We start from the raw sequence: 56525 nt of genomic DNA, 5'->3' as shown, positions 1-56525 counted from the left end.
GCGGGAAGAAGAGCCGCGATCGCCGTTGTCGTTATCGGCCTTGGCCTCAACCGTGTTCGGCAACTGGCCGAGCGTGAGGTTGACGGTCTTCTCCGTGCCCTTGTGCAGGACGTTGAGCTTCACCGCATTGCCTGGCGCCAGGCCGCCGATGGTGCGGGCGAGCTCGCGCGCATCCTTGACCGTTTCGCCGTTGACGGCGGTGATGACGTCGCCGGACTCGATGCCGGCCTTGGCCGCCGGACCGTTGGCCTGGGGCTCCGCCACCAGCGCGCCTTCGGCCTTCTTCATGCCGAGGCTGTCGGCGATGTCGGAGGTCACCGGCTGGATCTGGACGCCGATCCAGCCGCGGCTGACCGTGCCCTTGTCCTTGAGCTGGGCGACGACGCTCTTCACCGTCGCGGCCGGGATCGAGAAGGCGATGCCGACGCTGCCGCCGGAGGGCGAGTAGATCGCGGTGTTGACGCCCATCACCTCACCGGACACGTCGAACGCCGGGCCACCGGAGTTGCCCTTGTTCACGGGCGCGTCGATCTGGATGAAATCGTCATACGGGCCGTTGCCGATGTCGCGGCCGGAGGCCGAGACGATACCGGCGGTAACCGTGCCGCCGAGCCCGAAGGGGTTGCCGACCGCCAGCACCCAGTCGCCGATCCGCGGCTTGGTGTCGGACAGCTTGGCGAACGGGAAGTTGGAACCACCCTCGACCTTGACTAGCGCGAGGTCGGTACGCGGATCGGTGCCGATCACCTTGGCCGAATAGGTCTTGCCGTCATCGGTCGTGACCTCGACCTTGTCGGCGCCGTCAACGACGTGGTTGTTGGTCACCGCAAAGCCGTCAGCCGAAATGAAGAAACCCGAACCCTGGCCGGTCACGATGCCATGGCCACGCGGTCCGCCGCGCATGCCCGGGGGGAGCCCATCCTGTCCACCGAAGCGACGGAAGAAACGCTCCATCGGCGAGCCCGGCGGGAACGGCGAGTCCTCGTTGCTGTCGTCCTTGGCGAGCTTCTCGCCGATATTGACCTTGACCGAAATCACCGACGGCTTCACGCGCTCGACAATATCGGCAAAGCCGACCGGCTGCTGAACCTTGCGGACCTCGTTGTTGACCTGCGCCTGCGCCGGGCTGGCGAACAGATCGCTCGGCGTGTGCTGCGGGCTCAAACCATAGCCGGCGACGCCGAGGCCGGCGACGACCGAAGCCATCAACGCAAATCTGCGGGCCGAGAACAGCGAACGGCGTGGCGTGCCGTAAGACGGCAGAGACGAAAGATCGGTGGGTCGTTCGGTCATTCTAAAAATCTCCAAGAGCCAGAACTCGAAAGGTGCGGGGGCAAGCACCGGACGTGTCTAAACATGGGGGCGTCAGCCTTACGGCGCGCTGGCTGCGGAATTAAACTTTTGTAATAGAGACGAGACCTGGTGCGGCAGAATATCGCAGCTCCCCCAATGGGTTAGTCGCGAGCTGCAGGAGCTCGCGGCAAGTCCCGCCCGCAGGTTCCAGGTCGCAAAATCGCGAGCCGTCAGACTGCCCTGACGCTGGCAATGAAACCGTCGACCTCGCGCTTGAGGATGTCGGCCTGCTGCGACAGGTCGACCGCGGAATCCTTGGCCTCGCCGGCCATGCGGCCGGTGTCGGACGACGTCGTGGTGATCTGCACGATGTGGTTGGTGACGTCCATGGTTCCCCTCGCCGCGTCCTGGACGCTCCTGGAGATGTCCTGGGTGGCGTTGCGCTGGCGTGCGGTGTCGACGTCGATGCCCGACATGATCGAGCTGATTTCGGCGATCGTGTTCGATATCCCATCGATGGCGCCGCGCGTTTCCGCCGTGATCGCCTGGATGCTCGTGACCTGCTGCGAGATCTCCTCGGTCGCCTTGCTGGTCTGGCTGGCCAGGTTCTTCACCTCGGAGGCGACCACCGCAAATCCCTTGCCGGCCTCGCCGGCCCGCGCGGCTTCGATGGTGGCGTTGAGCGCCAACAGGTTGGTCTGCGAGGCAACCGTCTGGATCAATTGCACGACGGCCCCGATCTTCTCGGCCGCGTCCGAGAGCGCGTGGATGGTGTCGGCGCTCTGGCGTGCCTGCGCCACCGCCCCTTCGGCACGCTGGGTGGCGTCGGTGACGCGCTGGCTGATCGCCGCGATCGAGGTCGTCATCTGCTCCGCTGATGTCGCCACCGTCTGGACGCTGGTGCTGGCCTGGCCGGCTGCGCTGGCAACCGCGCTCGCCTTCTGGCTGGTCTCGTTGGCGGCGCGCGACAGCGTTTCGGCGTTGCTCCTGAGGCGGACGGCCGATGCGGCAACGCTGCCGACGACATTGGCGACGAGGCCGTTGAAGTCGCGGATCTTCTCGTCGAGATAGCGAGTCCGCTCGCGCTGGTTGTGGGCGTCGCGCAGTTCCTGGTCGGTCAGCCGCTGGCGTTCGATCCCGTTGGTCTTGAACACTTCGAGCGCGCCGGCGAGCAGCCCGATTTCATTGCTCCTGCCGAGACCCGGAATCGGCGTCTCGTACTTCTGCTCGGCCACCTCGCGCATCGCATGCACCATGCCAGCCAGCGGCCGCATGACGCCGTCCCGAACCGCGAAGTAGGTGGTCAGGCAAACCGTAAGCGCGATCACGGCGATCGCACCGCAGGCAATAAGGAAGTAGGAGAACGCGGTCTGCGCCTCCTGATAGATCTGCATGGCATGCTCGCGGCCCGGGCCGCTCAGCGATTTGAACTCAGCGGCAAGCGCCGTGATCTCGTTGTTGAGGTAGAGCACGGCGATGAAGCCCGTACCGCCGCCGATCCCAAGCAGCACCAGAAGCGCAATGACAACGGATGCGACAAGGAAGCGGATAGTCAGATTGCTGTTGGAAAACATCGGCTTGCTCAAGAGCGTTACGACAAAGCATCATCACGCTCATCGTTTTGTGAACGTGATCCTCTCGGACAACCGGTACCCACTTTTCCGGATCATGCTCTGGAGGAAGGGCGAGGCAAAGTTCCACACAAAAGGTCAAGATTGGATGAATGCCGCAATTGATGCCGACGCCTATGGACCTACGTAACAGTACGTAGATCAGCCACGCCTTTCCGGCGCTTCCTCCGACATCAGCGCAGCCAGCCGGCTCTCCTCCTCAGGAGTGAGATGGGCGCCGGTTGTGGCGCCCGCCGGGGCAACTGGCCGGCGGCGGCCAAACAGCCAAAGCGCCACGCCGCCTCCGACCAGGACTAGCGGCGGGACCAGCCAGAGCAGCAGCGTATGCGGATTGAAGCGCGGCTTCAGCAGGACGAATTCACCGTAGCGCGCCACCAGGAAATCGATCACCTGCCGATCGCTGTCGCCGGCCGCGATCCGCTCGCGGACCAGGATGCGCAGGTCGCGCGCCAGCGGCGCCTCGGAATCGTCGATCGACTGGTTCTGGCACACCATGCAACGCAGTTCGCGCGACAGCTCCCGCGCCCGCGCTTCCTTGGCGGGATCGGCCATGATCTCGTCAGGCTGCACGGCGAACGCCGCCGGTGCGCCGAACGACACGGCGAACGCCAGCACACAAGCTGCAAGCGCCCTCCGCATCACTCCGCCGCCTGCAATGCGCGCGCGGCCTTGGCCGGCTTGGGCGCACCGACGCGCAGGCGCCGGTCGGACAGCGACAAGAAGCCGCCAAAGGCCATCAGCACCGGGCCGAACCAGATCAAGAGCACCATGGGCTTGTGATAGATGCGCACCGCGATGCCGCCGTCGGCGGCGATATCGCCGAGCGAGATATAGAGCTGGCTCACCCCGCGCGTCAGCAGCGCGGCCTCGGTGGTGGACGCACCGCGCGTGGTGAAATTGCGCTTCGACGGCGTCATGACGCTGAGCGTCTTGCCGTCGAGGCCGACCGTGAACCTCGCCACCATCTCGCGGAAATTCGGTCCCTGGCGCTGGCCGATATCGTCGAGCTTCAATTCGTAGCCGGCGACTTTCGCGGAGTCGCCCGGCTTCATGGTGCCGATATATTCGCTGTTCCAGGTGGTCTCGCAGACGATCCCGATCAGGGCGATACCGACGCCGGCATGGGCGAACGCCGTGCCCCACACCGCCCGCGGCAGGCCGCGCGCCCGCTGCACGGAGGTGCCGAACGGAAGCCGGAACAGCCCGATACGCTCGGCGAGGTCGGTGAGCGCCCCAGCGACGACGAATACCGCAAGCCCGATCGCGAGCGGCGCGAAGCTGGCACCGCCGCGCGTCCAGGCCCACAGCACCGCGATCGCAATCAGCGCGACGATCCCGGCCGCGGTCAGGCGCTGAGCGGCGCCAAGCAGGTCGCCGCGCTTCCAGGCCAGCAAGGGGCCGAACGGCACGGCGATCATCAATGGCACGAACAGCGGCCCGAAGGTCAGGTTGAAGAACGGCGCGCCGACCGAGATCTTGTCGCCGGTCAGGACCTCGAGCGCCAGCGGATAGAGCGTGCCGATGAACACCGTCGCGCAGGCCGTGGTCAGGAACAGGTTGTTGAGCACCAGCGCGCCCTCGCGCGAGATCGGCGCGAACAGGCCGCCCTGCTTCAACGATGCGGCCCGGGCCGCATAGAGCGACAGGCTGCCGCCGATGAAGAGGCAGAGGATCAAGAGGATGAACACCCCGCGCGTCGGATCGGTCGCAAAGGCGTGCACCGAAGTCAGGACGCCGGAGCGCACCAGGAAGGTACCGAGCAAGGACAGCGAGAAGGTCAGGATCGACAGCAGGATAGTCCAGACCTTCAGCGCGTTGCGCTTCTCCATCACGACCGCCGAATGCAACAGCGCCGTGCCGGCGAGCCAGGGCATCAGCGAGGCGTTCTCGACGGGATCCCAGAACCACCAGCCGCCCCAACCGAGCTCGTAATAGGCCCAGTACGAGCCCATCGCGATGCCGAGCGTAAGGAAGATCCAGGCCAGCAGCGTCCACGGCCGCACCCAGCGCGCCCAGGCGGCATCGATGCGGCCCTCGATCAGGGCGGCGACCGCGAAGGAGAACGAGATCGAGAAGCCGACATAGCCGAGATAGAGCATCGGCGGATGCACGGCGAGGCCGATATCCTGCAGCACCGGGTTCAGATCCCTGCCCTCGATCGGCGGATTGGCAATGCGCAGGAACGGATTCGAGGTGAGCAGGATGAAGAGATAGAAGGCGCTTGCGATCCAGGCCTGCACCGCGAGCACATGCGCGCGCAGGGTCAGCGGCAGGTTGTTGCCGAAGGCGGCGACGAGGCCGCCGAACAGCGCCAGGATCGACACCCAGAGCAGCATCGATCCCTCGTGGTTACCCCAGACGCCGGTGATCTTGTAGATCAGCGGCTTCATCGAGTGCGAGTTCTCGAACACGTTGACGACGGAGAAATCCGAGGTCACGTGCAGCATCACCAGCGCGGTGAACGAGGCACCCGCGAACAGGAGCTGCGCGAGCGCGGTGGAGCGCGCGACGTTCATCAGCGCGACATCGCCCCAGCGCGCGCCGAGCATCGGCACAATCGACTGGATCAGCGCCAGCCCAAGCGCCAGCACCAGCGCGTAATGTCCGGCTTCCGCGATCAACGCATCGCCCCCTGCACCGGCTGCGGCTCGGCCGAGGCGCTGGGCTTGCCGTAATCGTCCTTCCAGTGGCCCTGCTTCTTCAGGGCGTCGGCGACCTCCTTGGGCATGTAGGTCTCGTCATGCTTTGCGAGCACGGTGTCGGCGCGGAACACACCGGATTGATCCAGCGCGCCCTCGGCGACGACGCCCTGCCCTTCGCGGAACAGGTCCGGCAGGATTCCCTTGTAGGCGACCGGCAGCGTGGCGCTGCCGTCGGCCACCTCAAACGTCACCGCGAGGTTGTCGCCGCGTTTGAGCGAGCCGGGCTGCACCAGCCCACCGAGGCGGAACCGCTTCCCGGCGGAGATATGCTTTTCCGCAACCATCGAGGGCGTGGAGAAGAACACGATGGAATCGCGCAAGGCGCTGAGCACCAGCGCGGCCGCCACCGCGAGCACCGCCAGCGAACCGCCGATCATCACCAAGCGCCGCTGCTTACGCGTCATGGTTCCCTATGGTCCTGTCTGTGCGCATGTCATCCATCCAGCCCGAGATTCTTCAGGCCTTCATTGAGCTGGCGCAAGCGTTCGGCATCATTGGCAACCGCCTGGCGGGCATCGGTGAGCGCGGCAACCGCCTTGTCGCGCTCTCCCATCACCATATAGGCGCGCACCAGCCGCAGCCATCCCTCGACATCGTTACCGTCCTGCTTCAGGCGCGTGGCGAGCCGGTCGACCATGCCACGGATCATCGCGGAGCGGTCGTCCGTGCTCATGTCCTTGGCCGCGGCCATGGTCTCGTCTGACAGCGCGGGCGCGACGACACCGCCGCCGACCCGCGTCAGCGAGGCCTGCACCAGCGATCGCCACGGCGCATCCGCCGGCGCCTTGGCGAGCATCGCGCGCCAGATCGAGGCTGCGTCGTCCTTGCGGCCGTCCTGCTCGGCGGCGAGCCCGAGGAAGTAGTTCGCCTTGGGATCGTCGGCGTTTTGCGCCACGGCGCGCTCGAATTCGGCCTTGGCCTCCGCGGTGACGACGCCTCCGGCCACACCGGTCAGCGCCTCGCCAAGATCGGCGCGGCGTTCCGAACTGTCGCCGTTATAGGTGATCGAATTGCGATAGGCGCGCACCGCGTCGTCGTAACGGCCGAGCCTGGAGAGCACCGGCGCCAGCACGTTCCAGCCGCGGCCATCGGTCGGATTCTTCTCGAGATGCGCCTCCACCTGCGCCACCAGATTGGCGAGCGGCTGATTGACGTCTGCCATGCGGCTGCGCGCGGCGAGCGGAAAATCGCCGAGCTGTGGCGAGCCCAGCGCAAGATAGAACGCCGCCGCCATCACCGGCAGTCCGACCAGCGCCGCCACGGCGGCCGACCGCCGCAGCGGCAGGTTGGCTTTTGGCGCCGCCGCAGCCTCGCCGTCCACGGCGGCAAGCAAGCGTCGGCCGATCTCGACCCGCGCCGCCTCGGCTTCCGACGCTCCGATCAAGCCCGAAGCAAGATCGCGCTCGATCTCGGCGAGCTGGTCCTTGTAAACATTGGCCTCGCTGCCGCCTGATGTCGCAGGCGTCGCGCGACCAAGCGGCCAAAGCACGGCGAAGATCGCCGCGACCGTCATCAGCGCGAACACAAACCACAGTGTCATCAACGAGTTCCCGGGCGAACGGCACCGAAAGCTGGTACCGATGTGCCGCTTTACACCACCGGCGGGAAGCGGAGCAATTGACAATTGCTGGATCGGAACCGCCCTCCGTAACCAACCGGAGGGAGAAATTGCGGGAGCAACCGAATTTTCGCGCGACCCCGATATCGAATCGCAGAAGGAAAACCGTAAAATGACGATCAGCCAGCGCGGGACGATTTGCGCTCGCCGGTCATCGCGTTCTCCGCGGCGCGGTTCATCAGCGAAGCGTAGTCGTGGCCGAACAGGACCTCGCAGAAGCGGATCGCTGCGCTGGCCTGCTGCTGCCGATAGCCCCGCACCCTGTGGTCGCCGGCGCGCAAGGACTGCACCAGCGCCTCCGTGGACTGCTCGACATATTGCTGCAGGTCGGAATAGGTCCGCAGCGTCACCTCGTTGATCGCAAGCTCGCTCGCATAGGTGCGGCACACCGCGACGAAATCGATGAGGGCGGCGACCTCCTCGACTTCGGTCGTGTCGATCATGGCGGCGGCGGAGATATCCTTGTCCGGGCGCTGGCGCAGAATGCGGCGGACCCGGCCGGGAACGCTGTCGATCTCCGATTGCATTGAATTGGAGATATCGGCCCGGATCGAGGCCAACTGCCTGCCCCAGGTGGATTCGTTGCGCAGGTCGAGCTCCGTACGCAGGCCGCGCACTCCATCATGCAGCGTCTTCAATTGATCCCCGACATTGTCGAGATGACCGCGCCGGATATCGCTGCGCAGGCTGGCTGCGAGATAGGAGAGATCGTGCAAGGCGATCGTGACGGCAACGCCATAGGGCGTGGCGGCGACGCGGATCTCGTCGTCGGAAGCCGCCATCTTGATCGCGAGGCGGATGATCTGCCAGGGCGCGACCAGGCGCTGCATCACCAGCGACAGCGCGAAGGGTAGCAATTGCGGCGTCTGCAGCGAGGGGACGTTGAGCGCGGCGGTGACAGAGGCGATCTGGGTGTCGCCGAACATCCGGAGCTGGCTCGGAAGCCGGCTGCCGAGCGTCTCCAGTGCCTCGCGCGCGCGCAGCACCAGCCCGATCGACACCAGGTCTTCGACCACATTGGGCGGGCCGACGCGCGACAGCGCCCGCTGTTTGTCATCACCGGGCACTGGCGTCGCGACCTTGACGATCGCCTCCGCTGCGGCGACCTGATATTTGCGGGCTGCGGCCTCGGCGGCCGAAGTTGCACCGCTGTCGTGCGCCTTCACAAGCGCGGTCTCGAATTCGCGGGTCGCATCAGGGGCGCCCTCGCGGCCGAGCCACTGCCATATCGGCAGCAGCGAGGTGCGGCGGACCTGTCCCGGCCGGATCGGGAAATTGCCTTCGGCGAGGAACGGCTCGAGCGGACGGAACAATAGGCGCGCCGGATCATCGCCCCGGGGGCGCGTCTCCTCCTCCTCGGCCCGGCGCACGATCTTGCGCAACTGCTCGAGCACCAGGGTGGCGACGCTGACGTCCTCGCCGCGCTCCACTGCGCGCTCGAACTCGCGCATCAGCAGCGCCTGCGATTGCGGCGGAAGCTGCGCGAGATAATCCCTCAGCCGCTCGGTTGGTGTCTGGCTCATGGGCCTGGGGTGATTGAATGCTCGTGATGGCGACGCAGGAAGGCATCGGCTCGGCATGATAGGAGGGCGCGCGTTAAGAAGGCGTTTAGGAAATGATGCACGGTCCCTCGCCGTGCCTCTCGGCTGTCAAACTCCCGGCAATTCCAGTTCCGCCCGCAAGCCGCCGATCGGCGCATTGCGGAGTGACAGGCTGCCGCCGTAGAGGCCGGCGAGATCGGTGACGATTGAAAGCCCGAGTCCCGAGCCCGGCTTGGATTCGTCGAGCCGCTGGCCGCGCCGCGACACCTGGGCGCGCTCGGCGGCCGACAAGCCGCGCCCGTCGTCGTCGACGATAATATGCAGCCGCGGGCCGGCACCCGGCTCCGCCGGCGGCTCGACCAGGACCTCGATGAAGACCTGCGAGGCCGCCCATTTGCAGGCATTGTCGACGAGGTTGCCGGCCATCTCCTCGAGGTCCTGGCGCTCGCCGCGGAATTTCGCCGATGGGTCGGCCTTCAGCTCGATGGTGATGTCGCGGTCGCGGTGGATCTTTTCCATGGTTCGCCGCAGTGCCTCGAGCACCGGTGCCACTTCGGTGACGGTGGCGACGATGGTGACGCGCGCGGCGATGCGGGCGCGCTCCAGGTGATGCGTGACCTGGTCGCGCATCACTTCGGCCTGCTCCAGCACCTTGGCGGCAAAGGGATCGGGGGCATGCGTCGCGGCCTCGTTGACGATCACCGACAAGGGCGTCTTGACCGCGTGGGCGAGATTGCCGACATGGGTGCGCGCGCGCTCGACGATCTCGCGGTTGGCATCGATCAGCGCGTTGGTCTCGCGCGCGAGCGGCGCGATCTCCACCGGAAACTTGCCTTCAAGCCGTTCGGCGCGGCCGGAGCGGATATCGGCGATCGCCTCCGAAATGCGCTTGAGCGGCGCCAGGCCGAAACGGACCTGGAAGATCGTGGTCAGCAACAGCACGATGCCAAGCGAGGTGAAGGTGCCGCCGAGGTAGTAGTCGAAGCTGCGCGTCTCGTCGAATATCTCGCTGGCGTCGCCGGCGACGCCGACCAGGAACCTGCCGTCGCTGCCAAGATCGACCGGACGCTCGACCATGCGCAGCGTCTGTCCCTCGGGGCCATCGACATAGCCGATGCGAATGCCGGCGGCGGTCAGCTCGAAGCCCTGATCCTCCAGTTTCGGCAACTTCTTGTCCCACAGCGACCGCGAGGCGCGCGTCTCGCCCTTTTCCACGTCGGTGCGCAGGATCTGCCAGTACCAGCCGGACAGCGGCAGTTCGAACAGCGGCTCGCCGAGCTGGAACTGGTGGTCCGCCGGCTCATCAGGCGTGGCGACCTCGGCGATCAGGGTGCGGAGATAAAGGTTGAGGCGACGGTCGAAGGCACGCTCCGTCGCATCACGATACACCGAGGACAGGATGAAGCCGGTGATCGCCAGGATTACCACCAGCCATGCGGTCGCCGACAGGAACAGGCGGGTGGCGAGCGAGCTTCCACGCATCAGAGCAGGATCCCGAAAAGGCTGGCCCCGCATTTGATGCGAGGTGGGCACCGGTTTTCGGATAAGATCATGCTGCGATCAAAAAGTAAGCCCGGCGACCAGCGGCGCCGGGGCGGTTACGCGCCGTTCGGCGGCGGCGTCAGCAGATAGCCGAGGCCGCGGACGGTCTGGATGATGTCGACGTCGAGTTTCTTGCGGATGCGTCCGACGAACACTTCGATGGTATTGGAGTCGCGGTCGAAGTCCTGGTCGTAGAGATGCTCGACCAGCTCGGTGCGCGATACCACGCGCCCGGTGTGGTGCATCAGATAGGCCAGCAGCCGGTATTCATGCGAGGTCATCTTCACCGGGTTGCCGGAGACGCTGACGCGGCCGGTGCGGGTATCCAGTGTCACCGGGCCGCAGGTCAATTCGGACTGGGCGTGGCCAGTGGAGCGGCGCAGCAGCGCCCGGATCCGCGCCAAGATCTCTTCCATATGAAAGGGCTTTGCGACGTAGTCGTCGGCGCCGGCGTCGAAGCCTTGCACCTTGTCGCTCCAGCGGTCGCGCGCGGTCAGGATCAGGACCGGCATGACGCGGCCGTTGCGTCGCCAGGCTTCCAGCACCGAGATGCCGTCCATCTTCGGCAGGCCGATGTCGAGGACGACGGCGTCGTAGGGCTCGCTGTCGCCGAGATAATGCCCCTCCTCGCCATCGAAAGCACGATCGACCACATAACCGGCATCCGTCAGCGCGGTCGTAAGCTGACGATTGAGATCCGGATCATCCTCAACGACGAGTAGGCGCAATTTGGCCTCCGATGGCGAGTCGCAGCTTAGCTAAGATGAGACCCACCGGCGTGAACGGGCTATGAACAAGATGAACGGTGTCATGTTACTTTTTGTTCATTTCCGCGGCTTGATAGCAGATTTGGACCGGCTGAACAGCCGCCGGGTTAACGATATCGACTGATAGCGCTGCCATGCGTGCGGCGACGATCGTGCGTGGGTTGAGCTCGGCCCCGTTTTTGCTTAGCAACAACCTATGAATCAACGACTGTCCCTGGGCGCCGCCTGGCTGGTGCTCGCCTTCATCGCCTTCGCGACGCTTTCCCCGCTTCAAGACCGCCCTGTCGTCGCAGGTCCCCAGTTCGAGCATTTCACAGCGTTCGCGCTGATGGGATTTGCATTCGTGCGGGCCTATCCCAACCGGCTGCTCTTGATCATCGCCGTCGTCATCGGCACCGCGTTCGCGCTGGAGGCCCTGCAACTGCTGACGCCGGATCGGCACGGCCGTCTGCTCGACGCGCTGGTCAAGGCTGGCGGCGGGCTCTCCGGGATTGCCATCGGCCATTTCGCGGAATTGCTACTGCGCGGCCCACTCAACCGCTTCAAGGCAATACGCCCCGAGGGTGCGCAGGAACCGCCGTCGGCGCTGCAGCCTTAGCGACAAACGCAGAGCGTTTGCGCTGACCGCTTAGGGTTAAAACAGACGTCACATTGAAATGCCACGATCATCCGAATAACCTCAGCCGCACGGCGATGCATTGCTGGCATGAGGCTTGCTTCGTCGACAATTTGTAGCGTCCGGGTGGATTGAATTTCGAAATGAGTTTTCAGCTCGTATGCATTGAATGCGACAGCATCGGCGTGGTGATCGACGATGGTGAACTCGCCCCGCCCTCCGCGATCGTCAAATGCAGCCATTGCTCGGCCGCGCGCGGCACGCTCGGCGAATTGCGCAGCTTGGCGCTGTCAGACCGGCGCGACTTGTTCGATGTCGGCTTGGGCATCGGCACGACGGGCGCGGCGATCTAGCTGAGGCGTTTCTATTTCCGCGATGAAGGACCGCGTGGGTCGCGCTCAGCGCGTCGTGCTATCGCGATGATCCTGTCTCGATTTGATCTCCCGAACAACCGACTGTCTCTTAGAAAGACGACTGCATGTTTCCAAGACCAAAACCGGTACTCCTCCCGAACACCTACGCCTTCGAATCCGAGCCGATGGTGAAGCCGACCGGGTTTCGCGAATATGACGCGCGCTGGCTGTTCGGCAAGGAAATCAATCTGATGGGCGTGCAGGCGCTGGGCATGGGGCTCGGCGCGCTGATCGCGGAACTCGGGGTCAAGCCGGAGATCGTCACCGGGCACGATTTCCGCGGCTATTCCGCCGCGATCAAATACGCGTTGATCTCCGGCCTGATGGCCGCGGGCTGCAAGGTGCACGACATCGGGCTCGCGGTGACGCCGATGGCCTATTTCGCGCAGTTCGACCTCGACGTGCCCTGCGTCGCGATGGTCACCGCCTCGCACAACGACAATGGCTGGACCGGGGTCAAGATGGGCGCGAACCGCCCGCTGACCTTCGGGCCCGACGAGATGACGCGGCTGAAGGAGATCGTGCTCGGCGCCAGCTTCACCAGCAAGGCCGGCGGCGGCTACCAGTTCCACGAGAATTTCCCGGCGCGCTACATCGCCGACCTCACCAGCCGGCCGAAGCTTAAGCGCAAGCTCAAGGTGGTGGCGGCCTGCGGCAATGGCACCGCCGGCGCGTTCGCGCCGCAGGTCTTGGAGGCGATCGGCTGCGAGGTGATCCCGCTCGACACCGAGCTCGACCACACCTTCCCGAAATACAATCCGAACCCGGAAGACATGGAGATGCTGCACGCGATCCGCGACGCGGTCTTGCAGCACAAGGCCGATGTCGGCCTCGGCTTCGACGGCGACGGCGACCGCTGCGGCGTGGTCGACAACACCGGCGAGGAGATCTTCGCCGACAAGGTCGGCGTGATGCTGGCGCGCGACATGTCGGCGATCCACAAGGACGCGCAGTTCGTGGTCGACGTGAAGTCGACCGGGCTGTTCATCACCGATCCGGTGCTGCAGCAGCAAGGCGCCAAGACCGCGTATTGGAAGACCGGCCACTCCTACATGAAGCGCCGCACCAACGAGCTCGGCGCGCTCGCCGGCTTCGAGAAGTCCGGCCACTTCTTCTTCAACACACCGTTCGGCCGCGGCTATGACGACGGCCTGGTCTCGGCGATCGCGATCTGCGAGATGCTCGACCGCGCGCCCGGCAAGTCGATGGCCGACCTGAAGGACGCGCTGCCCAAGACCTGGTCGTCGCCGACGATGTCGCCGCATTGCGCCGATGAGGCCAAATACGGCGTGGTCGACGCCGTGGTGAAGCACTTTGAAGGCCTGCAACAGCAGGGCGCCAAGATCGGCGGCCAGGCGATCCGCGATCTCGTCACCGTCAACGGCGTGCGCGTCACGGTGGAGGACGGCAGCTGGGGCCTGGTGCGCGCCTCCTCCAACAAGCCGGAGCTCGTGGTGGTGGTCGAAAGCCCGGTCAGCGAGCAGCGCATGCGCGACATGTTCGAGACCGTGGATAGCGTGCTGCGCACGCATCCCGAGGTCGGCGAGTACAATCAGAAGATCTGATTGAGCTGTTCGCCATGCCCACCGTCGTCATGCCTCGCGCATGCGGGCATCCAGTACTCCGCGGCGACTCAATCGAAGACACCCCCTCTGGAATACTGGATCGTCCGCGTTCGCGGGCGATGACAGTGGAGTGACGACTTACGCGGCCGCTCCGCAGTCGGCCGCCATCCATCGGGAAGGCGCCCGGCAACGTCCTCGATGACCGAGCGAAATTCTTTCCGATCGATCTTGACATGCCGGCCTCTATCCCGCTGTCTACCCCTCGCATCGCACCTTTGCTTTCAACAGCTCTAGATTGTAGAGACTCTTTGCGCCAACGCTCCTTGAGAACCCAATCTAGCGGAGAATGACGATGATCCTTGTGACCGGCGGGGCCGGCTATATCGGCTCGCATGCTTGCGTGGCCTTGCTGGCTGCGGGCGAAGATGTCGTCGTATTCGACAATTTCTCCAACAGCAGTCCGATTGCCCTGCAGCGCGTCCAGCAGATTTGCGGCAAAGCGCTGATTGCGGTTGAAGGCGACATTCGCGACGAACGCGCGATCGAGCAGGTGCTGACGCAATACAACTGCACGGCCGTCATGCATTTTGCCGGTCTGAAATCCGTTCAGGATTCCGTTGCGCAGCCGCTCGAATATTACGATCAGAACGTTATCGGATCTCACCGGCTGCTGCGCGCGATGCAGCGGTCGGGCGTCAAGAACATCGTGTTCAGCTCATCGGCCACGGTCTACGGCACCCCGAAATTTCTGCCCTATACCGAAGACCATCCCCTCAATCCCGTGAACCCCTATGGGCGGACCAAGCTCATCATCGAGGACATGCTCCGCGACCAATATGTCAGCGACCCAAGCTGGAGGATCGCCATATTGCGCTATTTCAATCCAGTGGGGGCACACGAGAGTGGATTGATCGGCGAGGATCCTCGCGGCGTCCCCAATAATCTGGTCCCCTTCGTGGCTCAGGTTGCAATCGGACGACGCGAGCGATTGAACATATGGGGCGCCGACTACGACACGCCTGATGGAACAGGCGTTCGCGACTATATCCATGTCATGGACCTCGCGCTCGGACACCTGTCTGCGCTGAAGGCGTTGGACAGTCCGAAATGCTTTTCGGTCAATCTCGGAACGGGTACCGGCAGCAGCGTGCTCGAAGTCGTTCGCGCCTTCGAAAAAGCGAGTGGCCGGCCCATCCCATATGACATCAAGCCGCGTCGGGCGGGTGACATCGATGCCTACTACGCCGCCACGGAAACCGCGTCCCAACTGATAGGATGGAAAGCGGCCAGATCGCTCGAGACGATGTGCGCGGATCATTGGCGCTGGCAGAGCAACAACCCCAATGGATATTGCTGATCGTGACGATTGAAGACGCCGCTGCGCACGGTGATATCCCGTCCCGCGCGCAGGCCATGATCAAACATGGTTGCGGATTCTCATTGCGCGCAGCGCCGCCTTTTGAGGCAGAGCGCCTTATCGCGTGCTATTTTTACTAAGGGGCACACCTTCACGATTAATCCTGTTGGCCGATCGCGCAATAATTCTGCCAGAATATCTGTTCTGGCAGAATTATTGCGTTATGAAGCGGGCTGAAATTTCAGTGCGGGGGCTTATCCATGACGAAGAAACGAGCTTTAATCACCGGCGTTACCGGTCAGGACGGTGCCTATCTGGCAGAACTGCTCCTGGAAAAAGGATACGAGGTCCACGGCATCAAGCGCCGGGCTTCGCTTTTCAACACCGATCGAATTGACCACATTTATCTCGATCCCCACGAGGCCAATCCGCCATTCCGTTTGCATTATGGCGACCTCACGGACTCTTCCAGTCTGGTCCGTATCGTCGGCCAGGTCCAGCCGGACGAGATCTACAATCTCGCAGCGCAGAGCCATGTCGCCGTTTCATTCGAGGAACCCGAATACACCGCAAATTCCGACGCGCTGGGCACGCTGCGCCTGCTCGAGGCCATCCGCATTGTCGGCCTGGAGAACAAGACACGCTTCTACCAGGCTTCGACTTCCGAATTGTACGGGCTTGTGCAGGAAATCCCGCAGAAGGAGACGACGCCCTTTTACCCCCGCTCGCCCTACGCCGTCGCCAAGCTCTATGCGTACTGGATCACGGTCAACTACCGTGAAGCGTATGGAATGTACGCCTGCAACGGCATCCTGTTCAATCACGAGTCCCCGGTCCGCGGCGAGACATTCGTGACGCGCAAGATCACGCGGGCGCTGGCGCGGATCCATCTCGGGCTGCAGGACCGCCTCTACCTCGGCAACATGGACGCGCTACGCGACTGGGGTCACGCACGCGACTATGTTGAGATGCAGTGGATGATGCTGCAGCAGGACAAGCCGGATGACTTCGTGATCGCCACCGGCAAGCAGTATTCAGTGAGGGATTTCGTCAACCACGCCGCGGCCGAGATCGGAATCAAGGTCCGATGGGAAGGCAGCGGCGTTCACGAGAAAGGTTATGACGAGGCGACCGGCAAATGCATCGTTTCGGTGGACCCCCGCTATTTCCGGCCGTCGGAAGTCGCGACCCTGCTCGGCGATCCCTCCAAGGCAAAGCACAAGCTCGGCTGGGAGCCGAAGACCTCGTTCGAGGCGCTGGTCAAGGAAATGATGCAGGAAGATCTTGAATCCGCCAAGCGGGACGAACTGATCAAGCAGCACGGCTTCCGCTACTACGCGCGGCACGAATAGCCGCAGAGCGGGATCCGCTTGCGGCGATTGCTCGAGCGCATTGGTCATCCAACCGCTCGAGCGCTTGACCAGCTTATTTGCCCGTCAGACGCACCTGCTCCTTGACGGGAAGCAACAGCGCTTCCGGCTGGAGCTGCGTCCCACCGCTGCTGTGCGGCCTGGCGCCATCATCATCGATGGAGAGCATCTCCCTCAGCCACTGATAGATGATGCTCTCCCTGTTCCAACGTTCAAGCGCGCGCGTCCTGCCCTGCTTGCCCAGGACATTTCGAAGCGGCTCATCTTCGCCGAGCGTTCGGACAGCCTCCGCCAGCGCATTCGCATCACCCGGCGGGACGACCAAACCGGCGCCTTCCACTTCATCGGCCAGCCCGGTACCCGATCCCGCCATGGCGACGACCGGGCGCCCGGAGGAGAAGATGGCTCCGAGCTTGGAAGGCAGCACCAGATCTGCCGCCTCTGCCCGCTGCGGAATCAGGTGAATATCGGCGCTCGCCATCAACGCGGCAAAACGATCGTTGGGCTGCACGCCGAGAAAATGGATGTTGCCGCGCCCCTGTGACATCTCCAGGAGTCTCGGCTTGTGAGGCCCCTCTCCGGCGAGAATGAAATGAACGTTGGGGTGACTTTGTTCGAGAACAGAAGCCGCCTCCACGACGAGGTCGAGTCCCTGCTTATTCGACATCGTTCCCGAGTAGAGGGCGACGACGTCGTCTTCTCCAATCTCGAGCTCAGTCCGGAAATTGACCGTTGCGGGGCCCGGAGTGATTGCGCCGGTGTCGATCCAGTTTCGGACCTCCCTCACCTTCTCCTGCGGAATTCCCTTCTCTTTGAGACGTCGCAACATCTGCGGTGAGATTGTGGAGACGCGGTCGAAGGATTTCAGGATTCTCGCTTCCGCGCGCAGCATCAGCCGACGGAGCCTTTGGTTCTGCAAAAGACCGAGATCAAAGGCCGCGTCCACCTCAAAGTCCTGCACATGAAGCCAGGATTTCGCCCCGGTCAGGCGCGCGGCGGCGGCGACGAGGGCCGCTGATGTCAGCGACGGCGCCACCGAAAGCATGATGTCGGGTCGCCACGAGAGCGCCGTCCGCACCAGAGGGATCGCACTCGCCAATGCAAAAGACGCATGGTGAACGAGCCGCTTGGCCCCCGACGGACGAGCAGGCACGTAGATTGGCGTACGGATCACCTGCACGCCATTCAGCTTTCTCGACCGGAAATACCAGGATCTGAAGCCCCGAGGAATTCGCCACGCTGGATAATAAGGCGGTGCGGTGATCACTCGGACGTCGTGGCCTTCGGCCACGAGACTTTCGCAGAGCTCAGTGTTGTATTTCGCGACACCGACAAGATCGGGCGCGTAGTTGATGCCCACCAGAAGTATGCGCATTAAATGCAGACCAAAATCAAAGATGTTAAGTTTCTTAGTTTTTAGACGAGATACTGCACTCCCGTTCAGTTTGAAGCACTGGGACTAAGCGCGAGATTGCGGCCGTATCCGCGGAGAAAATCGGCGTAGGCCGCGGCCAGGCCGGCACGCATCGAAATCTGCGGGCGCCAACCGAGTTCGCGGATACGCGAGCTATCAAGCAGCTTGCGCGGGGTGCCGTTGGGCTTGCTGACGTCGAAGACGAATTTGCCCTGATAGCCGACGACCTCGGCGACCAGAGCCGCGAAATCGGCGATCGAGAGTTCGTCCCCGCTGCCGACATTGATCGGCATGTCCTGCGAATATCGCTTCAGAAGGAAGGCGCAGGCATCCGCCAGATCATCGACGTTGAGGAATTCGCGGAGCGGCGTGCCGGTGCCCCACACGGTAACCGTCGGCGCTCCCGCGAGCTTGGCTTCATGAAAGCGGCGGATCAGCGCCGCCGGAACGTGGCTGTGATCCGGATGATAATTGTCGCCCTTGCCATAGAGATTGGTCGGCATGGCCGAGATGAAATCATCGCCGTATTGACGGCGATAGGCTTGGCACATCTTGAGGCCGGCGATCTTGGCGATCGCGTACCACTCATTGGTAGGCTCAAGCGGGCCCGCCAGCAGTTGGTCCTCTCTGATCGGCTGCGCTGCGTGCTTGGGATAGATGCAGGACGACCCCAAAAACAATAGGCGCTGAAACAGGAGTGTGTGCGTATGGCTCAGGTTGCAATCTTCAGCTTTCTCTTTGGCGCCGTCTTCGGCTTGCGCTTCAAGGTGTTCGTGCTTCTGCCGCTGACGCTTGCGACCGGCGCAATCGCACTCCTGCTCGCTCCGATCCTGTCCTTGACGCTGGTCGAAAGCCTCACAGGCTTTGCGATCGGCTCACTCGCCCTCCACGGTGGCTATCTGTTCGGATCATTCACGCGCTTCGCCCTCGCGGCGGCGCGGGCGACGCGCGCTGTGGCTCGTCCGCTCAAGACCGCCCGCTGATCCCCCGCCGCGCTTGCGGATCCAATTGTCACGACCGCTTCTTTGAAATGAAGCCGACGGGAGATATGGTGGCGACTCGGTTCAGGCATTTTCCGAGCAGTCCGATTGTCCGTCGCTTTTTTCGCCCTCCTCTTCGCGCTCGTTTTCACCACCGTTCTTGAAACTTCCAACTCCGGCTTCGTCACCGAGCTCGGAATGGCCGCTGTAGGCGTGTGCCTGCTGGCGGCATCGATGAGCGTGAGCAAGGCGGATCGGGAGCATTTGCTGCGCGCGACGGCGAACCTGCGCTGGGTGTTGATCGCCATTCCGCTCTGCATTGGCGCGCAATTGATGCCAATCGGGTTGTCACTCGCTCATCCGATCTGGACCACTACGTATGATGCCCTGCAGGGAATCCCCTTCGGATACGTCACGGCCGACTTCAGCGGAACGCTCGGCGCATTCCTTCTGGCGCTCGCTTGCGTCGCGCTGATCGGGGTGACGATCGTCCTTAGCAGGGATCGGCGGCGGGCCGAGCTCGTCCTGCTCGTGTTGAGCACCCTGACAGCTCTCGTGGCCGAGCTGAAAATCGTCGATCATCGGCTGCAGGGAGCGAGCATCGGTCCGGATGGCTGGGATTTCGCGACCAGCTTGAGCGGCCTTGGCGTGGCGCTCAATCTCGCCGTCATGCAATTGGCCGCGGAGCGCGCCGAAACGCGTCACGCAATCATCCGTTCCGTTGCTATCGGCATGCTGGGGCTCGCGGGCCTGCTGATCAACGGCGCCGTCATCCTGGGATATTCCGACACCAACAGCGCGGTTGCCTGCGCGCTCGGCGTCGCGCTGTTTCTGCTCATCCTGGTCATTCGCAGGCTGGACCTGTCGGCCCTGGCTGCCAGCGCGATTTGCGTGGTCGCAGCCATTGGCGCGGCCCTCGTTCTGACCTGGATCTTCGAAAAAGGCTCTGGATCGCCGTTGCTGCGGCTTCTGCCGATCCAACCAGAACAAGCGCGCGCGGTCCTCGACCGCCTGCTTGCCGATACGCGCTGGTTCGGTGCCGGCGCCGGAGCCTTCCAGTCCATCGGCCGGATCTATCAATCCGGCGATGCAACGGCACCGCTTGCGGTCCCCTCCGCAGCCATCGCACTATTCGTGGAAACGGGCTGGATCGGCTTGGCACTCGCAATCGCGATCGTGCTTTCCCTGCTGACGCGCCTTATCTCAGGGGCGCTGCGGCGTGGCCGCGACTCCTTCTTTTCGGCGGCGGCGGCCGCCAGCCTTTGCTTCGCCGTTGTGCAGGGATTTGCCGGTCCCGGCCTGCTACGCACCGGGGCCATCGTCTGTCTTGCAGCGATCGTGGGGCTTGGCCTTTCGCAAAGCGTCAGCCAGGCCGCACGGTGAGCTGAGTTCAGGCGTTGCGATCGCCCAGGGATGCCCAATAGTTGGGGTTCTTGGGCATCTGGATCCGCACCCAGCGGTAGGGCTTGCGCGACCAGGGCGAGATGTTCTGGGTCAGATTGTCGAGGACCAGGTCGCCGCTGAACGTGCGCACGACGACGACCAGGTGATGCTCGCCCCAGGTCGTCACCACCTCGCTGAGCAGAACGGCACGGGCCGGCCACCCCCTTGCGATCAGCTCGTGGCGCTTGGTCACCGCATAGTCGTTGCAGTCCCCGCTTGCGGGATGCAGCAGCCATTTCTCGCCGGCCAGCCCCTCCAGATTGGCCTGTGGCCGAATCCCGGTGTTCACCGAATGGTTGACCTCCTTGAGATCGGCCCAACGCTCGGCGGTGAGCTTCAGCCGCCCGCCTCGGAACACCATGCGGCGCGGTTTGCACTCTCCGGCATATTTGAGGCAAAACATCGTGAACGCCATCGGCGGCAATGTCGGCGCATCGAACTTGATGTATTGGATAGCCCCCCGCAGCGCCATTGGCGTGCCGACAAAGCCGGCCTTCGCCCCGTGCTGCAGCCCGATCGTGAAGATGGCGGCGGCAACCGCCAATATCTTTGCAACTCCGCGCATTTTGCGCCCCCCGTTCTCGTTGCGGGGAAGCTACAAAAGACCTCTTGAGATACAGCTCATTCGCTGCGCAGCCCTTTAGTCAAAACCGAAGCAACTCTTTCTGAAACAATTAACGATATCGGTCCGAAATGGGCTCTGCTAAGAGCCGTGGCAGGGTTGATCGGCTCTAGCGTTTTCGAGCGAAACGGACGTCGGTTCGCGATGAAGAAAACGCGTCAAAACAAGAATCTGGAGCTTCAGCTCCGGAGGCAGGCGAGTTGGCTTAAGGATGGGTCTGACCCGACGCTTTCGCAAGAACATCAAGCCCCGGCTTCCCGATGGCGTCCGCGTCTATGCGATCGGAGATGTCCACGGACGCGCCGATCTTCTTCAATCGCTCTTAACCGTAATTGACGTTGATCTCGACCGTTCGGCGCCGGAGCGCGCCATCCAGGTCTTCCTTGGCGATTACGTCGATCGCGGGCCGCAATCGCGGGCCGTGCTCGATATCCTGATCCAGCGCAGCCAAAGTCACGAAACGGTTTGCCTCAAGGGGAACCACGAGGTCTTCCTGCTCGACGTCCTGAAGGACCCGGCCAAGCTCCAGGAGTGGCGCCATTACGGCGGCCTCGTGACGCTGATGTCCTATGGCGTGACGCCGACCATGAACCCGACGGCGGAACAGCAGGTCGAACTCATCGAAGGATTGAAGCGTGCCTTGCCGCCCGAGCACCTTGCGTTCATCGAGCAGTTGCCGACGTCGTTCACCTGCGGGGACTTCTTCTTCGTGCACGCCGGCGTTCGCCCCGGCGTTGCGCTCGACAAGCAGCAGGACCAGGATCTGCTCTGGATCAGGGAGGAGTTTCTCAATTCCGAGGAGCGTTTCGGCAAATATATCGTTCACGGACATACGCCCGTCAGCGCGCCGGACGTTCGGCCGAACCGCATCAACATCGATACGGGCGCATATGCGACCGGCAACTTGACGCTGCTGACGATACAGGGTGATAGTCTGCTCGCGATTTGAAGTTTCAATTGGGCTTTATCCGGCACCGACGAACGGTGCCCATCCACAAAGTCAGCCGATGAATCAAATGACCTGGCTCCGCGCGACGGGAACGTGCATGGCGGTGATACTGATCGCCTATGCCGCCTTCAGCTTCTGTGCGGACCTAAGTCGGTCGAAGCTTCGTGCAGACGACTTGTTGACGGGCAGACTTCACGGCGAGGCCGCGACGACAGGCTTTGCCTCCACCATCCTCGCCGCGCTGTTTCCATTCGACGGGGATTTTCTCGCTGATCATGCGATCGCGAAGGCAGCGCAGGTTCTGAATCAACCCGCACTCGATCCTGCCACTCGGGCGGAGGACAGTCAGGCCGCTCAGGGCGCCGTCGCGGCCGCGCTGAAAGTTTCGCCGATCAGGCCGGTGCTTTGGTTGACGCTTGCAACGTTGAAAGCGCGGACCGATGGCACCGCCCTTCCCGCGCTGAAGGCGTCCTATCTTACGGGACCAGTGTCGTCCGATGTGGCGTTCATGAGACTTCAGGCCGTCACGTCGAATTCGGCCGCATCGGATGAAGAGATCCGCCTGCTCGCCTTGTCGGATATTCGCACCGTGCTTTCGAACCGCTCCCGTTTCGAAGCCCCGCTCATCGCAGCCTATGTGCAGGCCACACCGCCCGGCAAAACCCTGCTGATGGAATCCGCGCAGGCCCTGGATCCGAAGTTCGGCAACCTGCTGCGGCGTTACTAGACTCGTGCAGGGTGCTCATTAACGCTGACATGTCGGCTTCTTGAGCAGAACCCATTTAGCTCGACCCGAGCCCTGCCGGGTGTGAGCCGGGTGACCCGTCAAGGACATTGGTCGAAGCAAGAACAGATGACCCAATTGCGATCCCGCAAGTCAGTCGCAACGGCGCTGAACGGGCGTTTAATGCACCGTTCAGTCAACATTCAAAACAGAGCTCTTAGTCTGCAGAAGCATTTGCCACAAAGGAGAAGGCACCAAAATGAAACGGCTTCTGATCATCGGACTTACCGGCTGTGCTTTTGCGCTTGCGCCAACTATGTCGGCGTCGGCTATGCCCGCAGCAACACCGTATACGCTGGGCGGAGCCGATGAGGCGGTCATTCAGGTCAGAGGCGGTCATGGGCATGGGCACGGGCATGGGTGGGGCCATTACGGCGGTCGCGGCCATCACTACGGTTGGCACCGGGGCCATCACTACGGTTGGCATAGGGGCCATCACCACGGTTGGTACCGCGGCCACCACCATGGCTGGCGGCATCATCACCATTGGCGATGACTTTCACCTCAGGCCTAAGAAAGGGGCTGCAGGAGTTGGCGGCCTCTTTCTCTCGCCCAGTATCTTGGGCGCAATAAACCGAATGCGCAGTTCGAATTCGTCCTCGATCTTCGCCGCGGCGTGTCCTTGTTGGTCAGTTGCATGCCCCGCAAATAGATATCCGGGCACGCCAACGCGCTTCGAAGGTGTCAGAGTCTTTCAGTGGCACCGCTTGTGCGTCTATTGAATCTCCAGCCTTCGCTATGAGGACGCCGCCAGCTTCTGGAGAACGCGGTGCGGCAGATGCCTCCTTGGGCCATGCGAGCAATGATTTCGAAAGCATGGGCTTGCCCGCATACCAGCATTTTCTTCCGTCGATGAGACGATAGGACCACCACTGCCCTCGCGGATTTGATGGCATCGCGGCGCTGCATTGTTGCGTTGCCTGTGCATTTGACATCCCGATCAACGGGAGCACAGAAATGCAAGCGGTCAAAGCTAACGATTGTAGCGGCTGTCTCATAAGCGCACCCAACCGCTTCGTTGCCGCAATCGGCTTGTGGCAACGATCAAGTCGGGGCGTTCGAGTATTCCAAGGATATGGACATCATCCTTGGGGTACGACCGAAAGTGTTCTTCCAAAATGAGCTGGGCTTCGCCAATTGCCTTCAATTGTTGATCAGTCATGGCTGGTTACTCATCAAACAAATAAATACCGGCGCTAACTACCGAACGGAGAAATCAAGCCATTTCTGGGAAATATCCTCGCTCTTCTTGGAGCATTCGATCAATTTTTGTTTCAAAATAGCGGGTTTTACCGCACGGATCGACCTGACGCGAAGCCCCTCTTTACGAAGAGACGGTTGTCCGCACATGGCCTGGCCAACGGCGGCGATCGGCGATTGGTGTGAGAAAGAATTAGTTTTAAGGTCGAGCTGCTCATCACTGCGGCAAGGACACCAGCAGCCAAGCGCCCGCGGCCACACATGCAATGCCGGCAGCACGCGCGATCCATCGTCCGACCGGCGTGAGTTTCTCCAAAAGGACAAGCAGTGCCAGGAGCGCAATCCAAAGCACGTTCATCACCCCGCCTACGAACAACAGCGCCATCAAGACCCAGCAGCAGCCGACACAATAACCTCCGTGCCGAAGCCCCAGCAGCAGGCAGCCTCGCGGGTCGTCGCGAAAGCCGCCGTGGCGCATCAGGAACAGAAACGGCGACTGGCATTGAGCAAGACAGACGTCCTTGAGCGGTGTCCATTGATAGACCCCCGCCGCGATCAGCACGATTGCGCCGAAAAGGTTGCTGGCGATCACCATCCGGGAATCCAGCAGGGCTATCCGCTCGATCACCCATTGGAGAAAGGTTGCTGCCAGCGAAAAGCCGCTCCAGGCGAGGAGATAGCCGGCCGCAAACCAACCGGTCGCGGCGAACGGCTTGCCCTGTGCTTTCCCCTGTCGGCCCACGCGGGCGTACATGAGGATCATGGGAGCTGCCGAGGGCGCCATCATTCCGACCATCATCACCGCCCACATCAGGAACACATACGCGAACTCGACCGCTCGCCATGGCTCGTTGGCCGGCAACATGATTCCGATCCCGGCCGGGATCATGCGGAAGCCGGTCATGTCCATGCCGCCCATGTCCATGTCGTTGGCGAGCCAGAGCACGTAGCCCCATGCCAGCGCGGCAATGATCCCGATCGCGCCGCCGACGATCCAGCGATCGCGCCGCAGCACGGTTTCCAGGCGGCTGTCGATCATTTGCGAGGAGTGCGTCCGGTCTTGTCGAAGGGCCGTATCGGGCGCTGCATCACGGCTGGTTCGACCAGCTGATCGGCGCATAGAGGCCGTTCTTGCCGGAATTGTCCCAGCGCATGCCATGATCGGTGAACGTATTGCCGGAGGCGCCGACTGCCATCACCATCCTGTCGGGGCTGACCGGATGGCCGATGTTCGCCCACATTTCCCCGCTCGGATGCATGGTCGGCAACGGATCGACGGACATGTGCAGAATATCAGGGATTTCCGCGGACCGCGTCTTGCCGTCGATCCGGAATGTGATCGGGACTTTCTTCACCCCAAGGTTCTTGCTGATCAGCGGTGTGAACGCGGCCATAGGACCACCGGCGGCGCCGGTGAAGATCGCGGCCAGGGCCTCGGTCTGCTCATCGTCGGCGCGCTGATCGATATAGGCGGCCACCGACCAGTCTCCGTCTGCCATGACCCCAGGTGCGTGGAGGATAACCAGAACATTGAGTCCATCGAGCGCGATGTCGCCATAGCGGCCACTCTCGACGTGGAAGATCAGCGGTACATTACAAAAGCCCTCGGTCGGTCGCGAGGTCAACGGGGGAGCCGCTGACACAAGGCACGGACACACGAGGCTGCAACTGCAATTCTCGAAATAGTCACCGGAAAGGTGCCATGTGACGTCCGCCATCGCCCTCTCCCGATAGGCCGAACCCGACAGATTGCTTCCGAATGATCTACGTATGGTTGAAAATTACGCTGCGCGGAGAGGAACCGCAAGCCGATTCCACTCCCGGCTCAAGAAGGAGTTCGCTTCCTTCCACTGCCTCTCTAGCTTGCGGCCAGCGGTTTCCTGCCGCGTCCGAGTGCGAATTGGCCGACCGGGCTCTCGACATGAAATTCGAGCTCCGTCATTTTTGCAAACAGATCGATGTTGATCGTACCGATGGCGCAGCCGCCAAGTCCCATATCGGTTGCCGCCAGGTAGAACGTCTGGATCAGGGTGCCAACGTCCTTCAGGATCAGCGAATATGCGATCGAGCTGTATTTCCAGGAAATCCGCCCAAAGCGCGCGGCGATCGTGATCAGGACCTGCGGCGCACCGGCCGCGTCCATGGCAAACTCGGCCGCCGTCGAGAGCGCATGGAGTTGCTGGGCGGAGGCGCCGGTCGCGACCAGCACGTGGGCGCCGGCGTCGTAGTGGTAAAGTCCGCGTGCGAGCCCCTCGCAGTTCGAGACAGCCAGGTACAATTCCAGTTCATAGGCGCTCCCCGCCGATGGATAGGGCCTTGTGCTGTAGGTGACTTCAGGATCGCCGCCAGAATTCGCATCGCTTTTCCATTCCGACAGCACGCGGGCTGTAGCGTCGAGAAACTGCGCGAGTTCGGCGAGCGTGATCGGATGCTCGTCGTCGAAATCCCGTATCGAACGACGTTCGCGCAACAGCTTCGCGAAGGGTGAGACCGGCGCCGAGGTGGAGAATTTGCGCAGGTCGATTGTCTTGCCGGGCCAAGGTGGACGCACCGCCGGCAGGGGTGCAACTGCGCCTGCATAGGCGAAGGTGCCGCCAACTGGATTGGCATGCCGGCCCTCTGTACTCCGCGTGTGAAACAGGAGATCGTGAAAGTCCCACAGAACGAGATTGCCGTCGCCTTCATTCAACCGAAGGCCGTCGCCGCTCTTCGCGTCGAGCTTGAGCAGGATCTGGCTGTCGAGCAGCAGTCCGAGCAGATCGAGGTTGAAGAAGGCCGCCTCGCGCCGAAGCTTGCTGATCTTTTGCGGTCGAGACAGTGCAGCGATCGTCGCGGCGATGGCGGGATCGCCGATCCGAAACAGCGCGCCGGCGCGCGGCGATTCCAGCACCATCTCATTGCCGCGCCGGCGCAGATAGGCAAAGCGCGACAACACGACGATGTCACGATCGCCCAGCTTTGCGCATTGCGGCCAGTATTCAGGGACCTGCGGCTCGATGACCACGAGGTCCTGCTCGTCACGCGGGGAGTACAGGCGGTATTCGACAAGCCCGTGCCGCGCCAGTCGATGCACCAGGACGTCGACTTCCCTGGCAACGGCGCTCTTGCCGGCAAAGGAAGCGAGCGGCAGGCCGGCAGCCAGATGTCCCGCGCGATCCATCGCGGCCGCGCTGAATGGTCCCAGACTGACCGAATAGTCTCCCAGGACGGCGACGATGCTTCCGTCCGCCTGCATCTGAAGGGAAAAACGACCGTTCAATCTGATAGCAATGACTGGCGCGATCTTCCTGGCTGGCTTTTTCCGGGGAGCGCGCACGAAAGACCGAGCCTCAGGTGTGTGGTAGGAACGGCGTGAGTTCGCTTTCCTGCCGCGGGCGATCCAATAGTCCAAGCTTCACCGGAACATCGTAAAGCCGGCCCGGTGCGAAGCGGCGATAGAAATGCCGCAAGCCTGGAACGAGCACTCTGACGACGGGGACCTCGACATCGGGCCGCGTCTGGTCGAGCACGAGAAAATCGTATCCGGCGCTGGTGGCGATCTCGACGCAGGCATTGACCTGGTCGCGCGTATTGTCGTGAACCTTAAGGCTCGGCGCCGGCGGGACGATCGGATCGTCGCTGGGGATCAGGAACGGATAATCCTCCAGGCGCAGCGGCGTGACACCGTCAAGCGTCGGCTTCTCGCCGCTTCCGCCGCCCATCATGCCGATTGACATGAACTGGGTCAGCTCGGTTAGCGAACGCAGCAAAGCTATGCGGCGATCGAAATGCGCGCCGGAGCCGAACTCGATATTTTCATGTCCGTTCTGCATCCAGTGCGTGATCGCCACGTAAGCGGGAATGCCGAGATCGCTGGTGATGTCGAGCACCCAGAGCCTGCGCCCGGCATCGGCAAACTGGGCTTGCAGATCCTGCACATAGGAATCGTCGAATTGCTTGAGGTTGACCTCGGCACGCTGCAGCCGGTTGTACCACCAGATGGCATAGGCATCGCGCTCGACCAGTTCGAGGAAGCCCTGAACAATGGCTTCCTCGCGGGTGTTGCCGGCCGCGCATCCGTTGGAATCAGTATGGAAGCCGCCATAGAAGAAGTACAAGAGGCCGGTCGGAAGATATTTGAAGCGCTTGTCGCGCAACGACCAGACCGGCGACCACTCGGTCTTGGTCGAGGGATCGAGCGGCTCAGGAACCGGATGTGAATCGTCCGGTGACGGGGCATGTCTGTTTTGAAACTGTGTTTCGCTGAAAAGCTGGACGTCGTTGGGAAGAACGGCGTCGCCGGGAGCGAAATCGATAAAGCGGCGCTCCGTCGTGATCTCGTCGCCCTGGAAAATGCCCGAGTAGCGCTCGATTGCTTCCATCAACGCGCTGGCCTCGCCCTGCTCGGCCGTGGAGCCCTTGCCGAAGCTGCCGCCGCTCAGTCCCGACCTGAGCTGATCGAGGCTTTGGGCCGGCGCAGAGAAATTGTGATAGGCGTAGAAATTGGTGTTCATCGGCAGATCAGCCTCGATCCGCTCGAGCCGCGTCACCACTCCGGTCAGCGGGCTTACATGCTTGCGGAACCGCGCCACCGTGGTTCGCGACGTCACGGTGCGGTATCCGCCGCTGGTCATGATGAGCTTTGTGCCCTCGGCAATCTCGATCGGCGTCGCAGCCCGGCGCGGATTCTGCAGCTTCTTGTTGCCGCAGGTGGGACATTGCGGGCGCCGCGCGACATAGTGCTTGGCGACGACCGCACCAGTGAGATCGAAGCTTGCAATGTGATCGCGCAGATCTGTGCGAAAGCCGGAGGCAATCGCCTTCGCAATTTCGACGGCAGCAAAGTGGATGGCGGTCTGCCCGATGGTGTCGCTGACCAGAGGCGATACGGCGACCGCACGCGCCTGTCCGCGGTCGAGAAACCCCTTGATCTCCCGATTGCGTATCATGCGATCAAACAGACAAGTCCAGCAGGCGCTCTCGCCCGGTTTGAACACGGGTCCCACCAGTGGAAACACGCCCGACGGCTGCACCAGCAGCCAGGGCGTCTTGTCAGACACGCGCTCGCGGTTCATCTCAGCCAATCGCCGGTCAAGATAGTCGCTTACGAGCGTGATCACGAGCTTAGGCGAACGCTTGGCGAAGCGAACGCCGAGTTTGCTCAAGGCAGCGGTAAGTTCGCTCGCGCCTTTGACATCGATCGATTCCACCTGCACCGGGCAATTGCGGAGATTCTGCTCCGCGAGTTCGAGAGGCAGGCCGAGGCTCGCCCAATATCCAGCGACGGCGCCTGCGAATCCGTGCGATGCTGCCGTCACGACATATCGGCGCTCGATCAGCCGCTTGATCGCCTCCTCGATCTTGTCGGGCGGGAAGCTCTTCGAAAGCTGGCGGATGAGCTCTGGCGCAGCCTTTCCATTTTTTCCGATCGCCGTGGCCAGCGCACAATAGAGTTCGCCGTGCAGGAAGAACTTGCGATCCTCGGAATAGAGGCAAACCGCATCGGGAGGCAGGACATAGGCGGTGAAGTTTGGCGCGAACTGCAGGATGTCTTTGCGGGTCTGCTTCGTAACAGGAGTCTTGCGATTGGCTGTCATCGGGTCAGCACGCGGATCTTGTTATTTGCCATTTCAGATCGCCCGCAAGTGTTGCAACGAAAACAGAAATGGCCGGGTCGATCGCGAGCCCGGCCAATGAATTCCTGGCTTGTCGGTACACAATCAGTACGTGCCGCAGCCTAGCACCAGCGGCACCGGCCCCAGGATGCACAGCAACCTGCGCATGCGACCCACGGCACTCCTATGCCTATCCAACCAATGCCACAGCCACCACACCCGACGCCGCATCGGCAGGCTCTGCATCCACAGCCTCCGCAGCCGCGACAACCACCGCATCCGCGGAAGCCACCGCATCCCCGGAAGCCACCACATCCACGACAGCCACCGCATCCGCGCTGGGCTAGCTGCACGCCGCTGCCGAGGTTTTCGTTGTCGAAGAGATGGAAGGTGGCGAGGCTGACGTCGGCCAGCTCCTCTTCACCGAGCGTGATCACCATGCCAGGTGAGAAATTCGGCCTCTGTTGAACGTCGCCCGTCGGTACGGCTGCTGCCGATGCGCTCCCGGCTAGCGAAAAAGTTAGTCCAGCGACTCCCAACGCCGGTACGGCGGTTTTGGTTACTCGCCTCTTTTTCGAAGCTTGCTTCACCCGCGCCATGGTCGCATCCTCCGATGTTGCAAGAAGGATCTTCGTTGGAGTGATCCTACGCCGAGCAAATAAGGCAGGCAAGATTGATGCACACACGAAAATGTAACGACACTCGTTCAGATAGCATTCATCTTCATGAACGAAGCCGGTGCATTTTCGTCCATCGCAACGAGGTCCGCGCCGTAACGCGGATTGCAAAGAGCGCGACTTGATGCAGTGCGCAATCGTCGCCAGGCGTGAGCGGAGGAATTGGCTTGATCAATCAACTCGGACGCTTCGCCTGGTATGAACTCCTGACCACGGACCTCGCGGCAGCAGGTGCCTTTTATGGCGAGGTCGTCGGCTGGGGTGTGAAGGATGCGTCGCTTCCGGAACTGGCCTACACGGTGCTCAGCGCCGGCGACGTTCCGGTTGGCGGGCTTATGGAGCTGCCGGAGGAAGGGCGGCGATTGGGGGCAACGCCGAGATGGGTCGGCTACGTCGCAGTCGATGACATCGATGCGACAACCACACAGATCGGGCGTCTTGGAGGCGCAGTCTTGCTACCGCCAACGGGCAGCAATATCGGCCGAATTTCAGTGGTCGCCGATCCGCAAAAGGCGACTTTTGCGCTGGTCACTGGGCTGACATATGGCCAACGGCAACCCGTCGCGTTGGACGAGCTCGGGCGCGTGGGCTGGCACGAGTTGCTGGCCGAAGACCGGAACAAGATCTTTGATTTTTACGGCGCGCTCTTTGGCTGGCGGAAAGCCAACGCTGAAACCGACCCCGCAGATTTGTATCAATTGTTTTCGGCGGCCGGGCAGACGATCGGCGGCATGCTCACCAAGCTTCCGAGCGTGTCGCAACCGTTTTGGCTCTACTACTTCAATGTCGACGACATCGGCGCGGCTGCCAAGCGCGTGAATGCTGGCGGAGGCCGGGTTCTCCAGGGGCCGATCGAATTGCCCGATGGCTGCTGGATCGCGCGATGTGTCGATCCCCAGGGCGCGCTGTTTGCGCTGCAGGGTGCTCGGGGGCACGTCGCCGAGCGACCCTCCGCCTCGGAAGTCGCTTGGTCCGCCAAGTGGGGTGGCGTTGTTTCCCAGGGCAGGATGGTACTTCCCAAGCCGAAGCGTTAGATTGTTTTTTGACGCGTTTTCTTCGCGCGAACCGGTGTCCACCCTCGGATCAAGTCCGAGGGCATGCTTCGCTCGAAAACGCTCTAATTCATCAGAAATTTGTAGGCGACGATCAAAGCCACCATGGCTGCGAAAATCAGCAGGGCCGGCACGGATTTTCGGACGGCTGGCCTGTTGGGGGCCGACGCGGCCAGCCGAGCGGGCTGCGGCTTACGCTGTCCCTGCGACCGCACGGCGCCGTTATCCACTGACGTCACGAGGGCTTCCAGTTCTGGCGCCGGGCCAAGGCCGCCCATCTCGCCATAGTAGCTGGCGTAGACTTCGCGAACTGCCACCACCTTCGACTCGGCCTCGCTCATCCGCTCAAGCCTGGCTCGATAGTCAAGCAGGAACGCTTGCGCATTTGGAGGTAAGTCATCGAAGCTACCGAGCTTGGCCATCATGAGCCAGGTGGCAAAATCCGCCTCAGCCTTGTGGCGGGCTTTTCGGGCGATGCGGGTGCTCGGGCGTGGGGCCATAATTTTCTGACCGATTTGCAGCGCAAAATCGCGGGCATTGATGGCGTCCGTTGGACGGTTCGCTCGGATGTGCGAGTTGTCCGGGCCCGCGTCAAGCACCCGCTTTGGGTTCTTTATGCGCAGGCCACACCGGCCGGCAAAACCCGGGCTAGCCAGCCAACCCGGTCGCAGCCACCGGGCTCATCGCGCGGACAAAGGGACGAAATCTTCCTGGCGCCGCGGCTGGTCGATGCGGCCGCGGAAGACAAATAGTCCCTTGTTGGTTGAGACGATGTCGCCGGTCTGCAGGCTTTCGTCGTTGAGCACGCGCTCGGTGGCGATGAGGTCGGGATCTTCGGGAATCGGCATGTAGAGCTCGGGGTGCTCCCGCCTCTCGCGCGCGACTTCCCGCGCCCTTCTTTTCGCGTCCTCGATCCTCTGCCGCCACGCGTTGCGGGATATTTCAGGCGGCGGACCATCATCCGTGACGCTGGCCGCGATATCTTCCTGAGCCCGGGAGAGGCTTGCGCCATCGAGGATGCTGAGCGCAAGAACAATGGTGGCCGCCGTCTTCAATCCGTTCATTTTGCTGCCACCGCGCGCAACCGGAGATAAGTGCGCTTAATACCGGCTGCCGCTTCCCCGAGCGCCTGTTCGAGCGGGAAACGCACGCCGTACCCCAAGCGGTGGCGATGGTATGTACGTCGGCACGTTGGGCGTCGCGGTCGGACGCGCGGGCTGCTGGGGCGGATTTACGACGATGACCGAGTTCGCATTCGGGGTCGACGGGTCTCTCACCCCCTGCGCCGCAGCGGCGCATGGGACAATCAGTACAACCGCGAACAACAATACGCCCTTCATCGCCTTGCCTCCTGAGCGACGAGAAACGCTTAAGCCCGCCTGCGGTTCCCGAATCTAATATCGCGGGAGTGCGACAAGTTTGCCGTCCCGATACACGCGCTGCACGGCCATGCCCGCGGGCAGGCTGCCGGTTGCAACGTTGCGAATCGTCGTAGGCCGTGACGCGCTCTGACTTGTCTGCGCCTTCTGCGCGCGCTGCGAAGCCGACATTGGGTAGTTCGGTGGATCCTTGATGCCCTGCGCCAGCGCCGGTTGCATCAAAACGACTGAAAGACCCAGAATTGGCAGGACGCCGCGCATATCAAGTACCAACTAAAGAATGACTACCCGGAATGTTGCAGGTTTTCCGGCAAAAGCAAGCGCCTTATGGCCATCCGCTCTCGGGCGAGCGGTGGCGGCATCCACAGATCATGCATCGGACTTTGAGGTCCGCGCTCTTGCTGCTAGGCAGAGGGAAGATGTTTGATCAATTGCAATGACTGCTTCCGGCGACCCGTCTGACACTGCACAAAATTCGGCGATGAGGACGGAGTTCATTCGCATTCTCTCCGCGCGGGTGCAGTCCGTCGCCAATGATCCGACGCAAATGCGCGAGCTGGTCTATGAACTGGCCCGCATCCGGCTGCTCGAGCAATTCGGACATGGCGACGCCAGGTATTCGCGGCAGACCATGGAGATGCTCGAAAGCGCAATCGGCGAGGTCGAACGCATCTTCGCCGAGCGAAGCCAGGACATCGTGCCGCCGCCCCCTCCACCGTCCTTGGCGGCCGAAGCGGCGCCCCCGGCAAGAGCGCCGCGCCCGACGGCGGCGCCCTCTCCTTTCAAGCAATCAAAACGATCGGGTGTATTCGGTACAGCCATCTGGCTGGCAGCGCTCTTCCTCGTTCTCGCAATCGCTGGCGCAGCCGTCTTCTACTGGCAATCGGCGCGATCACTTGTCACTGCGTTCCAGAGCTCGCCACCCGCGCCGCGCGAAGCCGCGCCAATCGAGCGTCCGCAGGCGGTGGCCGAGGCACCGGCCGCTCCCCCTGCCCCCGCGGCGGAGCCCAGGTTTCCGCTTCCCAGCACGTTCGGCGTTTTTGTCCTGAGCGATGGGCAACTGCAGGAGTTGAAGCTGCTGCCGGGCAAGGTCCCGGACCGCCGGGTTGCCATTTCGGCCGCGATCCCGATCCCACCCCAAACCAGCGTTCCGAGCGGAGATGTCAAATTCATTACGTTCAGGCCGGAGTTGGGGCCGGATTCCGCCGGCCCGGTCGAAGTCCGCGTCGTCGCCAAAGTCTCGCGGACGATGGGTGTCGACAGCACCGGCACGGCGAAGATGACGCCAGGCGGCGACTCCTGGGTTATTCGCAGCGCGTCCTTTCCGTTCAAGATCGGCCCCGTCGAGGACCAGCCCAAGATGCTGCTGATACAACCGGAGAACGAGGGCCTGGTGCTTTCACCGGGCCGATACGTCCTGGTCGTCAAAGGCGTCGGATATGACTTTTCGGTGTCGGGACAGGTGACCGATCCCAATCAATGCGTCGAGCGCGTCAACGCCGCGAACGGCGCCTTCTATTCGCCCTGCCCGACGCGCGAGCAAAAGCCCTCCAAGCGCTGAAAGGGATTGGTTATTTCGTGTCCTTCGCAGGCTCGGCGTCCATTTTGCCGCCGTTCGCGACGCACTTGTTGAAGAATTCCCGCTGATCCTTGCCCGTCCCCTTGGCGCTGCCGGCGGCCGGATTGCCGATCTGGCGCGGAGGAAACGTCTTGGCCACCAGGGCATCGCAGGCCCGCGCCACCTCGACGGAAATCGCATGCGCCTTCGTATTGCATGCGCACAAGACAACAAAAGCGGTGATCAAGCCGACGAGATTAGCCCTGGCCATCATAGCGCAACCCACGTGTCTTACCGGTCCGGGACCGGTTGAAATCTGGTCAACGGTCAGCGCGTTCCTGGTCCAGCGCCACGTCCCACGAGTGGCATATCAACTCCGAAATCACCACGCAAACGCGCCAGGTTGGCACGGCGGGAGGCCGCGCTCGATGAGCGCCAGTATTATAATACCGTATGATTAATCGGGGCAATAAATATTAATATTATATCCAGCTTTATTTTTATAATGAGATCGGATTATTTATAACCCGCTTTATATTTAAATCGGGATTGATCATGAAGGGCATTATCCTCGCCGGCGGGACGGGATCGCGCCTCTACCCGGCGACGACGGTGGTCTCAAAGCAGCTCTTGCCCGTCTTCGACAAGCCGATGATCTATTATCCGCTGTCGACGCTGATGCTGGGCGGCATCCGCGACATCCTGATCATCTCCACTCCGCAGGACAAGCCGCTGTTTCAGCGGCTGCTCGGCGACGGCAGCGAGATCGGCGTCCGTTTTTCCTACGCCACGCAGGAGACGCCGCGGGGACTTGCAGACGCCTTCATCGTCGGCCGGGAGTTCATCGGCACCGACCCCGTCGCATTGATCCTGGGCGACAACATCTTCTACGGCCACGGTCTGCCGGAGATGCTGTCCGCGGCCTCGCAGCGCAAGAAGGGCGCCACAGTGTTCGGCTATGTCGTGAAGACGCCCGAGCAATACGGCGTGATTGAGCTCGACAATAGAGGCCGCGCACTCTCGATCGAGGAGAAACCGAAGCAGCCGAAATCCAACGTCGCCGTCACCGGGCTGTACTTCTACGACAACGACGTTGTCGACATCGCCGCCAAGGTCAGGCCATCGGCGCGCGGCGAGATCGAGATCACCGACGTCAACAACGCCTATCTCGATCGCGGCGATCTCTACGTCGAGGTGCTCGGCCGCGGCTTTGCCTGGCTCGACACCGGCACGCACGCATCCCTCGTCGATGCCAGCTATTTCGTCCAGATCCTCGAACAGCGCCAGGGCCTGCGCATCGCCTGCCCCGAGGAGATCGCGCTGCGCCAGGGTTACATCTCGCTCCAGGCCTTCGCCAGGGTGGCGCAGAAGACCGCCAAGAGCAGCTACGGCGAATATTTAATGTCGGTTTATCGTTCGTTTGAGCATTAGAGGCAGCTCATCATGCGTTTCAAGGGCTCGACCATTTTTGTCACCGGCGGCGCAGGATTTATTGGCTCCGCCGTCGTGCGTCATCTCTTGCGTGACACCCATGCCCGCGTCGTCAATGTCGACAAGCTCACTTACGCGGCGAACCCCAATTCGCTGCCCGGCGCCGCTCAGAACCTGAACTATAGCTTCGAGAAGCAATGCATTTGCGATGGCGCGGGGCTCCGCCGCCTGTTCGAAAAATACCAGCCCGACGCGGTGATGAACCTCGCCGCCGAGAGCCATGTCGACCGCTCGATCGATGGCCCCGGCGAATTCATCCAGACCAACATCGTCGGCACCTTCACCATCCTGCAGGAAGCGCTGCGCCATTGGCGCACGCTCTCGCCCGAGAAGCGTGAGCAATTCCGCTTCCTCCACATCTCGACCGACGAGGTGTTCGGCTCGCTCGGCGACGATGGCTTCTTCACGGAAACCACGGCCTATTCGCCAAACTCGCCCTACTCCGCGAGCAAAGCCTCCTCCGACCATCTGGTGCGCGCCTGGCGCGAGACCTACGATTTGCCGACGCTGGTCACCAACTGCTCGAACAATTATGGCCCCTATCACTTCCCGGAAAAGCTGATTCCGCACATGATCATCAAGGGCCTGGCCGGCGAGCCCCTGCCCGTCTATGGCGACGGAAAGAACATCCGCGACTGGCTCTATGTCGAGGACCATGCCAAGGCACTGACGCTGGTGCTCGAGCGCGGCGCGGTCGGGGAGACCTACAATGTCGGCGGCCGCAACGAGCGCAGCAACCTGCATGTGGTCGAAACCATCTGCGATCTCCTCGACGAGATCTCAATGAGCGCACGGGGCCCGCGCCGAAACCTGATCACCTTCGTCGCCGACCGCCCCGGCCACGACCGCCGCTACGCCATCGACGCCTCCAAGCTGGAACGCGAATTGGGATGGAAAGCACTGGAAACATTCGAGAGCGGCATTGCGAAAACGACGCGTTGGTTTTGTGACAATCGTCCCTGGTGGCAGGCCATCCTCGATCGGGGCTACGAACGCGCCCGCATCGGGCTGGGATAGGCCCGAGATCATAATCCAATTAGACGGAACACCGGTTTCCACTTTTCCGGATCATGCTCCAAGCCGCGCAAACGGGCTGGGGATTGCCTTTGACCGTCATTTGGTCATCATGGAAATGGTTCAGCTATGACCGTTCAAGTCACAGCGTGACACATCCACACGCGCCTCAACGTGGGCGATCCACTTAAGAAGAGCTTTCAGGATCCGATATGCGAATAACGATGGTGGGCACGGGTTACGTCGGCCTCGTCTCTGGCGCTTGCTTTGCTGACTTCGGGCATCAAGTCACCTGCGTTGACAAGAACGCGGAAAAGATCGCGGCGCTGAAGCGAGGCGAAATCCCGATCTTCGAGCCGGATCTGGATCGGCTGGTGGAAACCAACACGCGGTCCGGACGGCTGTCGTTCACGACTGACCTAGCCGATCCAGTCTCTCATTCCGACGCCGTTTTCATAGCGGTCGGAACCCCGTCGCGGCGGGGCGATGGTCACGCGGACCTCAGCTATGTCTACGCGGCGGCCCGCGAGATCGCGGCGAGCCTCAGAGATTTCACCGTGGTGATCACCAAATCGACGGTTCCGGTCGGAACCGGCGACGAGGTCGAGCGCCTCATTCGCGAAGCCAATCCCGACGCCGACGTCGTGGTCGCCTCCAATCCCGAGTTCCTGCGCGAGGGCGCGGCGATCAGGGACTTCAAGCATCCCGACCGTATCGTCGCCGGCACGGACGACGAGCGGGCCAGAAAGGCCATCTCCGAGATCTACCGTCCGCTCTACCTCAATCAGGCGCCGCTGATGTTCACCGGCCGCCGCACCGCCGAGCTGATCAAATACGCCGCGAACGCCTTTCTTGCGACCAAGATCACCTTCATCAACGAAATCGCCGATCTTGCCGAGAAGGTCGGGGCCGATGTGCAGGAGGTCGCGCGCGGCATCGGCCTTGATAATCGCATCGGCACCAAGTTCCTCCACGCCGGCCCTGGTTTCGGCGGATCGTGCTTTCCAAAGGACACGCGCGCCCTGATCAAGACGGCACAGGATTATGAAGCGCCGATCCGCATCGTCGAAGCGGTGCTGGCGGTGAATGAAAACCGCAAGCGCGCGATGGCGCGCAAGGTCGTCTCGGTGCTTGGCGGGTCGCTGCGCGGCAAGACCGTCGCGCTGCTCGGCCTGACCTTCAAGCCCAACACCGACGATATGCGGGAGTCGCCATCGATCCCGCTGATCACGGCGTTGCAGGATCTCGGGGCGAAGATCAGGGCCTATGATCCGGAAGGCATCGAACAGGCACGCGCTGAACTATCCGACGTCACCTATTGCGACGGCCCGTACAGTTGCGCCGAGGGCGCCGACGCTCTGGTGATCGTGACCGAGTGGGAGCAATTCCGCGCACTCGATCTGGACGCCTTGAAGCAGAAGATGGCCAATCCGGCCATCATCGACCTCCGCAACGTCTATCGGCCCAGCGACGTCATCGCTCACGGATTCAAGTACGAAAGCGTGGGCCGACCGACGCCGTCGGCAAGTTAAAGCATGAGGACGGCGAATTCGCTCCGACTCTCCCGCAAGCTGGCGGGGGAGGCATAGGCCGCCTTCAACAGCCGTTTCTAAGACACGCCGAAGAAAAGACTCGACTATGGCGCAGGCGCCGAGTGGGGACTCTCTCGCCGTCCAAGGACAGTGTAAATCGCGCCAGCTTCTGCGCTGGCTCCCCGCTCTCCTCCTTGATGAATTCCTTGAGTTTCGGATGAGACATATCTCAGCGATCCCGTCGACGCGGCTAAGACTTCTCAAAAGGCCCGTTCAGCCCAAAGTCTTCACGGAAGCGGTAGATCTGGTGCATGCGTTCGTGGAGGATGGTGACGATGCCGATGTCGCCGTCCGACAGCCTGCGCCAATAGACGAAGTGGCGCTCATACCTGAAGAAATACCCCTCCACACCGAATTCAGCCGGAACAGGCTTCGACATCACGCCATGCGTCTCGATCTTCTCGAATGCCGCAAACAGGCCGATGATGTAGCGATCCGCCTGATCGCTTCCCCATCGGTTGCGCGTGTAGCGATAAATCTCGTCGAGGCGATGTGAGGCCGCCTCCTGGACGCGAACGGCCATCCAGTCAGGTCCGATTGCGCGTAATTACCTCGGCGGCGTTCAGCGGCTTGTATGTGGCTTCTGGCGCCGCGAACGCTTTGTTAAGCTCGGCCTTTAGCCGGTCAAAAGCTTCCTTCTCAGCCCGCTCCTTGTCGCGACGGATCAGGTCGCGGACATACTCGCTGATGTTTTCGTAAGAACCGTCCTCGCCCACATTTGCGGCCACGAAGTCGCTCAGGGCGCCGCTGAGGCGAACGGTCATGGTAGTGGTCCGGGACAACGGGAGGCTCCCCTTCAAATCTCGTCTTCAATATAATTAAGAATAACTACAGCGCAATATCAACCTGGGCTGTGATGCCCGATCTTTCGGAGAGCCTCGGAGGCGCAGGCGCTGTCATAGTGAGGTACGTGGCTGAACGAGCGATATCACGCTCTGGAGCCGAGAGAGAACTGCCATCAATCCTGCATCAACGCGCCGGCGCGATCATGCGCCTTGGTTGGCGGTGATGCTTCAGCGACGGAAGGCTTCTCCGAGGAACCGCGAATCCCATAGGGCGCGTAAAGCAGATAATGCGCCCGACGTTTCCGCGAGCGCCAGTCGCGCGCCGCATATCCCAGCAGAAAGCCGACTGAGAAGGTGACAAGCAAAATCAACGCGGGAAACATGACATCAACCCAATATGCTTGCCGACAATATATCTCGTTCTGACAATATTTTCATGTGCCGGTTGTGACGACAGCATGATTGACGCGCTGAAACATTATTCAGACGCCTGACTTCATGTGCAGACGGCTGCCTCGATATTGATCAAAGACAATCTTACGACGGCTGACGGTACGTCGTTATGACAGCGAGTAACTTCGAAGCTGAGGCTTTCAGTCACACGCGATGATAGTCGCGGAACCAGGCGACGAACTTCTCGACGCCATCCTCGATCCGGGTCTGCGGCCGAAAGCCGATCTCACGCGCGAGGTCATCGACGTCAGCAAAGGTTGCGGGCACGTCGCCGGGCTGCATGGGCAGCAGTACCTTCTCGGCCTCGCGCCCAAGCCCCTTCTCCAGCAGCGTCACCACGTGCATCAATTCTTCCGGCTTGTTGTTGCCGATATTGTAGATGCGCCACGGCGCCGTGCTCGAGCTCGGATTGGGCTCGTCGCCGGACCAGTCCGGATCGCCCTGCGGCACGTGATCGACCAGCCGTATCATCGCCTCGACGACGTCGTCGACATAGGTGAAATCGCGCCGCATGTTGCCGTTATTGAACAGGTTGATCGGCTTGCCCTCGCTGATCGCGCGCGCAAACAGATAGAGCGCCATGTCGGGCCGATACCAGGGGCCGTACACCGTGAAGAAGCGAAGCCCGGTCATCGGGATGCGGTAGAGGTGGCTGTAGGAATGGGCGAGCAGTTCGTTCGCCTTCTTGGTCGCGGCATAAAGGCTGATCGGATGATCGACATTGTCGCGCACGGAGAACGGTTGCTTGGTGTTGGCGCCGTAGACCGAGGAGGATGACGCGAACAGGAGATGCCGGCAGCCATTATGCCGACAGCCTTCCAGGATGTTGATGAAACCCTCCAGGTTGGAGTCGGCATAGGCGTGAGGATTCTGCAGCGAATATCTGACGCCCGCCTGCGCCGCCAGATGGACCACCGCCGGAAAGCGGTACTGCTCGAACAGCGCCTTCATCCCGGCGCGGTCGGCGAGATCGAGCTGGTGGAAGGTGAAGTTCGGATGCTCCTTGATGAGATCGAGGCGGGCGAGCTTAAGCGCCGGATCGTAATAGTCGTTGAGATTATCAATGCCGATGACGCGCTGGCCGGCCGCCAGCAATCGTTGTGTCAGATGAAGGCCGATGAACCCCGCGCAACCCGTAACCAGCAAATTGTCTGCAGACACCGCTCTTCTATCCTTCGCGTCATACTACCCAGCGGCACGATCATCGCCCGACAATGCGTCGCGGTGAAGGCTTCAGCGGAACCGATCGGCCAATTATCCTTGATCGGTGCGGCCGGAGGTCGGGCGCCTGCCCTAATTGTTCGCAGCCGTCTTGTAGTCCGGAAACCGGCTCAGCACGGCGGCCTTCATGAACTTGAAGTGCGAGATCGCCGCCGCGAGCTCCTGCAGCCGGCGCTGCCCATTGGCGATCTCGGCGTCGAACAAGTCGTGGTGATAATTGTCGAGCGGCTCGCGCTCCAGATACTCGTCGGTGCCGTTGCCGAGCGTCACCGCGGCGCGCGCCAGGACATCGTCGACACGGCGGCTCAGGCCGCTCTGTTCGCTTTCCGCCGCCTGCAACGCATTGTCGATCGCGGCCACGATGGATGCCACCCGCAGCCGGTCGGTCTCGGCGTCGCGCTCGGGCGAACGCGCGCGAAAACCTTCATCGATCCCGAGCCGGGCCTTGATGAAGTTCTGCGCTCGGGATCGCAAGAAGAGCTGAAACATCTGCGTTCGTCCGGTCCGGGGCCCTACGGAGCAACGCGCCAAAGTCGCCCCGTCTTAGTTAAGGAACCGTAAAGTTGCGGCGGTCACCCCCGCGGCGCGGATCAAGAGAAACTCCAGAGCATCAATTTCAGGAACAGCGAACCCAAAAGGTAGACCCAGCCTACCATGGCGAGCAGCGCCACCGCCAGGAACGCGCCGGAGAAACTGCGCTCCTTCACCCGCGTCAGGAACGAAACTTTTTCTGGTGGGGAGGGCATACCGGATCTGCGGTGGAAACCTTCAGATCCGACTTTCTACGGTGCAAATTCGATAAACTGGTGACGCTCCTCTGGGCGCCACCTTCCAGAGACTTTGTGGGCAATACGTGTCGGTGGAAGTACCCAGTCGCTCGGTTTCCGGGGTCTTCGGCCGATGCACCTGCATCAGCAGCCAATCGACCGAACCACCGGCCATCTCTCAGGTGTGGAAGAATACGAACCAGATCACGCCGAGGATCAGAACCGCGAGCCCGGTCGAAATCGACAACAGCGCGGCCACAGAAGGTCCTGGTTCGGCCTGGCGCGCCTCGGTCGGGGTTTCAATAATCCGGCCATCTCGGTGTGTCGTTGCCATGCGCCACCTCATTCCATTCGGTTAGCAGTTAAGTGCCTGTAACTGCCGGCTAATGCCTGGTGCCCCCTCCTGGACGCAACGCATGTTGGGAAGCGATGTTCCGGATATATTGGCGACCCTGACCGGCCAATGCGTCGCATCAGGCCGCGAGAAAATCCGCAAGAACCATGCGTGCCATCAGCGGTTAACCGTCATTGACGGGTTCACCGTTTGGCCATGTTTGAAACCCGGTTCCGCGGTGGTATCCTCTGCCTCCCGTCTGTTGCGTCTTCGGAGTATCCCCATGGCCCCCCGCGCCAACTGGAAGGGTTTTTTGCGGCTGTCGCTCGTGACCTGTCCGGTCGCGCTGTACCCGGCCACGTCAGACACCGAGAAGGTCTCCTTCAACCAGGTCAATCGCAAGACCGGGCACCGCATCAAATACGCCAAGGTCGATGCCGAGACCGGCGAGGAAGTCGCCGCCGAAGACATCATGAAGGGCTACAAGGTCGATACCGACACCTACATCGAGATCACCAAGGACGAGCTCGACGACATCGCCCTGGAATCGACCCGCACCATCGAGATCGATGAATTCGTGCCGAAGGCGGATATCGACAGCCGCTATCTGATCCGCCCCTATTACCTCGTCCCGGACGGCAAGGTCGGCCATGACGCGTTCGCGGTGATCCGCGAGACCATCCGCAGCCTGAACAAGGTCGCGATCGGCCGTGTGGTGCTGACCAACCGTGAGCATGTCATCGCACTCGAGCCGCTCGGCAAGGGCCTGATGGGAACGCTGCTGCGCTACCCCTACGAGGTCCGCGACGAGAAGGAATATTTCGACGACGTGCAGGACGTGAAGATCACCAGGGACATGCTCGATCTTGCCAAGCACATCGTCGAGCAGAAATCGGCCGACTTCGATCCCGAGGAGTTCGACGACCGCTACGAGACCGCGCTGATCGAGCTGATCAACCAGAAACGCAACGGCCTGCCGGTGGCGAAGGCCACGCCGAAATCGACCGGCAATGTCATCAATCTGATGGACGCGCTCAAGCGCAGCCTTGCCAATGAGCAGCAGGCACCCGCTCCCGCCAAGGCAAAAGGCAAGAAGCCGAAGAAGCGGGTCGAGGGCCAGCGCGAAATGCTGTTGCCGATCGCCGGAAGCGGTACCGGTGCCGGCAAGCGCGCCGCCAAGGAAGAGCCGAAGAAGGCGGAAAAGCCCGTGCGCGCGCCGACCCGGGCCAAGAAGGCCGGATAGGCGAAAAAGCAGCCGGCGGTCTCATGCAATGATAGCGACGCGGCAGGCGGCAAGCTGACATGCCGTGGTCGACGCCTTTCGAGCAGCCGATCGTCCTGCGCGGCGGCCGCAAGCTGGTGACGCTCCAGCACGCCGCCGACTACATCATGAAGCTGCCTGAGCCGGTACAGCAGCGCGAGTGCTGGCAAACCGCCGTCGAGAATCTGATTCACGCCGCCGAGAGCGGCGGCGGTTGGCTGATGTTCGCGCGGATTGCGATGCTGCGAGCGCTCAACGAAGACGGCTGACCGCCGCGCGCACGTGATTTCCGTTTACTGCGGAAAGTTGTCGCGGACCCGGACAAAGAGCGCCCTGACGTCTTGGCCAAGACTGGTGACCGCAGCGACGATCACGATGCTGATGCTGCAGGCTACCAGGCAATATTCGATCGCGGTTGCTCCGCGCTCGTCGCTGAAAAAACTTGAAATCAACTGGCGCATCAAAATCCCCGCCGACGCCTCGCGCGGGTTTCTCCCGACTTGCGTCTTGGCCGCAACCTAAAAGCCGACTGGTTGATGCCGCATTGACGGACAGGATGAACGATTGATTAAGGCCATGCGCGGATTGCGCCGGTATTCATACGGTACGGAAAATTTACCAGACCTTGCGCGCCATCCTCGCACAGTCGGCGTCGGTACTGCCGCGGAGGAAGCACATGCCCCAAGAAACGCGAGAAACACGCAGGAATTATATCGGCATTCTCTACGAGGAGGCCGACGAGCCGCGCATGGTGGCCGAGCTGCGGAGCGGGAACGATCGCCAGGTGGGCCGATATCTTCAAAGGCTGGTGGCGGCGGTGTTCAATCGACGCATGGAAGCGAGATGATTTCCATCATCCACATCGATCGTCAAGGCAAATCAGCGGGCCGCTACGACGGCTGACCCGCTGACACGTGGCGCGAAGCAATCCGGAGCAAGACGCCGGATTGCTTCGTCGCCGTTTCCTCGCAAAGCGCGAGGTGAAGGCGATCAGAAGTTGCGCTGTGCGCGAAGCTGCAGGAAGAACGTATCCTGGTCCTTGAACTCGTAAGTCGCAGCCGGCTTGGGGGCGGAAGCTCCAAGGACGGCCGTACCCTGGAATTTCTGGTCGAGGTGGAACCACTGGAATTCGGCCGAGAACGTCAGGTTCTTGACTGGAGTCCAGCGGGTGACCGCGCCGAGCTGCGAGACGTTGAAGTCGGGGTTGCAGACGTAATTCGCGCTGACCGCCTTCGCCGGCGTCGTGAAGTTCGCGCAAATAAACGCTTTCGCTGTGCCGTCATACCGCACCGCCGAATAGCTGCCGTAGAAGCTGGTCGACCAGTACGGATCCCAGTTGTGGTTCAACGCACCGCGGAAACCGAAGGACTCAGTCAGGTGCAGCGATCCGTCGCCGCCGGCCGCCACCGGCAGGTAGACACCGTCGGTCGTCGCGCCGAAGCCGATGCTCTGATACGCGCCGAAAGCGCCACTGCCACCGAACATCGCAAAGCTCGGCGAGGCCGACGACGTCGCGATCACATATTTGGTCGCGCCCTTGGCGTAGCTCGCGTCGAACTTGATGTCGTCGCCAGGGCCGGTCGGGACGTTCTTGATGTTCACGCCGACCATCGTCGCGAAGCCCCAGGAGTCGTCGGGATGCCCGGAAAGCTCGGATGCCGCGGTCGGCGCCGCGCCCGGAAGACCGACGCCGCCCGCCGGAGCGCCAGCCGTGTTGAGGGTGTTGTAGGACGCGCTCACTTCATGCGCCGCAGCCGAAACCTGGAACAGACCCCAGGCCTGGTCGACACGCACGTTGCCGACGACGTCGGGCGAACGGACACCCGCATAGGCGTTGCCGGAATTCAGCGTCGCGTTCAGCGGCAGCGCCAGATTGTAGACCGCGGTGCGATCCCAGACCACCGGATCGTCAAGCCCGATACTGGCCGACACGCCGTTGCCGAACTGCGCGGTGTACTGGATGTTGTTGACGCCGGTGTCGGTGTTCTGGCCGCCCATCAGGAAGGACGAGTTGTTGCCCGGGAAGCCCTGCCATGGCGTCGCGTAGGCGGAAGCAGACTTACCGAAGGTGAAACCGGCAAACTGAATGAAGATATACTCGACCGCGACATAGCCGCCGCCGGGCGTGTCGAGGAGCTGCGCGCCGGCAACCGGCAGCGAGCCGTTGACCGAGTTCGGATTGTTGGTGCTGCCGCCGAGCGTGGAGAACTGGAAGTCGGCCTGCATGAAGGTGCGGACCGTGCCGTACTCTGTGGAGGTACGCGTGTCGAACGTCAGCGCCATGCGCGCGCGGGTCGCGAAGTCATCGCGATAGCGGTTGCCCTGACCGAGATCGCCGTTCCAGGCCGGCTGGCCCTGCGGACCGCCATTGAATGTCGTGTCGACGCGCAGATAGCCGCCGATCTTCATGCAGGTATCGGTGCCCGGGACGTACCAGAAGCCGGCGCCGTATAGCGAGCAGACCTTCACATATTCAACGGCCTTCGCCTTGACTGGAAGATCGGCTGCTTGTGCGCCGCTTATGGCCATCAGGCCGGCGGCTGTGCCGAGAATGAGTGTTCGCGCCCGTAACATCTGATCAAATCTCCTGGTCCCTCAACATGCACACGCATGTTTGAGGCGTTACCTAATGCAAAAACTTCCGGCGCGAATAACAACGCGGTGAGGTCGATGCTGTCGGCGCCGCGCTGTGACGTTTCCGCCACGATTACGCTTCGAAGCTCATCGAATGATGGGTTGTTGTCGAACGCCGCGTCATCGACCGCGTGTATTTTCGCAAGTGCCATTCGTGCATCGCGCCCCTCCGCATCGCCAAACGCATAACTGCAGCCCCGAGGTGCGCGCGACGCACGCTTTACGCGCCCACGGAATCCTGATCCTCTGTTGCAAAGCGGTCGGATGAACCGACCACGACCCAAGGGAGAGACACGGCCATGAAGCTCGGCACGGCGATTGCGGAAATCATGAAGCGCGAGGGAATCGAGATTCTCTGCGGCTATCCCGTCAATCATCTGATTGAGCACGCCGCCAACGCCGATATCCGCCCTATCATGGTGCGGCAGGAGCGCATCGGTGTGCACATGGCGGACGCGATCTCCCGCGTCACGTCCGGCCGCAGCATCGGCGCGTTCTGCATGCAGCACGGCCCCGGCTCGGAGAATGCGATGGGCGGCGTGGCGCAATGCTTCGGCGAGTCCGTGCCGGTGCTGGTGCTGCCGATGGGCTATCCGCGCCGGCTGGCGAACGTCGAGCCGAACTTCAATTCCAGCCAGGCGATGAAGGCGTTCACGAAATCGTCAGAGCCGATCATTCTCGCCTCCGAGGTCTGCAACATCTTCCGCCGCGCCTTCACCAGATTGAAGAACGGTCGCGGCGGTCCGGTCATCGTCGAAATCCCTTCCGATATGTGGAACGAGGAGGTGCCGGAGCCCTTGAACTACACGCCGGTGCTGCGCACCCGCTACGGCGCCGACCCCGTGCACGTGAAGGAGGCCGCCGAGCTCCTGATCAACGCCAAGCGCCCCGTGATCTACGCCGGACAGGGTGTGCATTACGCCCGCGCCTGGCCGCAACTGAAGCGCCTTGCCGAGCTACTCGCCATTCCCGTCACCACCAGCCTCGGCGGCAAATCGTCATTTCCGGAGACGCATCCGCTTTCGCTCGGCTCGGGCGGGCTGGCGGTGCCGCGCGCGGTGCCGAAATTCCTCGCTGAGGCCGACGTGATCTTCGGCATCGGCTGCTCGTTCACGGAAACGAACTTCGGCATCGCGATGCCGAAGGGCAAGACCATCATCCATTCGACGCTCGACCCCAATCACCTGAACAAGGATGTCGAGGCCAAGGTCGGCCTGGTTGGCGATGCGGCGCTCGTACTCGATGCGCTGCTCGACGACATCGGCAAGACCGTCACATCGGATCGCGATGCCAGTGCGGTCGCCGCCGAGATCGCCGCCATCAACAACGAGTGGCTCGCGAAGTGGATGCCGAAGCTCACCCATAATGAGGCGCCGCTCAATCCCTACCGCGTGCTGTGGGACCTGCAGCACACCGTCGATGTCAGCAACACCATCATCACCCATGATGCCGGCAGCCCGCGCGACCAGCTCTCGCCGTTCTGGAAGTCGGTCGAGCCCCTCTCCTACCTCGGCTGGGGCAAGACCACGCAGCTCGGCTATGGGCTCGGGCTCGCGATGGGCGCAAAGCTGGCGATGCCGGACAAGCTCTGCATCAACGTCTGGGGCGATGCGGCCATCGGCTTCACCGGCATGGATTTCGAGACCGCGGTGCGCGAGCGCATCCCAATCATGTCGATCCTGCTCAACAATTTCTCGATGGCGATCGAATTGAAGGTGATGCCGATCTCGACCGAGAAATACCGCTCGACCGACATTTCCGGCGACTATGCCGCCATGGCGCGCGCCTTCGGCGGCTATGGCGAGCGCGTGACCAAGCCTGAGGACATCGTGCCGGCGATCAAGCGCGGCATCCAGAAGACCAAGGAAGGCATCCCGGTTCTGCTCGAATTCATCACCAGCAAGGAAACCGAGGTGTCGAGGCCGGGCACGTAGATCCCGTAGGGTGGGCAAAGCGCAGCGTGCCCACCATCCACGGTCGGTGCAAGAGAAGGTGGGCACGCTGCGCTTTGCCCACCCTACGATTCTGATCGCAAGCTGAGCTACGGTGGTTTAAGACGTCGGCATGTCCGAGACATCGACGTTCAACACGCCACTACCGTTCGACGAGCTGGCGGAAGCCATCAAACGGCGCCGCTCCACCTATGGACAGATCAGCGGCCTGCAGCTCGATCGCGCCGCGCCCGGTGAAGCCTGGTCACGCCTGCCCTATCGGCCGGTCTTCGTCGGCGACACGCAGACGGGTGTTCTGCATGGCGGCGTGGTCACGGCCATGCTCGACGAGACCTGCGGCATGGCCGTGCAGCTCGCGCTGGACGGCACGCGCGCGATCGCCACGCTCGACCTGCGCATCGACTACCAGAAGCCCGCCACACCAGGCTTCGATATCAATGCGCATTCGATCTGCTATCGCGTCACCCGCTCCATCGCCTTTGTGCGCGCGACCGCCTACCAGGATTCCGAAGACGATCCGGTCGCCACCGCGACCGCCTGCTTCATGGTCGGCGCCAACCGCACCAACATGCTGTTCGACAAGGCGCGCCATGATGGCGAGCTGCCCGTGCTCGAAGCACGTGACGATCCCACCGGCCCCTTCGCAAACAGCCCGTTCGCGCGCTGTCTCGGCATCCGCCTCAGTGAGGATGGCACGCTGGTGATGCCTTTCTCGCCGAAGATCATCGGCAACCCACTGCTGCCCGCCATTCATGGCGGCATGACCGGCGCATTCCTCGAGACCGCCGCGGTCGTGGGCGTGACGCGCGAGCTCGGCGTTTCGGCACCGCCGAAGCCGATTGGCCTGACCATCAACTATCTCCGCTCCGGCCGCGCACTCGACAGCCACGCCAAGGTTTCCATCGTCAAGCAGGGCCGGCGCGTCGTCGCTTTCGAGGCGCAGGCCTGGCAGGATGACCCGACCAAGCCGATCGCCTCGGCGTTTGGTCATTTCATGCTGCGGCGATCACCTGGCCTGGATGAGGAATAGCCCCCCAACTATTTGCTCGAAACCGAAACCGCGGCATCGGGTTGAGGGCCCGGCGCCGTGACCTGCAGCGTCGCGGTCATTCCGGCACTCAACGTGATGCCTTCCGGCACGTAATCGATCGCGATGCGAACGGGAATCCGCTGGGCCAGGCGGACCCAACTGAAGGTCGGGTTGACGTTGGCGATCAGATCCGTGCCGATGACGTTTTCCCGATCCGTGATGGCACGGGCGACGCTTTCGACATGACCCTTCAGTGGCGCGTCGTACCCGAGCAATCGGATCGAAACGGCGTCTCCCAGGTTGATGAAGCGCAGCTTCGTTTCTTCGAAATAGCCGGCGATGTAGAAGGAATCCTGGTCCACGACGGCAAGGACCGGTTTTCCGGCCGTGACATAGTCGCCGCGGTTGAGAAGCAGATTGGTGACATGGCCGTTAACGGGCGACCGCACGTTGGTTCGTGCGAGGTTGAGCTTGGCGACGCCGACCTGCGCCACCGCCTGATCGTAAGCGGCGCGGGCCTCCAGCGTAGCGCTTCGCGCCTGATTGAGCGCTTCGACGGAGATCGCGGCGGCACTGAGCTTCTCGCGGCGATCTTGCTCCTCCTGCCGTTCGTCGAGCGTCGCCTTGGCTCCCGCGGCTGTGGCCTCCGCCTCCTCGAGCGCGAGCTGATAGCGCGCCGGGTCGACGACGAAAAGAATGTCTCCGATCTTGACCTGCTGGTTGTCCTTGACGCGCAGGTCGATGACGGCACCCGCGACATCGGGAGCGACGTTGACGACGTTGGCCCGCACCCGACCATCACGCGTCCACGGCGTGTCCTCGTACAGCCGCCACAACCACCATCCTGCAACGATCGCCGCCGCGACGGCCGCGATCGTAACCGCATATTGTGCGAAACGCCCGAGACTCGGCATGCCAACAGCTCACCAATGGCTCACATGCTCACGCCGACGACCAATGTGAGCAGAATGAGGTAGAGCGCCGTATTGAACAGCGCCGGATGCCAGACGACACGATAGAGGCCAATCCGGTCAAATACGAGCCGCATCAGCACCCAGATGATCGCGGCCACTCCCATATAGGCAAGGAACGGAGAGAGATAGACGCCACCCAGGTTGATCTCCTTGATCATGCGATTGCCGCCTCGCCGACTGACCGCGATGCAAGGCGCCGATCGCCAAGGAAGAAGCGCTCATGCTGCTCGATGGTGGTCTGGATTCCATAGAGCGCATCGGCAACGACCAACAGGTCGCCCTCGGCCGAGAGCGCACGATGACGCGCCTGTTCGAGCAGAGGTGCGGGAGACGCCGAGGCATGTCCGGACAGGGTTGCCCGAAACGCGGCGGACAGGTCGCTCAACGCGCCCTCGATCGCATCAACCACATCGCCCGGCACGTGCGGCAGTTCCCGTCGCAGGACAAGGATGTTCAGCCCGACGCGAAGCGCGGCAAAGCCGCTCTGCACCGATTGGCCATAGCGCGGCGATTCAGGGTCGAGCTGCGCCAACAGCGCATTGATGCGATCGAACGTCCGGCTCTCATACGCAGCACGCGTCTGCGGCGTTGCAGCTGTGGCAACGCGGGCCAGATCGCGCAACAAGCCGTGGATCAGACGGGTGGCCGCCACTTCTCGACCGAACGGACGGAACAACGCCAGCGAGACCGCGCCGAAGCCGATGCCGACCAAATAGCCTAGCGCGTTGTTGGCGAACGCCTCGAAGTCATAGGTCATCTGGTTGGAAATGCCGATCAGGCCGCCCGCGCCGAAGATCACGGGCATCACCATCGGAACGGCCTGAGGTATCGTGAGCAGCAACCCACAGACAAGGTAGAACGGCGCAAGCGCGACCACCAGCGCGGCAAACGTATTGAGCGTCGGCAACAGCACAAACAGGTAGGCCGCCGCGATGACGGCGCCGACAACCGTCATCCGAAAAAACATCGCCGCGCCCGCGGCCGGGTTGTCACGCGCACCCATGATCGCGCACATGATGCCGGCGAAGGTGACGGCGGTCGCACCATTGGGCCATGCCGAATAGATCCAGAACAGACTGGACAAGACGATCGTCAACGCAGCGACAACGCCGCCGGTCAACGCGAGCGCTGGCTCGCGATAGGGCTGAAAGGACGGCGCGGCTTCGCGCTCCGGGGGCAGCACTCCCAAGCCGATATGAGTCCGGATCCAGACCGCATCGCGCCAGATATCGATGATGTCCTGCAACCGCAGCAAGATGTTGCGCACCAGGAAGGCGTTCGGTGTGCTTTCAAGCTCCTGCCGCGACGGCTGTGCGGCGTCGATCTCGGCCTGGATTCTCGCCCCATGACCTGCTTCCCGCCGCGATTCATCCGGCGTCGCCGATCCGGTCCAGGCGGCGATATGCGCCGTCGTCGCCTGCAGAAGCGGGCGCAGCCGCTCGACTCGCTGCGGGTCGCGTTGCCGCAGCAGCAATATCCGGTCATGAACCGAGACGAGATGCGCCAGCAGCGATAGCAGCTTCGCTTCGAACAGGCGGACCAGACTGTCCATCGCCCTGACCGCCGGCGTATCCAGATTGGCGAACACGCGTAACTGCTCCAGACCTACTACGGCAGCGACCATGCGGCGCCGGTCCATCTGAATTTCGGCCTCGACCGGTTCAGCCGACAGCCTGTCTCCCGCCCAGCGCGCCATCGTCGACAGCGTCGATGACAGCGCATCAACCAGCGCGGCGCCTGCTCGTTGCGGAAACACGAGGTGGTGGACCAGCGTCGCACAGGCGATTCCGAGGATGATTTCCAGGCAACGCGCCACGGCAAAGTCAAAGGCGGTCTCCGGAGCGAGCGCTGCCGGCAGGCCGATGATGGCGGCCGAATAGCCAGAGAGCATGCCGACATAAGCCTGCGGTGCGTCGCGCAGATAAATGGAAACGGCTGTGCCCGCACCGATCCAAAGCGCGAGCGCAAGGCAAAATAGCTCTGGCGCATTGGAGAAGAGCGCGACCAGGACCAGCGATACGACCGCACCGATCACCGTCCCGAGCACCCTGTAGAGCGATTTGGCGAGCACCATTCCCGCGAGCGGCTGGGATACAACGTAGACCGTGGTGACGCTCCAGCTCGGTTGCGACAAGTCCAATTGAAATGCGATGTACAGCGCCAGCACGGCAGCGGCGAAGGACTTGAGCGAGAACAGCCAGTCCCGCCAGGAAAATCCGCGGATGATCGCGATCATGCTCCCCACCCGTGAGGCGGCCTTCGACACGGCCGTGCGACCTCGCATTCTCAAAGCAGATCAGGCGGCCAAGTTCCCGCTGTTCGCGGTGATCGTGACGCATTCAGCGCCCGGGTGCTCGCATGCCCGACCGCTCCAATCAGTTTGGCAATGCATCTGACCCGCCGCGAGCCCCCAAAGGCCAATGCGCATCCATGTCAAATTGCCTAGAGATTTCAACGTGGCTCGCGGTCACATATTCGCGGCCCGCCTCAGCGGCCCAAATGAACAGGCCCGAGGCCGCGCGGCGCATGTGGCGGGCATTGGCGACCGACGCCTTGCTGCCGGGATACCGGCCAGCGACGATATCATCCGAGAGTGTGGCGATATCGCGCGCTTGGCGACCGTGCTCGCGGCCATCTTGCCGAGGCGCGGGCTGATAAACCGCCGCAGATGGCGTCAGGTTTTTCCGTCAAGGACTTCGGTTAGCACGGACCTGTTTGGTTGTATCTCGCCATCCAACCGTTCTTGCTCCTTGGCTAACGCCAGTCCATGCGTTTAAAGCGCTTATACGCCGCTTTATCTTTCGCCCGCTCCGCCATCTCGGCGCAGTTCTGCGCGTTATCCCTAAATACATCGGACTGCTTCGGTTTCATTATCGCACCTATCAACAGACGAAAAAAATGGCCCCGGCTAGGGGCCATTTTCCGTTAGTCGTCCCAGTAGTGGTGACGCCTGATGATTACGTCGCGGTCGCCATAGCGATGATACCATCCGCGATGCCAGCCACGGTCATACCCATAGAACCCAGCACGGGGTCCGTAATAATCATGGTCGCGATAGTAGTCTCGGTCGCTGCCGATCCGAACACTAAAACCCTGAGCGCTTGCGACTGTAGGGGCCGCAACAGCGATGGTTGCTAACGCGGCGAGAACGTAAGAAAGCTTTCTCATGGTTCGTCTCCTCTCGTTAGTTACAACTGACAAGAAAACGAACGGCTGGCCGTGGAGTTTCGGGAACTGTGTCGGAACTTTTTTGAATGGATGTTCAGCAAGATTGCGCAACCAGCCGCCAACTGCGGCCTTACTCGTTTGCAGGACGTCCCGATACTTCAATCGGAGCGCGCCCCGACGTGCTGCGGCGGCACCCTCAGGATTTCGAGCGGCGGAGATGGTTGCGGCGGCCCCGGCGCCGGCCATGATTTCGTTCTGCCACCCGATGATATCGCTCTCGAACCAGACGCGCCGGTTCGGAGAGATGTAGGTCGGTCTCGGAAACCGGCCTGCCTTTTCCATTCGGATCACGTCGGCAGGTTCATCGGAGCGCGGCATGGCCGGAGTCTCTAGAACGGTACATAAATTTAGAGCGATTTGAAAAACTGCAAATACGCTCGCAGGGCGCGGTCGCGCGGACCCCGCGGCTTCGGCACCCTCCAAAGGACCCTGACGACCGATTGCGGACCTGCTAACTGAAGCGTATGGCGCGCGCCCACTTCCGCAAGGCGTAGGCCGTCACTGCCTGCGCATTACGTCGAGCACCGAGCACGTCTTCAGAGATGCTCTACTTGCATTGCAGGTCAGCCGCAGCATCCATTCTTCGAGGGGTCGTTGTAGCTTGGAGTGTCATGGTAGTGCATCAATGGCTGAGGCCCTGCGTAGGCCCGCGCTGGAAGGCTGATGTGCTGCGGCGCTGTGCGGACGTGGTGATGCTCCGTGGCGAAGGCCATCGGGGTTGTCGCTAACACCGACAGAAAAGTTGCCGCTGCGAAAACTGAAAAACGAGACATTTGGACACTCCCTTGTTTGCGTTGAGCAACGATTGCGGAGTGAACTGAAGTGGAACATAAGGGCTTGAGTTCAGCCCCTGAATGCCAGACAGTCCTTATTACCGTCTGGCATCCGTTTTTATTCCCGCTGCTTGCGAGTTTGGGGGCGAAGAGGGTCTCGGACGAACTACTTCTTCTATCGCCATCAAGCGCCTTGGCGTTTTCAGACAGCCAAGACCGTAAGCGGCCGACGTTTCGCAATCCCATGGACGTTCGTAGCAAGGACGCGCGCACGGTGCGTCCTTGGGCTTTCAGGACGAAGCGCGCCAGCGCACAGGGTGTGAAACTAGGGCCTATCGGGGCCCAGCCGGTTTCGGCGGCCCTTTCGTCGGCCCAGCAGAGATCAGAAAATGCCTTTATTTTCCGGCGCTTCCGCCGCTTTCAACAGGCCGAAAAAGCCATTAGACTTCAAGTCGTGTGGTCCTGGCGCCCCGACGCTGGCGCTAAGTTTTTTTGCGCGAAGAAATCCGCGCGAGAGGCGATGGTGGCAAGAAAGCCCGGTCACCAAGGAGAGCACGAAGGAAACCGTAACACCATCGCGCAGGGAAAGCCGGAATGCTTCGGTTGAACCTGTGGTCCTACCCCCGTGCTTTTTGTTGCATGGGACCCATGGGTGCAACCAGCACCCGGCTTACCCTGCGCCCTCTGTTCAATGAGAGGGTGAAAGTAAGCAAAACTCGGGCGGATTACGCCGCGAGAATGCGGATGCATATCCACTCACTCCACCGTCATGCCCTCCAACGGGTCGGCGCGTACGCGCCGCCCGATGATAGGCTCCGGCAGGCATCCAGTATCCCGCGGCTTCTCGGCTCATGCACTCCCGCCTCTGGAATACTGGATCGTCCGGTTAAGCCGGACGATGACCGCGGAGAGCTGTTTGAAATTTGAATCAGAACTCACCTCGTCATTGCGAGCGCAGCGAAGCAATCCATCGCGCCGCGTGTTGAGGCATGGATTGCTTCGCCGCGCTCGCAATGACGGAATACGTCGTCCACGAAAGCACGGGCGGGCCGCGACGTAAGGCCCGATCCGGCCTACTCCGCCACTTCCACCTGGCGCGTGGTCGGGCCTGCGAGCGGCCGCTCTTCCATGATGGTGATGCACAGCGCAGCAGTTGCGAGCAGCACGGCGGCGGCGCCGAAGACGAAGCGGAAGGCGTTGGTCATGTCGGCGACCGGGATCGAGCTCACCTCGCCATGATGCTCGCCGGCAAGCGAGATGTCGGCGCCGAGCGCCATCAGCAGGATCGCGGCGAACGCCGCCACCGCGAACGAGGCCATCAGCGCGCGGAAGAAATTCATCGCACCGGTCACGGTGCCGACCTGCGAGCGCGCCACCGCATTCTGCAGCGAGACCACGCTGACCGGAAACGTCGTGCCGAGGCCGAGCGCGAACACCGACATCAGCGTGAGCAGCCCCCACAGCGGCAGCGTGGTCATCGCCATCGCCACGCCGCAGAGGGCGGCGACCGAGGTGCCGACGATCGCGACGCGCTTGTAATGCTTGGCACGCGCCATGGTCCGGCCGGCAATCGCCGCGCCGCAGGTCGAGACCGCAGCAAGCGGGATCAGCGCCAGCCCGGCCTCGCTGGCACTGAGGTGATAGACCACCTCATAGTAGAGCGGCAGGTGCACCGTCAGCCCGACGATCGCGCCAAGCGCGCAACTGCCCGCGACGATCGCGAAAGGAACGACTGTTCCGCTCAGGAGCGACAGCGGCAGGAACGGCTCGTCCGCCCTGCCCGCGTGCCACACGAAGGTGGCGGCGAGCGCAAACGACGCGCCGATCATCGCCATGATCACCGGCGACAGCCAGGCAAAATGGTTGCCGCCCCAGGTCAACACCAGCATGAACACGACCGCGGAGGCCATCAACAGGATGCCGCCAAGCCAGTCGACCTTGCGCCTGCGGTGGAACACTGGGATCTTGCCCATCTTCGGCAACAGCAGCGCCAGTGCAGCAAACGACAGCGGCAGGTTGATCCAGAAGATCATCGACCAGTGCAGGTGCTCGGCGAACACGCCGCCGATCACCGGCCCCGCGATGCCGCCGGCCATCCAGACGCTGCTGAAATAGGCCTGGTACTGGCCGCGCTCGCGCGGGCTGACCACGTCGGAGATCACGGTCTGCACGACCGGCATGATGCCGCCGCCGCCGAGCCCCTGCAGCCCGCGCGCCAGGATCAATATGGGCATGTTGGGCGCGACCGCACACAGGATCGAGCCGACGACGAACAGGCTGAGCGAGGTGATGATCATGGCGCGGCGGCCATAGATGTCACTCAGCGTGCCGAATACCGGCGCGACCGCGGTCGACGCCAAGAGGTAGGCCGTGATTACCCAGGACAGGTTGGAGACGTCGCCGAACTGGCGGCCGATGGTCGGCAGCGCCGTCGCGACGATGGTCTGGTCGAGCGCCGCCAGGAACATCGTCAGCATCAGGCTGATCACGATGGTGCGGACTTCGTCCGGGGCAAGCGGAGCCGGCGGCGCCAAGGGTGGCGCGTCGGCGAGGTCGATCACCTCGGTCGGCAGGCGGGACAGCTCTTCGGCTACGTCTGCAGGCAATGTCTGTCGGTCGGCAGGTTCACGGCTCTGCCGTTCGAACTTGTTCATCTCGGGCGCAATTTCTCGCTGCAGCGCAACGCCGCAATGGAATCGTTCTATGAATTTCAATCTAGGCAGCAAATTCCTGTTGAGGCAGGCGGCTCAGCGCATGGGCGCATTCCAAGGCCGCGTCATCCCAATGACGTGAGTTGCGCCTTGGACGAGACGCTACGATTTCGGCCGGTTTTTCAGCCGCGCCCGTTTCGGAAGCACCGCCGGCCACCGCACGATGTGGTCCTCAAGCTCGGCGTCGGGGATCTCGTCCTCGGTTCCCTGCACCCGGCCGCGCACGGAGACGCCGGCC

General features: G+C 62.3%; 54 protein-coding genes and 2 pseudogenes (2 of these 56 running past the window's edge). 22 read left to right on the top strand and 34 right to left on the bottom strand.

The genetic code is table 11. From position 1 onward, the window contains the following. The 9 genes from AC5ZG5_RS17680 to AC5ZG5_RS17640 form a co-directional block, all read right to left on the bottom strand. Positions 1-1293, bottom strand: partial view of a Do family serine endopeptidase gene (locus AC5ZG5_RS17680; RefSeq protein ID WP_456645062.1) — the 5' portion only. It extends 291 nt beyond the left edge of the window; 1293 of the gene's 1584 nt are visible here — the first part of the coding sequence; it begins with the start codon at positions 1291-1293; its stop codon lies beyond the left edge, outside the window. Positions 1294-1523: 230 nt separating this feature from the next. Continuing rightward, positions 1524-2867 carry a methyl-accepting chemotaxis protein gene (locus tag AC5ZG5_RS17675; protein WP_456645063.1) on the bottom strand — a complete coding sequence of 448 codons (1344 nt, stop codon included), beginning with the start codon at positions 2865-2867 and terminating at the stop codon, positions 1524-1526. A 198-nt stretch (positions 2868-3065) separates the two neighbouring features. Then, positions 3066-3563: a cytochrome c-type biogenesis protein gene (locus AC5ZG5_RS17670; RefSeq protein WP_456645064.1), complete on the bottom strand. Its 498-nt coding sequence runs from the start codon at positions 3561-3563 to the stop codon at positions 3066-3068. Continuing rightward, on the bottom strand, positions 3563-5545 hold the full coding sequence (locus AC5ZG5_RS17665; RefSeq protein WP_456645065.1) for a heme lyase CcmF/NrfE family subunit: 1983 nt from the start codon (positions 5543-5545) through the stop codon (positions 3563-3565). The genes AC5ZG5_RS17670 and AC5ZG5_RS17665 overlap by 1 nt, the downstream gene beginning before the upstream one ends. Beyond that, complete coding sequence (gene ccmE / locus AC5ZG5_RS17660; protein ID WP_130227469.1) at positions 5542-6030, bottom strand: cytochrome c maturation protein CcmE; 489 nt, start codon at positions 6028-6030, stop codon at positions 5542-5544. Before ccmE ends, AC5ZG5_RS17665 begins: the two co-directional genes overlap by 4 nt. Before the next feature lie 29 nt (positions 6031-6059). Continuing rightward, a complete protein-coding gene (gene ccmI / locus AC5ZG5_RS17655) occupies positions 6060-7166 on the bottom strand; it encodes a c-type cytochrome biogenesis protein CcmI (RefSeq protein ID WP_456645066.1) in 1107 nt (368 codons plus the stop codon). A gap of 197 nt (positions 7167-7363) precedes the next feature. Further along, positions 7364-8767, bottom strand: a complete 1404-nt coding sequence (locus AC5ZG5_RS17650; protein WP_456645067.1) for a hypothetical protein — start codon at positions 8765-8767, stop codon at positions 7364-7366. Between the two features lie 126 nt (positions 8768-8893). Continuing rightward, the gene (locus AC5ZG5_RS17645) at positions 8894-10267 is read right to left on the bottom strand and encodes an ATP-binding protein (RefSeq protein ID WP_456645068.1); all 1374 of its coding nucleotides are present in this window, start codon (positions 10265-10267) and stop codon (positions 8894-8896) included. A 116-nt stretch (positions 10268-10383) separates the two neighbouring features. Then, positions 10384-11055, bottom strand: coding sequence for a response regulator transcription factor (locus AC5ZG5_RS17640; protein WP_456645069.1), 672 nt, complete (start codon positions 11053-11055; stop codon positions 10384-10386). 235 nt (positions 11056-11290) lie between these two features. On the opposite strand from AC5ZG5_RS17640, the gene AC5ZG5_RS17635 reads away from it, so the two are divergent. The 5 genes from AC5ZG5_RS17635 (at position 11291) to gmd (ending at position 16397) form a co-directional block, all read left to right on the top strand. Continuing rightward, complete coding sequence (locus tag AC5ZG5_RS17635; protein ID WP_456645070.1) at positions 11291-11692, top strand: VanZ family protein; 402 nt, start codon at positions 11291-11293, stop codon at positions 11690-11692. Positions 11693-11853: 161 nt separating this feature from the next. Then, positions 11854-12063: a hypothetical protein gene (locus AC5ZG5_RS17630; RefSeq protein ID WP_028167983.1), complete on the top strand. Its 210-nt coding sequence runs from the start codon at positions 11854-11856 to the stop codon at positions 12061-12063. A gap of 125 nt (positions 12064-12188) precedes the next feature. Then, positions 12189-13688, top strand: coding sequence for a phosphomannomutase/phosphoglucomutase (locus AC5ZG5_RS17625; protein ID WP_496165455.1), 1500 nt, complete (start codon positions 12189-12191; stop codon positions 13686-13688). 352 nt (positions 13689-14040) lie between these two features. Beyond that, positions 14041-15045: a UDP-glucose 4-epimerase GalE gene (gene galE, locus AC5ZG5_RS17620; protein ID WP_456642939.1), complete on the top strand. Its 1005-nt coding sequence runs from the start codon at positions 14041-14043 to the stop codon at positions 15043-15045. Between the two features lie 260 nt (positions 15046-15305). Next, positions 15306-16397 (top strand): GDP-mannose 4,6-dehydratase, encoded by a 1092-nt coding sequence (gene gmd / locus AC5ZG5_RS17615; RefSeq protein WP_028168355.1) that lies wholly within the window; start codon positions 15306-15308, stop codon positions 16395-16397. Positions 16398-16470: 73 nt separating this feature from the next. Here gmd and AC5ZG5_RS17610 read toward each other — a convergent pair whose 3' ends face one another. Beyond that, a complete protein-coding gene (locus AC5ZG5_RS17610; protein WP_456642940.1) occupies positions 16471-17790 on the bottom strand; it encodes a WcaI family glycosyltransferase in 1320 nt (439 codons plus the stop codon). 65 nt (positions 17791-17855) lie between these two features. Then, positions 17856-18518 (bottom strand): annotated as a pseudogene (locus AC5ZG5_RS17605) (GDP-L-fucose synthase family protein); the annotation flags it as partial. 18 nt (positions 18519-18536) lie between these two features. Between AC5ZG5_RS17605 and AC5ZG5_RS17600 the strand changes: the two are divergent. Beyond that, a complete protein-coding gene (locus AC5ZG5_RS17600) occupies positions 18537-18812 on the top strand; it encodes a hypothetical protein (protein WP_456642941.1) in 276 nt (91 codons plus the stop codon). A 195-nt stretch (positions 18813-19007) separates the two neighbouring features. Continuing rightward, positions 19008-20192 (top strand): hypothetical protein, encoded by a 1185-nt coding sequence (locus tag AC5ZG5_RS17595; protein ID WP_456642942.1) that lies wholly within the window; start codon positions 19008-19010, stop codon positions 20190-20192. 7 nt (positions 20193-20199) lie between these two features. Here the strand turns inward: AC5ZG5_RS17595 and AC5ZG5_RS17590 are convergent, their stop codons facing one another. Next, entirely contained in the window at positions 20200-20817 is a 618-nt protein-coding gene (locus tag AC5ZG5_RS17590) for a transglutaminase-like cysteine peptidase (RefSeq protein ID WP_028168376.1), read from the bottom strand. 268 nt (positions 20818-21085) lie between these two features. Between AC5ZG5_RS17590 and AC5ZG5_RS17585 the strand changes: the two genes are divergently transcribed. Next, the gene (locus AC5ZG5_RS17585; RefSeq protein ID WP_456642943.1) at positions 21086-21823 is read left to right on the top strand and encodes a metallophosphoesterase family protein; all 738 of its coding nucleotides are present in this window, start codon (positions 21086-21088) and stop codon (positions 21821-21823) included. Positions 21824-21920: 97 nt separating this feature from the next. Further along, positions 21921-22550 (top strand): hypothetical protein, encoded by a 630-nt coding sequence (locus AC5ZG5_RS17580; RefSeq protein WP_456643047.1) that lies wholly within the window; start codon positions 21921-21923, stop codon positions 22548-22550. A 1474-nt stretch (positions 22551-24024) separates the two neighbouring features. Here the strand turns inward: AC5ZG5_RS17580 and AC5ZG5_RS17575 are convergent. The 4 genes from AC5ZG5_RS17575 to AC5ZG5_RS17560 form a co-directional block, all read right to left on the bottom strand. Then, positions 24025-24846 carry a DUF2182 domain-containing protein gene (locus AC5ZG5_RS17575; protein WP_028169089.1) on the bottom strand — a complete coding sequence of 274 codons (822 nt, stop codon included), beginning with the start codon at positions 24844-24846 and terminating at the stop codon, positions 24025-24027. Between the two features lie 49 nt (positions 24847-24895). Next, a complete protein-coding gene (locus AC5ZG5_RS17570) occupies positions 24896-25525 on the bottom strand; it encodes a DUF1326 domain-containing protein (RefSeq protein ID WP_456642944.1) in 630 nt (209 codons plus the stop codon). Between the two features lie 140 nt (positions 25526-25665). Beyond that, complete coding sequence (locus AC5ZG5_RS17565) at positions 25666-27042, bottom strand: SagB/ThcOx family dehydrogenase (protein WP_456642945.1); 1377 nt, start codon at positions 27040-27042, stop codon at positions 25666-25668. A 94-nt stretch (positions 27043-27136) separates the two neighbouring features. Beyond that, positions 27137-29383 carry a TOMM precursor leader peptide-binding protein gene (locus AC5ZG5_RS17560; RefSeq protein ID WP_456642946.1) on the bottom strand — a complete coding sequence of 749 codons (2247 nt, stop codon included), beginning with the start codon at positions 29381-29383 and terminating at the stop codon, positions 27137-27139. An 844-nt stretch (positions 29384-30227) separates the two neighbouring features. On the opposite strand from AC5ZG5_RS17560, the gene AC5ZG5_RS17555 reads away from it, so the two are divergent. Beyond that, the gene (locus tag AC5ZG5_RS17555) at positions 30228-31112 is read left to right on the top strand and encodes a VOC family protein (RefSeq protein ID WP_456642947.1); all 885 of its coding nucleotides are present in this window, start codon (positions 30228-30230) and stop codon (positions 31110-31112) included. An 83-nt stretch (positions 31113-31195) separates the two neighbouring features. Here the strand turns inward: AC5ZG5_RS17555 and AC5ZG5_RS17550 are convergent, their stop codons facing one another. Further along, a complete protein-coding gene (locus tag AC5ZG5_RS17550; protein ID WP_456643048.1) occupies positions 31196-31630 on the bottom strand; it encodes a hypothetical protein in 435 nt (144 codons plus the stop codon). 180 nt (positions 31631-31810) lie between these two features. Next, positions 31811-32194 carry a hypothetical protein gene (locus AC5ZG5_RS17545; RefSeq protein ID WP_456642948.1) on the bottom strand — a complete coding sequence of 128 codons (384 nt, stop codon included), beginning with the start codon at positions 32192-32194 and terminating at the stop codon, positions 31811-31813. Positions 32195-32990: 796 nt separating this feature from the next. On the opposite strand from AC5ZG5_RS17545, the gene AC5ZG5_RS17540 reads away from it, so the two are divergent. Then, positions 32991-34070, top strand: a complete 1080-nt coding sequence (locus AC5ZG5_RS17540; RefSeq protein ID WP_456642949.1) for a hypothetical protein — start codon at positions 32991-32993, stop codon at positions 34068-34070. A 10-nt stretch (positions 34071-34080) separates the two neighbouring features. Here AC5ZG5_RS17540 and AC5ZG5_RS17535 read toward each other — a convergent pair whose 3' ends face one another. Then, entirely contained in the window at positions 34081-34314 is a 234-nt protein-coding gene (locus AC5ZG5_RS17535) for a hypothetical protein (RefSeq protein WP_456642950.1), read from the bottom strand. A gap of 308 nt (positions 34315-34622) precedes the next feature. On the opposite strand from AC5ZG5_RS17535, the gene rfbA reads away from it, so the two are divergent. From rfbA to AC5ZG5_RS17520, 3 genes are all read left to right on the top strand, one after another. Next, complete coding sequence (rfbA, locus tag AC5ZG5_RS17530; RefSeq protein ID WP_130229139.1) at positions 34623-35498, top strand: glucose-1-phosphate thymidylyltransferase RfbA; 876 nt, start codon at positions 34623-34625, stop codon at positions 35496-35498. 12 nt (positions 35499-35510) lie between these two features. Then, positions 35511-36575 (top strand): dTDP-glucose 4,6-dehydratase, encoded by a 1065-nt coding sequence (gene rfbB, locus AC5ZG5_RS17525; protein WP_456642951.1) that lies wholly within the window; start codon positions 35511-35513, stop codon positions 36573-36575. Between the two features lie 209 nt (positions 36576-36784). After that, complete coding sequence (locus AC5ZG5_RS17520; RefSeq protein WP_130229502.1) at positions 36785-38104, top strand: UDP-glucose dehydrogenase family protein; 1320 nt, start codon at positions 36785-36787, stop codon at positions 38102-38104. A 250-nt stretch (positions 38105-38354) separates the two neighbouring features. On the opposite strand, the gene AC5ZG5_RS17515 is transcribed toward AC5ZG5_RS17520, so the two are convergent. From AC5ZG5_RS17515 to AC5ZG5_RS17490, 6 genes are all read right to left on the bottom strand, one after another. Then, entirely contained in the window at positions 38355-38687 is a 333-nt protein-coding gene (locus AC5ZG5_RS17515) for a type II toxin-antitoxin system RelE/ParE family toxin (protein ID WP_456642952.1), read from the bottom strand. 4 nt (positions 38688-38691) lie between these two features. Next, on the bottom strand, positions 38692-38928 hold the full coding sequence (locus AC5ZG5_RS17510) for a ribbon-helix-helix domain-containing protein (protein ID WP_456642953.1): 237 nt from the start codon (positions 38926-38928) through the stop codon (positions 38692-38694). 618 nt (positions 38929-39546) lie between these two features. Next, the gene (locus AC5ZG5_RS17505; RefSeq protein WP_456642954.1) at positions 39547-40563 is read right to left on the bottom strand and encodes an NAD-dependent epimerase; all 1017 of its coding nucleotides are present in this window, start codon (positions 40561-40563) and stop codon (positions 39547-39549) included. A 132-nt stretch (positions 40564-40695) separates the two neighbouring features. After that, entirely contained in the window at positions 40696-41112 is a 417-nt protein-coding gene (locus AC5ZG5_RS17500) for a hypothetical protein (RefSeq protein WP_456642955.1), read from the bottom strand. Between the two features lie 101 nt (positions 41113-41213). Then, positions 41214-41369, bottom strand: a complete 156-nt coding sequence (locus AC5ZG5_RS17495) for a hypothetical protein (RefSeq protein ID WP_165435534.1) — start codon at positions 41367-41369, stop codon at positions 41214-41216. A gap of 199 nt (positions 41370-41568) precedes the next feature. After that, a complete protein-coding gene (locus AC5ZG5_RS17490) occupies positions 41569-41724 on the bottom strand; it encodes a hypothetical protein (RefSeq protein WP_165435535.1) in 156 nt (51 codons plus the stop codon). 283 nt (positions 41725-42007) lie between these two features. Between AC5ZG5_RS17490 and ku the strand changes: the two genes are divergently transcribed. Then, the gene (gene ku / locus AC5ZG5_RS17485; protein ID WP_456642956.1) at positions 42008-42967 is read left to right on the top strand and encodes a non-homologous end joining protein Ku; all 960 of its coding nucleotides are present in this window, start codon (positions 42008-42010) and stop codon (positions 42965-42967) included. A 59-nt stretch (positions 42968-43026) separates the two neighbouring features. Further along, positions 43027-43254: a hypothetical protein gene (locus AC5ZG5_RS17480; RefSeq protein WP_028166141.1), complete on the top strand. Its 228-nt coding sequence runs from the start codon at positions 43027-43029 to the stop codon at positions 43252-43254. A 24-nt stretch (positions 43255-43278) separates the two neighbouring features. Here AC5ZG5_RS17480 and AC5ZG5_RS17475 read toward each other — a convergent pair whose 3' ends face one another. Beyond that, on the bottom strand, positions 43279-43368 hold the full coding sequence (locus AC5ZG5_RS17475) for a hypothetical protein (RefSeq protein ID WP_496113913.1): 90 nt from the start codon (positions 43366-43368) through the stop codon (positions 43279-43281). Here AC5ZG5_RS17475 and AC5ZG5_RS17470 point away from each other — a divergent pair. Further along, positions 43361-43507, top strand: a complete 147-nt coding sequence (locus tag AC5ZG5_RS17470; protein WP_456643056.1) for a hypothetical protein — start codon at positions 43361-43363, stop codon at positions 43505-43507. The two genes, AC5ZG5_RS17475 and AC5ZG5_RS17470, sit on opposite strands and share 8 nt — an antisense overlap. A 154-nt stretch (positions 43508-43661) precedes the next feature. Next, positions 43662-43832, top strand: coding sequence for a hypothetical protein (locus tag AC5ZG5_RS17465; protein WP_165435536.1), 171 nt, complete (start codon positions 43662-43664; stop codon positions 43830-43832). Between the two features lie 143 nt (positions 43833-43975). Here the strand turns inward: AC5ZG5_RS17465 and AC5ZG5_RS17460 are convergent, their stop codons facing one another. Further along, a complete protein-coding gene (locus AC5ZG5_RS17460) occupies positions 43976-45559 on the bottom strand; it encodes a porin (protein ID WP_028166143.1) in 1584 nt (527 codons plus the stop codon). Beyond that, complete coding sequence (locus AC5ZG5_RS17455; RefSeq protein WP_456642957.1) at positions 45514-45771, bottom strand: hypothetical protein; 258 nt, start codon at positions 45769-45771, stop codon at positions 45514-45516. The genes AC5ZG5_RS17460 and AC5ZG5_RS17455 overlap by 46 nt, the downstream gene beginning before the upstream one ends. 141 nt (positions 45772-45912) lie before the next feature. On the opposite strand from AC5ZG5_RS17455, the pseudogene AC5ZG5_RS17450 reads away from it, so the two are divergent. Both AC5ZG5_RS17450 and AC5ZG5_RS17445 read left to right on the top strand, forming a co-directional pair. After that, a pseudogene (locus AC5ZG5_RS17450) lies at positions 45913-47553 on the top strand (thiamine pyrophosphate-requiring protein); the annotation flags it as partial. A 130-nt stretch (positions 47554-47683) separates the two neighbouring features. Beyond that, entirely contained in the window at positions 47684-48601 is a 918-nt protein-coding gene (locus AC5ZG5_RS17445) for a PaaI family thioesterase (protein ID WP_456642958.1), read from the top strand. A gap of 8 nt (positions 48602-48609) precedes the next feature. On the opposite strand, the gene AC5ZG5_RS17440 is transcribed toward AC5ZG5_RS17445, so the two are convergent. From AC5ZG5_RS17440 to AC5ZG5_RS17430, 3 genes are read right to left on the bottom strand one after another with little or no spacing between them, the layout of a single operon-like run. Beyond that, entirely contained in the window at positions 48610-49515 is a 906-nt protein-coding gene (locus AC5ZG5_RS17440; RefSeq protein WP_456642959.1) for an efflux RND transporter periplasmic adaptor subunit, read from the bottom strand. A gap of 20 nt (positions 49516-49535) precedes the next feature. Next, the gene (locus AC5ZG5_RS17435; protein WP_456642960.1) at positions 49536-49733 is read right to left on the bottom strand and encodes a DUF1656 domain-containing protein; all 198 of its coding nucleotides are present in this window, start codon (positions 49731-49733) and stop codon (positions 49536-49538) included. Further along, entirely contained in the window at positions 49730-51811 is a 2082-nt protein-coding gene (locus AC5ZG5_RS17430; protein WP_456642961.1) for an FUSC family protein, read from the bottom strand. Before AC5ZG5_RS17430 ends, AC5ZG5_RS17435 begins: the two co-directional genes overlap by 4 nt. Between AC5ZG5_RS17430 and AC5ZG5_RS17425 the strand changes: the two genes are divergently transcribed. Then, positions 51798-51971, top strand: coding sequence for a hypothetical protein (locus tag AC5ZG5_RS17425; RefSeq protein ID WP_196237349.1), 174 nt, complete (start codon positions 51798-51800; stop codon positions 51969-51971). The two genes, AC5ZG5_RS17430 and AC5ZG5_RS17425, sit on opposite strands and share 14 nt — an antisense overlap. A 529-nt stretch (positions 51972-52500) precedes the next feature. On the opposite strand, the gene AC5ZG5_RS17420 is transcribed toward AC5ZG5_RS17425, so the two are convergent. After that, positions 52501-53121, bottom strand: coding sequence for a helix-turn-helix transcriptional regulator (locus tag AC5ZG5_RS17420; protein ID WP_456642962.1), 621 nt, complete (start codon positions 53119-53121; stop codon positions 52501-52503). Between the two features lie 504 nt (positions 53122-53625). Here AC5ZG5_RS17420 and AC5ZG5_RS17415 point away from each other — a divergent pair. Further along, entirely contained in the window at positions 53626-54183 is a 558-nt protein-coding gene (locus AC5ZG5_RS17415) for a hypothetical protein (protein WP_456642963.1), read from the top strand. A gap of 466 nt (positions 54184-54649) precedes the next feature. Here AC5ZG5_RS17415 and AC5ZG5_RS17410 read toward each other — a convergent pair whose 3' ends face one another. After that, on the bottom strand, positions 54650-56230 hold the full coding sequence (locus tag AC5ZG5_RS17410) for an MDR family MFS transporter (RefSeq protein WP_130227216.1): 1581 nt from the start codon (positions 56228-56230) through the stop codon (positions 54650-54652). Positions 56231-56389: 159 nt separating this feature from the next. Beyond that, on the bottom strand, positions 56390-56525 hold the 3' portion of the coding sequence (locus AC5ZG5_RS17405) for a YcgN family cysteine cluster protein (protein WP_456642964.1). The gene runs 380 nt beyond the window's last position; only the last 136 of its 516 coding nucleotides appear in the window; its start codon lies beyond the right edge, outside the window — the gene reads right to left on this strand; it ends in the stop codon at positions 56390-56392.

The organism is Bradyrhizobium sp. Ses1, from assembly GCF_059512365.1.
This window is presented reverse-complemented; position numbering and strand designations above follow the sequence as displayed.

Coding starts and splice junctions, on each gene's coding strand:
- AC5ZG5_RS17540 (WP_456642949.1), top strand. CDS start 32,991: ATGAGGACGGAGTTCATTCGCATTCTCTCCGCGCGGGTGCAGTCCGTC.
- AC5ZG5_RS17570 (WP_456642944.1), bottom strand. CDS start 25,525: ATGGCGGACGTCACATGGCACCTTTCCGGTGACTATTTCGAGAATTGC.
- AC5ZG5_RS17425 (WP_196237349.1), top strand. CDS start 51,798: ATGATCGCGATCATGCTCCCCACCCGTGAGGCGGCCTTCGACACGGCC.
- gmd (WP_028168355.1), top strand. CDS start 15,306: ATGACGAAGAAACGAGCTTTAATCACCGGCGTTACCGGTCAGGACGGT.
- AC5ZG5_RS17430 (WP_456642961.1), bottom strand. CDS start 51,811: ATGATCGCGATCATCCGCGGATTTTCCTGGCGGGACTGGCTGTTCTCG.
- AC5ZG5_RS17560 (WP_456642946.1), bottom strand. CDS start 29,383: ATGACAGCCAATCGCAAGACTCCTGTTACGAAGCAGACCCGCAAAGAC.
- AC5ZG5_RS17440 (WP_456642959.1), bottom strand. CDS start 49,515: ATGCCGAGTCTCGGGCGTTTCGCACAATATGCGGTTACGATCGCGGCC.
- AC5ZG5_RS17670 (WP_456645064.1), bottom strand. CDS start 3,563: ATGCGGAGGGCGCTTGCAGCTTGTGTGCTGGCGTTCGCCGTGTCGTTC.
- AC5ZG5_RS17460 (WP_028166143.1), bottom strand. CDS start 45,559: ATGTTACGGGCGCGAACACTCATTCTCGGCACAGCCGCCGGCCTGATG.
- AC5ZG5_RS17455 (WP_456642957.1), bottom strand. CDS start 45,771: ATGGCACTTGCGAAAATACACGCGGTCGATGACGCGGCGTTCGACAAC.
- AC5ZG5_RS17445 (WP_456642958.1), top strand. CDS start 47,684: ATGTCCGAGACATCGACGTTCAACACGCCACTACCGTTCGACGAGCTG.
- AC5ZG5_RS17625 (WP_496165455.1), top strand. CDS start 12,189: ATGTTTCCAAGACCAAAACCGGTACTCCTCCCGAACACCTACGCCTTC.
- AC5ZG5_RS17595 (WP_456642942.1), top strand. CDS start 19,008: ATGGCCGCTGTAGGCGTGTGCCTGCTGGCGGCATCGATGAGCGTGAGC.
- AC5ZG5_RS17630 (WP_028167983.1), top strand. CDS start 11,854: ATGAGTTTTCAGCTCGTATGCATTGAATGCGACAGCATCGGCGTGGTG.
- AC5ZG5_RS17495 (WP_165435534.1), bottom strand. CDS start 41,369: ATGCCCTCCCCACCAGAAAAAGTTTCGTTCCTGACGCGGGTGAAGGAG.
- rfbA (WP_130229139.1), top strand. CDS start 34,623: ATGAAGGGCATTATCCTCGCCGGCGGGACGGGATCGCGCCTCTACCCG.
- AC5ZG5_RS17590 (WP_028168376.1), bottom strand. CDS start 20,817: ATGCGCGGAGTTGCAAAGATATTGGCGGTTGCCGCCGCCATCTTCACG.
- AC5ZG5_RS17585 (WP_456642943.1), top strand. CDS start 21,086: ATGGGTCTGACCCGACGCTTTCGCAAGAACATCAAGCCCCGGCTTCCC.
- AC5ZG5_RS17515 (WP_456642952.1), bottom strand. CDS start 38,687: ATGGCCGTTCGCGTCCAGGAGGCGGCCTCACATCGCCTCGACGAGATT.
- AC5ZG5_RS17500 (WP_456642955.1), bottom strand. CDS start 41,112: ATGTTTCAGCTCTTCTTGCGATCCCGAGCGCAGAACTTCATCAAGGCC.
- ku (WP_456642956.1), top strand. CDS start 42,008: ATGGCCCCCCGCGCCAACTGGAAGGGTTTTTTGCGGCTGTCGCTCGTG.
- AC5ZG5_RS17480 (WP_028166141.1), top strand. CDS start 43,027: ATGCCGTGGTCGACGCCTTTCGAGCAGCCGATCGTCCTGCGCGGCGGC.
- AC5ZG5_RS17580 (WP_456643047.1), top strand. CDS start 21,921: ATGGCGGTGATACTGATCGCCTATGCCGCCTTCAGCTTCTGTGCGGAC.
- AC5ZG5_RS17650 (WP_456645067.1), bottom strand. CDS start 8,767: ATGAGCCAGACACCAACCGAGCGGCTGAGGGATTATCTCGCGCAGCTT.
- AC5ZG5_RS17470 (WP_456643056.1), top strand. CDS start 43,361: ATGCTGATGCTGCAGGCTACCAGGCAATATTCGATCGCGGTTGCTCCG.
- AC5ZG5_RS17520 (WP_130229502.1), top strand. CDS start 36,785: ATGCGAATAACGATGGTGGGCACGGGTTACGTCGGCCTCGTCTCTGGC.
- AC5ZG5_RS17435 (WP_456642960.1), bottom strand. CDS start 49,733: ATGATCAAGGAGATCAACCTGGGTGGCGTCTATCTCTCTCCGTTCCTT.
- AC5ZG5_RS17550 (WP_456643048.1), bottom strand. CDS start 31,630: ATGGCCCCACGCCCGAGCACCCGCATCGCCCGAAAAGCCCGCCACAAG.
- galE (WP_456642939.1), top strand. CDS start 14,041: ATGATCCTTGTGACCGGCGGGGCCGGCTATATCGGCTCGCATGCTTGC.
- AC5ZG5_RS17490 (WP_165435535.1), bottom strand. CDS start 41,724: ATGGCAACGACACACCGAGATGGCCGGATTATTGAAACCCCGACCGAG.
- AC5ZG5_RS17645 (WP_456645068.1), bottom strand. CDS start 10,267: ATGCGTGGAAGCTCGCTCGCCACCCGCCTGTTCCTGTCGGCGACCGCA.
- ccmI (WP_456645066.1), bottom strand. CDS start 7,166: ATGACACTGTGGTTTGTGTTCGCGCTGATGACGGTCGCGGCGATCTTC.
- AC5ZG5_RS17420 (WP_456642962.1), bottom strand. CDS start 53,121: ATGCCGCGCTCCGATGAACCTGCCGACGTGATCCGAATGGAAAAGGCA.
- AC5ZG5_RS17410 (WP_130227216.1), bottom strand. CDS start 56,230: ATGAACAAGTTCGAACGGCAGAGCCGTGAACCTGCCGACCGACAGACA.
- AC5ZG5_RS17510 (WP_456642953.1), bottom strand. CDS start 38,928: ATGACCGTTCGCCTCAGCGGCGCCCTGAGCGACTTCGTGGCCGCAAAT.
- AC5ZG5_RS17465 (WP_165435536.1), top strand. CDS start 43,662: ATGCCCCAAGAAACGCGAGAAACACGCAGGAATTATATCGGCATTCTC.
- AC5ZG5_RS17675 (WP_456645063.1), bottom strand. CDS start 2,867: ATGTTTTCCAACAGCAATCTGACTATCCGCTTCCTTGTCGCATCCGTT.
- AC5ZG5_RS17565 (WP_456642945.1), bottom strand. CDS start 27,042: ATGCAGGCGGACGGAAGCATCGTCGCCGTCCTGGGAGACTATTCGGTC.
- AC5ZG5_RS17575 (WP_028169089.1), bottom strand. CDS start 24,846: ATGATCGACAGCCGCCTGGAAACCGTGCTGCGGCGCGATCGCTGGATC.
- AC5ZG5_RS17545 (WP_456642948.1), bottom strand. CDS start 32,194: ATGAACGGATTGAAGACGGCGGCCACCATTGTTCTTGCGCTCAGCATC.
- AC5ZG5_RS17610 (WP_456642940.1), bottom strand. CDS start 17,790: ATGCGCATACTTCTGGTGGGCATCAACTACGCGCCCGATCTTGTCGGT.
- rfbB (WP_456642951.1), top strand. CDS start 35,511: ATGCGTTTCAAGGGCTCGACCATTTTTGTCACCGGCGGCGCAGGATTT.
- AC5ZG5_RS17600 (WP_456642941.1), top strand. CDS start 18,537: ATGGCTCAGGTTGCAATCTTCAGCTTTCTCTTTGGCGCCGTCTTCGGC.
- AC5ZG5_RS17635 (WP_456645070.1), top strand. CDS start 11,291: ATGAATCAACGACTGTCCCTGGGCGCCGCCTGGCTGGTGCTCGCCTTC.
- ccmE (WP_130227469.1), bottom strand. CDS start 6,030: ATGACGCGTAAGCAGCGGCGCTTGGTGATGATCGGCGGTTCGCTGGCG.